At 33.3% G+C, this 57,671-nt stretch carries 48 protein-coding genes (2 of these 48 running past the window's edge); 29 read left to right on the forward strand and 19 right to left on the reverse strand.

The window, feature by feature from the left end; all coding sequences use genetic code 11:
* Nucleotides 1-584 carry the 3' portion of a primosomal protein N' gene (priA, locus tag CLU81_RS22195; RefSeq protein WP_099711807.1) on the forward strand. It extends 1,867 nt beyond the left edge of the window, so only the last 584 of its 2,451 coding nucleotides appear in the window; the start codon falls outside the window, past its left edge; it ends in the stop codon at nucleotides 582-584.
* A 1-nt stretch (nucleotide 585) separates the two neighbouring features.
* Here priA and CLU81_RS22200 read toward each other — a convergent pair whose 3' ends face one another.
* Nucleotides 586-1,284, reverse strand: coding sequence for a LytTR family DNA-binding domain-containing protein (locus CLU81_RS22200; protein WP_026729423.1), 699 nt, complete (start codon nucleotides 1,282-1,284; stop codon nucleotides 586-588).
* Nucleotides 1,285-1,461: 177 nt separating this feature from the next.
* Between CLU81_RS22200 and rpsF the strand changes: the two genes are divergently transcribed.
* The 10 genes from rpsF to CLU81_RS22250 all read left to right on the forward strand — a co-directional run bounded on the left by rpsF (nucleotide 1,462) and on the right by CLU81_RS22250 (nucleotide 26,244).
* Nucleotides 1,462-1,803, forward strand: coding sequence for a 30S ribosomal protein S6 (rpsF, locus tag CLU81_RS22205; RefSeq protein WP_099711808.1), 342 nt, complete (start codon nucleotides 1,462-1,464; stop codon nucleotides 1,801-1,803).
* Between the two features lie 5 nt (nucleotides 1,804-1,808).
* A complete protein-coding gene (rpsR, locus tag CLU81_RS22210) occupies nucleotides 1,809-2,105 on the forward strand; it encodes a 30S ribosomal protein S18 (protein WP_002987043.1) in 297 nt (98 codons plus the stop codon).
* Nucleotides 2,106-2,171: 66 nt separating this feature from the next.
* Complete coding sequence (rplI, locus tag CLU81_RS22215) at nucleotides 2,172-2,612, forward strand: 50S ribosomal protein L9 (RefSeq protein WP_007810573.1); 441 nt, start codon at nucleotides 2,172-2,174, stop codon at nucleotides 2,610-2,612.
* A 100-nt stretch (nucleotides 2,613-2,712) separates the two neighbouring features.
* Entirely contained in the window at nucleotides 2,713-5,892 is a 3,180-nt protein-coding gene (locus CLU81_RS22220) for a carboxypeptidase regulatory-like domain-containing protein (RefSeq protein WP_099711809.1), read from the forward strand.
* A gap of 108 nt (nucleotides 5,893-6,000) precedes the next feature.
* A complete protein-coding gene (locus tag CLU81_RS22225; RefSeq protein WP_099711810.1) occupies nucleotides 6,001-6,474 on the forward strand; it encodes a DUF6495 family protein in 474 nt (157 codons plus the stop codon).
* 1,262 nt (nucleotides 6,475-7,736) lie between these two features.
* Nucleotides 7,737-20,384 carry a gliding motility-associated C-terminal domain-containing protein gene (locus CLU81_RS22230; RefSeq protein ID WP_099711811.1) on the forward strand — a complete coding sequence of 4,216 codons (12,648 nt, stop codon included), beginning with the start codon at nucleotides 7,737-7,739 and terminating at the stop codon, nucleotides 20,382-20,384.
* Between the two features lie 45 nt (nucleotides 20,385-20,429).
* A complete protein-coding gene (locus tag CLU81_RS22235) occupies nucleotides 20,430-21,362 on the forward strand; it encodes a type IX secretion system membrane protein PorP/SprF (RefSeq protein WP_099711812.1) in 933 nt (310 codons plus the stop codon).
* A gap of 11 nt (nucleotides 21,363-21,373) precedes the next feature.
* On the forward strand, nucleotides 21,374-23,308 hold the full coding sequence (locus CLU81_RS22240) for an OmpA family protein (protein WP_099711813.1): 1,935 nt from the start codon (nucleotides 21,374-21,376) through the stop codon (nucleotides 23,306-23,308).
* Between the two features lie 247 nt (nucleotides 23,309-23,555).
* Nucleotides 23,556-25,562, forward strand: a complete 2,007-nt coding sequence (ligA, locus tag CLU81_RS22245; protein ID WP_099712840.1) for an NAD-dependent DNA ligase LigA — start codon at nucleotides 23,556-23,558, stop codon at nucleotides 25,560-25,562.
* Entirely contained in the window at nucleotides 25,549-26,244 is a 696-nt protein-coding gene (locus tag CLU81_RS22250) for a lysoplasmalogenase family protein (protein WP_099711814.1), read from the forward strand. Before ligA ends, CLU81_RS22250 begins: the two co-directional genes overlap by 14 nt.
* On the opposite strand, the gene CLU81_RS22255 is transcribed toward CLU81_RS22250, so the two are convergent.
* Entirely contained in the window at nucleotides 26,230-27,141 is a 912-nt protein-coding gene (locus CLU81_RS22255) for a bifunctional UDP-sugar hydrolase/5'-nucleotidase (RefSeq protein WP_099711815.1), read from the reverse strand. The genes CLU81_RS22250 and CLU81_RS22255 overlap by 15 nt on opposite strands.
* A 108-nt stretch (nucleotides 27,142-27,249) precedes the next feature.
* Nucleotides 27,250-28,029: a 5'-nucleotidase C-terminal domain-containing protein gene (locus CLU81_RS22260; RefSeq protein ID WP_099711816.1), complete on the reverse strand. Its 780-nt coding sequence runs from the start codon at nucleotides 28,027-28,029 to the stop codon at nucleotides 27,250-27,252.
* A 47-nt stretch (nucleotides 28,030-28,076) separates the two neighbouring features.
* On the opposite strand from CLU81_RS22260, the gene CLU81_RS22265 reads away from it, so the two are divergent.
* The 16 genes from CLU81_RS22265 to CLU81_RS22345 all read left to right on the forward strand — a co-directional run bounded on the left by CLU81_RS22265 (nucleotide 28,077) and on the right by CLU81_RS22345 (nucleotide 44,161).
* On the forward strand, nucleotides 28,077-28,589 hold the full coding sequence (locus CLU81_RS22265) for a hypothetical protein (protein WP_099711817.1): 513 nt from the start codon (nucleotides 28,077-28,079) through the stop codon (nucleotides 28,587-28,589).
* A gap of 15 nt (nucleotides 28,590-28,604) precedes the next feature.
* Nucleotides 28,605-29,486 carry a 4-hydroxy-tetrahydrodipicolinate synthase gene (gene dapA, locus CLU81_RS22270; protein WP_099711818.1) on the forward strand — a complete coding sequence of 294 codons (882 nt, stop codon included), beginning with the start codon at nucleotides 28,605-28,607 and terminating at the stop codon, nucleotides 29,484-29,486.
* 136 nt (nucleotides 29,487-29,622) lie between these two features.
* The gene (locus CLU81_RS22275; RefSeq protein WP_099711819.1) at nucleotides 29,623-30,423 is read left to right on the forward strand and encodes an outer membrane protein assembly factor BamD; all 801 of its coding nucleotides are present in this window, start codon (nucleotides 29,623-29,625) and stop codon (nucleotides 30,421-30,423) included.
* Nucleotides 30,424-30,427: 4 nt separating this feature from the next.
* Nucleotides 30,428-30,745: a DNA-directed RNA polymerase subunit omega gene (locus CLU81_RS22280; RefSeq protein WP_007807938.1), complete on the forward strand. Its 318-nt coding sequence runs from the start codon at nucleotides 30,428-30,430 to the stop codon at nucleotides 30,743-30,745.
* Between the two features lie 17 nt (nucleotides 30,746-30,762).
* Nucleotides 30,763-31,977 (forward strand): bifunctional phosphopantothenoylcysteine decarboxylase/phosphopantothenate--cysteine ligase CoaBC, encoded by a 1,215-nt coding sequence (gene coaBC / locus CLU81_RS22285; RefSeq protein WP_099711820.1) that lies wholly within the window; start codon nucleotides 30,763-30,765, stop codon nucleotides 31,975-31,977.
* 68 nt (nucleotides 31,978-32,045) lie between these two features.
* The gene (locus CLU81_RS22290; RefSeq protein ID WP_099711821.1) at nucleotides 32,046-32,930 is read left to right on the forward strand and encodes a DUF4835 family protein; all 885 of its coding nucleotides are present in this window, start codon (nucleotides 32,046-32,048) and stop codon (nucleotides 32,928-32,930) included.
* A 49-nt stretch (nucleotides 32,931-32,979) separates the two neighbouring features.
* The gene (gene recN, locus CLU81_RS22295) at nucleotides 32,980-34,632 is read left to right on the forward strand and encodes a DNA repair protein RecN (RefSeq protein WP_099711822.1); all 1,653 of its coding nucleotides are present in this window, start codon (nucleotides 32,980-32,982) and stop codon (nucleotides 34,630-34,632) included.
* Between the two features lie 107 nt (nucleotides 34,633-34,739).
* Nucleotides 34,740-35,930, forward strand: coding sequence for an enoyl-ACP reductase FabV (gene fabV, locus CLU81_RS22300; protein ID WP_099711823.1), 1,191 nt, complete (start codon nucleotides 34,740-34,742; stop codon nucleotides 35,928-35,930).
* A 126-nt stretch (nucleotides 35,931-36,056) separates the two neighbouring features.
* Entirely contained in the window at nucleotides 36,057-37,055 is a 999-nt protein-coding gene (locus CLU81_RS22305) for a glycosyltransferase family 2 protein (protein WP_099711824.1), read from the forward strand.
* 1 nt (nucleotide 37,056) lies between these two features.
* The gene (gene coaE, locus CLU81_RS22310; protein ID WP_099711825.1) at nucleotides 37,057-37,653 is read left to right on the forward strand and encodes a dephospho-CoA kinase; all 597 of its coding nucleotides are present in this window, start codon (nucleotides 37,057-37,059) and stop codon (nucleotides 37,651-37,653) included.
* Between the two features lie 59 nt (nucleotides 37,654-37,712).
* The gene (locus CLU81_RS22315) at nucleotides 37,713-39,299 is read left to right on the forward strand and encodes a sensor histidine kinase KdpD (RefSeq protein WP_099711826.1); all 1,587 of its coding nucleotides are present in this window, start codon (nucleotides 37,713-37,715) and stop codon (nucleotides 39,297-39,299) included.
* Nucleotides 39,300-39,302: 3 nt separating this feature from the next.
* Nucleotides 39,303-40,019, forward strand: coding sequence for a response regulator transcription factor (locus tag CLU81_RS22320; protein WP_099711827.1), 717 nt, complete (start codon nucleotides 39,303-39,305; stop codon nucleotides 40,017-40,019).
* A gap of 776 nt (nucleotides 40,020-40,795) precedes the next feature.
* Nucleotides 40,796-41,542, forward strand: a complete 747-nt coding sequence (locus tag CLU81_RS22330) for a hypothetical protein (RefSeq protein ID WP_099711829.1) — start codon at nucleotides 40,796-40,798, stop codon at nucleotides 41,540-41,542.
* 3 nt (nucleotides 41,543-41,545) lie between these two features.
* Nucleotides 41,546-42,937 (forward strand): RtcB family protein, encoded by a 1,392-nt coding sequence (locus CLU81_RS22335; RefSeq protein ID WP_099711830.1) that lies wholly within the window; start codon nucleotides 41,546-41,548, stop codon nucleotides 42,935-42,937.
* An 11-nt stretch (nucleotides 42,938-42,948) separates the two neighbouring features.
* A complete protein-coding gene (prfH, locus tag CLU81_RS22340; RefSeq protein ID WP_099711831.1) occupies nucleotides 42,949-43,638 on the forward strand; it encodes a peptide chain release factor H in 690 nt (229 codons plus the stop codon).
* Nucleotides 43,625-44,161 carry a hypothetical protein gene (locus CLU81_RS22345; RefSeq protein WP_099711832.1) on the forward strand — a complete coding sequence of 179 codons (537 nt, stop codon included), beginning with the start codon at nucleotides 43,625-43,627 and terminating at the stop codon, nucleotides 44,159-44,161. The genes prfH and CLU81_RS22345 overlap by 14 nt, the downstream gene beginning before the upstream one ends.
* 151 nt (nucleotides 44,162-44,312) lie before the next feature.
* Here CLU81_RS22345 and CLU81_RS22350 read toward each other — a convergent pair whose 3' ends face one another.
* The 10 genes from CLU81_RS22350 to CLU81_RS22395 all read right to left on the reverse strand — a co-directional run bounded on the left by CLU81_RS22350 (nucleotide 44,313) and on the right by CLU81_RS22395 (nucleotide 52,694).
* Entirely contained in the window at nucleotides 44,313-45,059 is a 747-nt protein-coding gene (locus CLU81_RS22350; RefSeq protein WP_099711833.1) for an acyl-[acyl-carrier-protein] thioesterase, read from the reverse strand.
* A 73-nt stretch (nucleotides 45,060-45,132) separates the two neighbouring features.
* Entirely contained in the window at nucleotides 45,133-46,053 is a 921-nt protein-coding gene (gene miaA / locus CLU81_RS22355; protein WP_099711834.1) for a tRNA (adenosine(37)-N6)-dimethylallyltransferase MiaA, read from the reverse strand.
* Nucleotides 46,054-46,206: 153 nt separating this feature from the next.
* Nucleotides 46,207-47,046: an ion transporter gene (locus CLU81_RS22360; protein WP_099711835.1), complete on the reverse strand. Its 840-nt coding sequence runs from the start codon at nucleotides 47,044-47,046 to the stop codon at nucleotides 46,207-46,209.
* Between the two features lie 30 nt (nucleotides 47,047-47,076).
* Nucleotides 47,077-48,438 (reverse strand): exonuclease domain-containing protein, encoded by a 1,362-nt coding sequence (locus CLU81_RS22365; RefSeq protein WP_099711836.1) that lies wholly within the window; start codon nucleotides 48,436-48,438, stop codon nucleotides 47,077-47,079.
* A 99-nt stretch (nucleotides 48,439-48,537) separates the two neighbouring features.
* Nucleotides 48,538-48,885, reverse strand: coding sequence for a four helix bundle protein (locus CLU81_RS22370; RefSeq protein WP_099711837.1), 348 nt, complete (start codon nucleotides 48,883-48,885; stop codon nucleotides 48,538-48,540).
* A 67-nt stretch (nucleotides 48,886-48,952) separates the two neighbouring features.
* Entirely contained in the window at nucleotides 48,953-49,615 is a 663-nt protein-coding gene (locus CLU81_RS22375) for a YggS family pyridoxal phosphate-dependent enzyme (protein ID WP_099711838.1), read from the reverse strand.
* Nucleotides 49,615-50,202, reverse strand: coding sequence for a hypothetical protein (locus CLU81_RS22380; RefSeq protein WP_099711839.1), 588 nt, complete (start codon nucleotides 50,200-50,202; stop codon nucleotides 49,615-49,617). The genes CLU81_RS22375 and CLU81_RS22380 overlap by 1 nt, the downstream gene beginning before the upstream one ends.
* 14 nt (nucleotides 50,203-50,216) lie before the next feature.
* Nucleotides 50,217-50,738: a hypothetical protein gene (locus CLU81_RS22385; protein ID WP_099711840.1), complete on the reverse strand. Its 522-nt coding sequence runs from the start codon at nucleotides 50,736-50,738 to the stop codon at nucleotides 50,217-50,219.
* Between the two features lie 12 nt (nucleotides 50,739-50,750).
* Nucleotides 50,751-51,638 carry a 3-hydroxyacyl-CoA dehydrogenase family protein gene (locus CLU81_RS22390; protein ID WP_099711841.1) on the reverse strand — a complete coding sequence of 296 codons (888 nt, stop codon included), beginning with the start codon at nucleotides 51,636-51,638 and terminating at the stop codon, nucleotides 50,751-50,753.
* Between the two features lie 90 nt (nucleotides 51,639-51,728).
* Entirely contained in the window at nucleotides 51,729-52,694 is a 966-nt protein-coding gene (locus CLU81_RS22395) for a Gfo/Idh/MocA family protein (protein ID WP_099711842.1), read from the reverse strand.
* 143 nt (nucleotides 52,695-52,837) lie between these two features.
* Between CLU81_RS22395 and CLU81_RS22400 the strand changes: the two genes are divergently transcribed.
* Nucleotides 52,838-53,479: a protein-L-isoaspartate(D-aspartate) O-methyltransferase gene (locus CLU81_RS22400; RefSeq protein WP_099711843.1), complete on the forward strand. Its 642-nt coding sequence runs from the start codon at nucleotides 52,838-52,840 to the stop codon at nucleotides 53,477-53,479.
* A 28-nt stretch (nucleotides 53,480-53,507) separates the two neighbouring features.
* On the opposite strand, the gene CLU81_RS22405 is transcribed toward CLU81_RS22400, so the two are convergent.
* From CLU81_RS22405 to smpB, 3 genes are all read right to left on the reverse strand, one after another.
* Nucleotides 53,508-54,506: a helix-turn-helix domain-containing protein gene (locus tag CLU81_RS22405; protein WP_099711844.1), complete on the reverse strand. Its 999-nt coding sequence runs from the start codon at nucleotides 54,504-54,506 to the stop codon at nucleotides 53,508-53,510.
* A gap of 92 nt (nucleotides 54,507-54,598) precedes the next feature.
* Nucleotides 54,599-55,240 (reverse strand): hypothetical protein, encoded by a 642-nt coding sequence (locus CLU81_RS22410; RefSeq protein ID WP_099711845.1) that lies wholly within the window; start codon nucleotides 55,238-55,240, stop codon nucleotides 54,599-54,601.
* 77 nt (nucleotides 55,241-55,317) lie between these two features.
* Complete coding sequence (gene smpB / locus CLU81_RS22415) at nucleotides 55,318-55,773, reverse strand: SsrA-binding protein SmpB (RefSeq protein WP_099711846.1); 456 nt, start codon at nucleotides 55,771-55,773, stop codon at nucleotides 55,318-55,320.
* 153 nt (nucleotides 55,774-55,926) lie between these two features.
* Between smpB and CLU81_RS22420 the strand changes: the two genes are divergently transcribed.
* Complete coding sequence (locus CLU81_RS22420; protein WP_099711847.1) at nucleotides 55,927-56,154, forward strand: VF530 family DNA-binding protein; 228 nt, start codon at nucleotides 55,927-55,929, stop codon at nucleotides 56,152-56,154.
* On the opposite strand, the gene CLU81_RS22425 is transcribed toward CLU81_RS22420, so the two are convergent.
* The 3 genes from CLU81_RS22425 to CLU81_RS22435 all read right to left on the reverse strand — a co-directional run.
* The gene (locus tag CLU81_RS22425; RefSeq protein ID WP_099711848.1) at nucleotides 56,155-56,709 is read right to left on the reverse strand and encodes a DUF3575 domain-containing protein; all 555 of its coding nucleotides are present in this window, start codon (nucleotides 56,707-56,709) and stop codon (nucleotides 56,155-56,157) included.
* 130 nt (nucleotides 56,710-56,839) lie between these two features.
* Complete coding sequence (locus CLU81_RS22430) at nucleotides 56,840-57,388, reverse strand: GNAT family N-acetyltransferase (protein WP_099711849.1); 549 nt, start codon at nucleotides 57,386-57,388, stop codon at nucleotides 56,840-56,842.
* 11 nt (nucleotides 57,389-57,399) lie between these two features.
* A protein-coding gene (locus CLU81_RS22435; protein ID WP_099711850.1) for an aldose 1-epimerase family protein crosses the window boundary here: on the reverse strand, nucleotides 57,400-57,671 show its final stretch. The gene runs 580 nt beyond the window's last position; 272 of the gene's 852 nt are visible here — the last part of the coding sequence; the start codon falls outside the window, past its right edge; it ends in the stop codon at nucleotides 57,400-57,402.

The following is a 57,671-nucleotide window of genomic DNA, read 5'->3' on the forward strand; positions in this document are numbered from 1 at the left end:
TGGTTGGAACTCAAATGCTTGCCAAAGGTTTGGATTTTGATAATGTAAGTTTGGTTGGAATCATGAATGCGGATAATATGTTGCATCATCCGGATTTTAGGGCTTTTGAGCGCAGTTTTCAAATGATGACACAAGTTGCAGGAAGAGCTGGAAGGTCAGAAAAACAAGGGAAAGTTGTAATTCAGACTTATAATCCAAATCACAATACAATTCAGCAAGTTACAATGCATAATTATATAGGTATGTATAAGGAGCAGTTGTACGACCGTCAAATCTATAGATATCCGCCTTATTTCAGAATCATAAAACTGACTTTGAAACATAGAGAATTTGAAAAATTAAAAGAAGGTTCAATGTGGTTATACCAAGTTTTGAGTCAGAACTTGGGGATTCCGGTTTTAGGACCTGAAGAACCTGCAATTAGCAGAATCAGAAATGAATACATCAGAACCATTCTGATTAAGATTCCGCAGAATATGCCATTAGCGGGCACAAAAAAAACTATCCAGAAAATGTTGAATAGTTTTGAGGCTGTTGCTCAATACAGAGCTATAAAGGTAATTGCCAATGTCGATTTTTATTAAATTATGACGATGTTGACAATGCTTTTACTAAATCTTCTTTTTTGTTTCGGCTAAGCGGAATTTTGGTAATACCAATTTCAGCAAATTTACTGTTAAAGCGTTCTACTTTGTCAATATTGATAATGTAGGACTTGTGTACGCGTATAAATTTGTCTTTTGAAAGATCATTTTCAAAAGATTTCATTGTTGAAAGTACCAGATTGCTGTCGTCTTCCGTAACCACTCTTACATAATCTCCAAAAGCTTCAATCCATTTGATTTTTGCAGTGAAAATTTTAAGTTTTTTAAGGTTACTTTTGATAAATATATGCTCGCCTTCTTCTTCTTTTACCTCTTTTTTAAGTAAATGCATGTCTATTGCTCTTTTTACAGAAGCGTTAAATCGATCTACCGCAATAGGTTTTTGCAGATAATCGGTCGCATCATAGTCAAAAGCTTTCAAAGCATACTCAGCTTTAGAAGTGATAAATATAATTTGCGGTTTTGATTTTAATCCATCAAGGAAGTCAAAACCATTGATAACAGGCATTTCAATATCTAGAAATATTAAATCGATATTATTTAGAGAGATACAACTTTTTGCTTCTATTGCATTAGAAAAGTCCCCGATTAAGTGCAAACCTGGGTGATTATTAACTAATTTTGCAATAATTGTCCTCTGTATAGAACTATCATCTACAACAACACAGTTTAGTTTCATAACATTTAAATTTAGAATAAATTCAGGATAGCAGTAGTAAATGTATTATTTTTTTGTAAAAAAAACTAGAGTGAGCGTGTATTTTTTGCATTACGACGAATAAAAGTAAAAAAGTGTTGTATATTTAAATTTAATGGTTACTTTTGCACCCAATTTTAACAAATAAATATTGTATTTATGAATCATTATGAAACTGTTTTCATTTTAAATCCCGTTTTATCTGAGGTTCAGGTGAAGGAAACAGTAACGAAATTTGAAGAATTTCTTACTAGTAGAGGAGCTGAAATGGTATGGAAAGAGGATTGGGGTCTGAAAAAAATGGCTTACGAAATCCAAAACAAAAAAAGTGGTTTTTACCATTTATTCGAATTCAAAGTAGCAGGAGAAGTTCTTATTGCTTTTGAAACTGAATTTAGACGTGACGAAAGAGTTATGCGTTTCTTAACTGTAAGTTTAGACAAACATGCTATTTCATGGGCGGAGAGAAGAAGAGCTAAATTAAAATCTACTAAAGCGTAATTATTATGTCTACAATTGAGCAATCTGCAAAAGGAAAAAAAGACGGAGATATCAGATATTTAACGCCTTTAAACATTGAAACTAACAAAACTAAAAAGTACTGTCGTTTCAAAAAATCAGGAATCAAATATATCGATTATAAAGATGCTGATTTCTTATTGAAATTCGTTAATGAGCAAGGAAAAATTCTTCCTCGTCGTTTAACTGGAACTTCATTAAAATACCAAAGAAAAGTTTCTGTAGCTGTAAAAAGAGCTCGTCACTTAGCTTTAATGCCATACGTGGCCGATTTATTAAAATAATTAAAAACTCTAGTCGCTGGTTTCTGTTAAATCAGAACCTAACTTCTAAAATATAAGGACAACAACATGGAACTTATTTTAAAACAAGACGTACAAAACTTAGGATTTAAAGATGATGTAGTATCTGTAAAACCTGGTTACGGTCGTAACTTTTTAATTCCTCAAGGTTTTGCTGCTTTAGCAACTCCTTCTGCTAAAAAAGTTTTAGCTGAAAACCTAAAACAAAGAGCACATAAAGAAGCTAAAGTTGTTGCTGATGCTAAAGCATTAGCTGAAACACTTAAAGCTCTTGAAATTAAACTTACTGCAAAAGCTGGTGGAGAGAAACTTTTTGGTTCTATCACAAACATCGACATTGCTGAAGCTTTAGAGAAATCAGGTAACGCTATTGATAGAAAATTCATCACTAGTGGTATCGTAAAACGTACAGGAAAATATTCTGCTAGCATCCGTTTACACAGAGATGTTATCGTTGACTTACCATACGAGATTATCGCTGAAAAATAACATTTTGTTAACTTCTTGTTAATAAAATATAAAAACCACTCTTAGGAGTGGTTTTTTTTTGTCTAATTTTGATTTAACCAACTAATTCAAAATCAGCAAAATGAGAAAAAACCTTGCATTATTATTGTGTTTGTTTGCATTAACCGTCGTTACTGGGCAAACAACGACTTCGAGTATTAAGGGTATTGTAAAAAGTTCATCAAACGAGCTATTGCCGGGCGCTTCTATTTTGGCAGTTCATACCCCAACAGGAACTAAATATTCAGCTGTATCTAATGAAGATGGAAGATTCAGTATTTTGAATATGAGAATTGGAGGTCCGTATAAAATTACGGTGACTTTTGTAGGGTTTCAAAACCAGGAATATAATGACATCAATCTTGATTTAGGGAAGCCTTTTAATCTTGCGGTTCAATTAGAAGATGCAAGTCAGGCTTTGGAAGAAGTTAAAATTGTTTCTAAAGACAAGGTTTTTAAAAGTGGAAAAACCGGAGCAGAAACTACAATTGGAAGACGAGAATTAACGGCATTGCCAACTATTTCGAGATCGGCTGAAGATTTTACCCGTTTAGAGCCAACTGCGAGTGGAGGTTCATTTGGAGGTAGAAATGATCAGTATAATAATTATTCTTTGAATGGAGCAGTTTTTAATAATCCTTTCGGATTAGACGCTGCAACTCCGGGTGGTCAAACTGGTGCTCAGCCAATATCATTGGATGCGATCGAGCAAATTCAAGTTGCAACTGCACCTTATGATGTTACGTTGTCTGGTTTTACGGGAGCTTCTGTTAATGCGGTTACAAAATCAGGAACAAATGAGTTTCATGGTACTGCTTATGTATTTTACAGAGATCAGGATTTAACGGGAAATAAAATTAAAGGCGAAAAAATATTTGTACCAACATTAGAACAAACTCAGGCAGGTTTTAGTTTAGGTGCGCCAATTATTAAGGATAAATTATTCATTTTCGGAAACTTTGAAATTGACAGAAGAAGTGATTTAGGATCTAATTTCGTAGCAAATAATAATGATGGAGTTACGGGAATTAATGAATCCAGAGTTATGGAGTCTGATTTGATTGCAGTTTCGAATGCTTTGAAGGGTTTAGGATATGACACTGGAGCTTATCAGGGTTTTATTCATGAATCGAATTCAAATAAAGGTATTATTAAAGTCGACTGGAATATTAATGATAATCATAAACTTGCAGTTATTTATAATTTCCTTGATGCTTCAAAGGATAAACCGGCGCATCCAACGGCGCTTGGATTTAGAGGACCAAATGCTTCGATTTTGCAATTTCAAAATTCGGGATATCAAATCAATAATAATTTAAGTTCCTTTTTGGCGGAGTTAAATTCAAAATTCAGCGAAGGCGTTTCGAATAAGTTACAGGCAGGATATTCTCATTTTAATGATTATAGAGTTCCGTTTTCGGTTCCGGCGCCTGTAATTACTATTCAGGATGGAGGAGGTTCTAATTATATTATTGCGGGTCATGAGCCTTTTTCTATCAATAATACTTTAGATCAAAAAGTAATTCAAATTACAGACAATCTTACTTATACAGTTGGAAAACATGCATTTACTTTTGGAACTTCTTTCGAGAAATTCGGATTTAAAAACTCGTTTAACTTAGCGGGTTATGATAAATTCCGTAATCCTGATACTGATCCGGTGCCTTATTATGGTACATTTAGGCCTTATGCAAGTGTGACGGATTTTTTAGCGGATGCGGCTTTACCATTGGCTTCTAGTTCATTGAAGCAAAATTTTCAACAGGCGCAAAATGTTTTTAATACTAAAAGTCAGTTTGAAGTTGGAACTGATGGAGGATGGAAACTGGCAGAATTAAATGTGGGACAATTGGCGTTTTATACACAAGATGATTTTAGTGTGAATGATAATTTCAAATTGTCTGTAGGTTTAAGAATTGATAAACCTTTGTATTTTAATACTGCCGATTTGATTCAGAAGTATATTGATACTGATAATGGAGGCGCTGGCAGAAATAATGATATTGATTATTATGATCCGCAAACGGGTAAGGCGGTTAAGTTGATTTCTACAGATTTACCAAGTGATAAGATTTTGTGGTCGCCTAGGATTGGTTTTAACTGGGATGTAAAAGGTGATGCGACTTCTCAGCTTCGTGGAGGATCGGGAATTTTTACCGGAAGAATCCCTTTTGTTTGGTTAGGAAATCAGGTAAGTGGTGCTGATGACAGCTTTTTGCAAATTATGGATCCGGATTATAAATGGCCACAGGTTTGGAGATCAAGTTTGGGTTATGATCACAGATTTAAAAGCAATTATATCGTGACGCTTGATTTTTCTTATAATAAAGATATTAATGCGGTACAGGTTCAAAACTGGGGATTAAAACCTCCAACGGGAACTTTGGCTGGTGTAGATAACAGAGCGATTTATGTTGCGGCAGATCATGGAGTAAATAATGCTTATGTAATGACGAATTCGAATAAAGGAAGTGCTTTTAATGCAACAGTTAAAGTGCAAAAGAATTTTGAAAATGGTTTGTATGCAAGTATTGCTTATAATTATTTAAAATCAAAAGACGTAAACTCTATTGAAGCTGAAATTACTGGCGACGCTTTTGCATTTAATCCGGCTTTAGGAAATGTGAATAACGCTGTTCTTTCGAATTCTAAATACGGAGATAATCATCGTTTTATTGGTGTAGGTTCTAAAAAATGGAAATACGGAAGAGATAAATGGGCGACAACTGTTTCGGCTTTCTTTGAATATGCTCAGGGCGGACGTTTTAATTATACTTATGGTGGTGATATTAATGGTGATGGTTCTGCAGTAAATGATTTGATTTATATTCCAACAACTGCCGAAATTGCTTTAATGAATTTTAGTGCACCAGGACAAGGTGAGGCATTTGATAAATTTATTTCGCAAGATGATTATATGAAAAACAGAAGAGGGCAATATGCGGATCGTTACGGTGCTATATCGCCTTGGAGAGGAAGATGCGATCTTAAGCTTATGCAGGATTATAATTTCAAAGTTTCATCGGCATCAGAGAAAAAGAATACGATTCAGTTTAGTATCGATGTATTGAATTTTGGAAATTTATTAAATTCAGATTGGGGAGTTGTTCAGGTACCAACGAGTGTTCAGCCAATTGGTGTGACAGTTGTTGGAAATACTCCGACGTATACATTCAATAATACTCAAACTAAAACCTTTAGTTATGATGCGAGTTTAACATCAAGATGGCAGGCTCAATTTGGTATCAGATACATTTTTTAATAAAGCAAAAAAAGTTATAAATTTGCCCTCGCATTTGCGAGGGCTTTTTTTTGGATAATGAAATTTTATTCAGGCTCTTTTAAGAGTGTTTAAACGCAAAAATAAACAATGAAATACGCAAGATTAACAAAAGAGCAATTTGATGAATTGCACGCAGAATTCGCTAGTTTTTTAGCTACTCAGGCAATTGATAAAGCAGAGTGGGATTCTCTTAAATTAAATAAACCGGAAGTTGCAGAACAGGAGTTGGATGTTTTTTCAGATTTAATTTGGGAAGGTGTTTTGTCAAGAGCTGAATTTTTAGAGCATTTCTCTAAAAATCATATCTTTTTGTTTCAATGTTTTGAGGAGCATGTTCAGTCAATAGTGCTGAAATCATTGGTTCCTGAAACAGATTTCTTAACGAAAGATGGTTTGCAATGGCTGAGTGATAATATGTTTACTGAAAACATCGAAATGAAGGTTGGAAAAAAAGTATTTACAGAAGATAGAAATGCATCTATTTTTGAATTGATTCAGCAAGGAGCATTTTTAAGTGATGGACAATTATTTACTCAAATTAATACTATTATTGAGTCGTAATTTCCATTAAAAGATTTTTAAAAAGGTAAATGATTGATATTAAATTGTTTACCTTTTTTTTATGTTTTTAACTTTTGTTTAGACTTTTATATTTTTTTTACCCCGTATTTATACCTGTTTTTTTTGAATTGTTTAAGAAATTCACATTTGCATATAAAAATGTAGGTTTTACTTTTCATTTCGGCTTTTTCACCTCAAATTCAATCGATTACGAATTTAAAAAAGTAGGTTTTTATTTACTTTATTGAAATATTATGAAATATTTTGATTTTTTTTATGATAATCATAAGAGCTGTTATTGGCTTAAAACTATTGGTTTTTCTGATATTTTGTAGTTTTCATGGTATATCCATTTATGTTAAAATTAAAAACATAAGAATTTTACGCTTGTTTTGTAAGTTTGTTTTTTCTAATTTTAGGATAAGAAAGTTAAACAAAATGTTTTTTTGTACTTTTTCAAAAACAATAAGAATGAAGTGATTTGATTACTTTTTATAAATTAATACAAATTACAGTTTTAATGTTTTTGCCGAGAAATTTAAAGTTGAAAATGTTACTAATAATTTAATTAGTCTGCTTATGGAATTGACAATTACTTTCTTCATCAAGTTTGCATTAGGTATCCATATTATTTTAGCTTTATTTTTTATTCTTTGGAATAAGATTAAGTTTATTCCTAAACTTGATTTTACTTCTATAGTAAGTTATTTTCAAAAAGTTTTTCATTTTAAGATTTTTTCATTTCCAAAACCCAGTCGGTGTTTTAGTTAATGAATAGTATTATTGTGTTTAAAATTTTTTAAACTTACAAAATACTCTAATTGAAAAATAATGTATTCAATTTTTAGAATTTATTCTAAATAGACAAAATTTATAGACAGAGTAATCAACTTTCTATAGATATTGAATCATACTCTATATATTTTAATAGAATTCTCCCTCAGTTCTATCTAAACGTAAATTTTCTTTTATGAAAATTAAGCCTGCAACAAATCACTCCTCTTGGAAGCCTGATTCGGATCAGTATTCCTCAAAAGTTTCGAGTTATTATCTGTTTATTATAAATAGAAATAGCTCCTTAGTATACTTCGGTATACTCAATACAACATGATTTTTTATTACGGAATTTAATTTATTACCCTACTTGTCAGGGTTTTAAGTTGTGGTTTAACTAATTGAGTTTTAACGTTTTTTTGAATTGCCTAAGCATACGTGCTTATCGCAAGAGGTATTTTATTGTCCATTTTCTAATCTTCCAAATTATGAAAAAAAAATTTACTTTCTATGATCTCATCGTAAAGAAGAGATTATTTGGTTTGTTGTTTTTATTGCTTTTTTGCAATAAAAACTTCGCACAAACTTTTTGTAGACCAGACTCTCAGACGAATAGTACTGGCGGTCTTTTATGTGTAGGAATGAGTGTAATGAATCCAGATAATGCATGGGATTCGAGCATGACAACTTATGCAACGATCTCAAATGTGCTCGGTTTGGCATGTTTTGCCCAGGAAACATTACATTTTAGTCAGACTGCAAAAGCAGGAGACCAAATAGTAATATATTTTGGTGAAGGAAACGGATTGTTGGATGTTGATGTGTTAGCAAATGCAACAATTCAGGCAAGAAACGGTGTGAATCCGGTAGGGGGTCAGGTTACTATGAACAATCCCTTATTGAATCTTCAATTATTATCTGCTACTAATTCGGCTGTAATAAAATATACGTTACCAGGAGATGCAGATCGAATTCAAATTCAATCTGGTGGGCTGTTATCTGCATTAGTAAATTTAAGAATTTATGATGTGCGACTGCAGTTTGCAAAACCAACTATTGCGGGAGGAGAGACACAATCTGTTTGTTATGGTCAATCTGTATTACTTACAGCAACTCCTGCTGCAGGAACAACTGTTGCTTGGTATGATTCTCCAACATCAACTACGGCACTTTCGACTCTTAATACATTTACTACTCCAAACTTAACAGCTACAACTACTTATTATGTAAGTACTTCGAGAGTGGGTGGTTGCGAAAGTAGTGAACGATTACCAGTTACTATAAATGTTATCAATCCTCTATTGCCAACTATAAGCAGTACGGGAACGACGATTTGTTCTGCGGGGGCAACTCAGGCAACTACATTATCAGTTATAAGTCCGGTGCCGGGAACAGTATATTCCTGGTTTAGTGCACCAACTGGAGGTGTAGCTCTAGCAACGGGAACTTCTTATACTCCAACAGTACCAACAGGTGCTACTAATTTTTATGTAGAAGCATCTATTGGCGCATGTAAAACAGCAACAAGAACTGCGGTGACGGTTACTTCGACACCAGTTCCTGCCGCTGCCACGATATTGACACAAAGTGTAACGATATTATCAGGACAAAATGCAACTCTGAGCGCTTCTACAGCTGAAGCTAATGTTGCTCTTGATTGGTACGATGTACCTACGGGAGGAATAAAATTATTAGGAGATTCTAATACTTTTACAACTCCAATTTTAACTGCTACTAAAATATATTATGTTGAGTCACGTAGTACTGTTGGCGCTTGTGTTAGCGCTACGAGAGTACCTGTGACGGTGACAGTTATACCTGCTGCATTAGGAGGTTGTCTGGAAGCAAATAGTCAGCAGACAAATCAAAACGGACTTTGTTTGCTTTGTGCTTCTTCCAATCAAAACAATTCTGTAGATGGAAATAGTGCTACAGCTGCAAGACTTACGCTTCCGGTAGGTTTGCTAAATGGCTATATTCAACAAACATTACAATTTAATAATCCTGGTAAAGCGGGAGATATCGTAGATGTAGAATTGGAATTGCCAGGTGGAATTGCCGATCTTTCTTTATTAGGGGCTGTTAGTTTAGCAACTTATAATGGAGCAACTTATAATAATGACCGAGTTTCTACTAATAATAATGCTTTGGTAACTTTGCAGTTATTAACAGGAAATCGCTTTAGAGCTAGTATTGTTGCGGGTGCAAATTTTGATCGTGTCGAAATAAGATTGGGTGGTTTGGTAAGTGCTTTGACAAATTTAGATATTTATCAGGCAACTTACAGATATAAAGCGCCAGCTATAACTGGTAACGCTACACCAATTTGCGGTACACAGACTGCAACTTTAACGGCTGCAACAGCTTTAGGAGAAACTATAAAATGGTATGATGCTTTAACTGGAGGAAATCTCTTAGTTAGTACTGCAGCTTATACAACTCCGGCATTAACTGTGAATACAACTTATTATGTAGAACTTACTCGTAATGGTTGTGTGAATAGTGAAAGAAATCCTGTTCTGGTTACAGTAAACAATCCTGTAGCTCCGTCGACAGTTACTGCTTCTCCTTTGAATATATGTACTGGTGATGCTACAACAATAACAATTCAATCTCCGGTTGCGGGTACCACTTATAATTGGTATGATGCAGCTTCGGGAGGGAATTTGGTGTTTACGGGAACTGCTTTTGCAACACCAGCTTTAACAGCTACAACAACTTATCATGTTGAAGCTGTAATTGGAAGTTGTTTAAGTCCAACACGTACACCGGCTACTGTAAACGTAAATCCAAGACCTTCGGCACCTGTTCCTGCGAATTCAAGTGTTATTATTCAGTCAGGTCAGACTGCAATGTTGTCTGTTACACCTAGTGCGGGAGTTACCTATATGTGGTATAGTGCCCCAACAGGAGGAACACTCTTACAAGGTACAGGAAGTAATACCTATACTACTCCGGTTTTGACTGCTAATACAACATATTATGTTGAAGCGGTAAATACTTTAGGAGCTTGTACAAGTACTTCAAGAGCTGCGATTAATGTATTGGTAACGAATGGGGTTAGTACTTGTTTGCAACCAAGTACACAAGCAATAAATGTTGACCCTGGTTTATTATGTGTTTTATGTAATGGAATTAACGGACCTAACGCTGTTGATGCAAACCCAAATAATTTTGCTTCTTTGACTATAACTGCGGGAGTACTTAATTCATACATTCAACAAGAATTAAATTTTCTAACACCTGGTCAGGCGGGAGATATTATTGATGTCGAATTAGAGTTACCTGGAGGTCTTGCAGATCTGTCATTGTTAGGATCTGTAAGTATAGGAACTTCTAATGGAGGGACAGAAAATCTTCTTAGACTTGCAGTGAACAATAGTCTATTGAATTTGCAAGTATTATCAGGAAACAGATTCAAAGTTAGTTTACCTACAAATGCGGCATTTGATAGAGTTGACATTAGATTAGGAGCTTTAGTTGGCTTATTAACTACTTTAAATGTTTATGGAGCTTCTTATAGATTTCCAAATGCTACAATAACCGGAGCAACAGCGCCAATTTGTGCAGGACAAACTGCAACATTAGCGGCTTCGTCTACAGGAACTGAAACATTTACATGGTATGATGCTCCTACAGGTGGAAATATTGTGGCTGTTAGTCCAACTCTTCCATTAACGACTACTACAACTTATTATTTAGAAGCTACTCGTGGTGGAACTTGTATTAATAGTGTTCGTCAGCCTGTTACGGTAAATGTTTTACCTATTCCAACAGATGCGGATATTACAATTACAAGTCCTTTGACTGCTTCTTGTGCGGGAGGTATTGTATTGGCTCCAACATCAGCTTTAGCTGGAGCTAAATTTAAATATTATACTGATCAAAATAAAACAACAGAGATTACTACAGGAACTGTAGCGGGTGTAACTTATGTAAAAGATGGTACAACTGATGCATTAACTATTAGCGGACTTATTGCTGCTAATGCTCCTTATACTTATTATGTTTCTGTACTTAACGGAGGAACTTGTGAGAACGTAAACGGAACATTAAAAGAAGTTGTTGTAAATTATCCTACAGGTTCTGCTTTAACCGTTCAAACGCCATTTGTTCGTTGTGCGAAAGTAAATCTAAAAGATGCGATTACAAATTTTGATTCATCAGGAAATACAACTTATACTTTCTTTGATCCGTCAAATAATCCAATAACAGATCTAGCTGCGTCGAATATTACGCTTAGCGGAACTTATTCAATTCAGGCTCAAACAGTAGGTTCTGCTTGTCCATCTGTTAAGTTACCGGTTGTAGTGACGGTAAATCCGTTGCCAACATTAACTGGGGTAACAAGTTCTATTGTAATTACAAAAGGATCTTCGCTAGCATTGGCTGCAACATCAAACGGTACAATTACCTGGTATGATCCTCAAGGTAATGTTTTACCTTCGAACAATACAGGAATTCTTAATACTGTAGGTGTTTATACTTATACAGTAATCGCCACTAGCGCTGCATCTTGTACAACTAGCCAAACGGTGACTGTTAGTGTTATTGATCCAATAGATTGTGATCCTTTATTCGAAAGAGTATATGCTACGACAGAATTATCAGGATCTATTCTAACTGGTGGTGTAACAAGCGGACCTCAGGCGGTTGATGGCGATCCAAGTACATTCTCTACAATAACTACTGGTTTAGGACTTTTAGGTATTGGAACTACCTGGCAAAATTTACAATGGCCAACAACTATTGCTAAAGGAACTCCTGTAACAGTAAAATTAGGCTTAGCCAATAGTGCAGTTGCAGTTGGACAAAGCATTTCTGTAGTAGGAACAAAACGTGATGGTTCTAATAATCCTATTGATATAGGACCTTTACAATCGGCATCAGGTTCATTGTTGAACTTATTGCCAGGTCAAAATTCATTTGAATATACATTTGTTCCTTCTAATACTTCTGGACCTCAGGATTATGATGGTATTAGAGTACAATTGGGATCTGTGCTTAGTCTTGCACAAAATATCAATGTTTATGATGCACACTATAGTAAACAAGTAACTCAAATTGCTTGTGGAAAAGGTGATATAGAAGATATTTTCTTTGGCGTAAGAGATTTAGGAGTTGGAGCATTGACATCTACTGTTGGTGTTTCTAATGCCTGGAACGTTGCCGATGGCGATGTTGCTACTTATGCCACAATGTTTAGTGGAGTAGGTGTACTTGCTGCTGCTGAACTTACTACTAAATTCAGAACACCATCTATGGTTGGTGATAGTTTAAGAATCACAATTTCTAAACCGGGAACAATTTTAAATCTTAATTTGCTTACTGGATTCACGATTCAGCTTTATTCAGGAAATATTGCGGTTGGTGCACCAATACAAAATACAAGCAGTTTATTGACTTTAAAATTACTTTCGGGAGATACAATGGCGATGACAATTGTTGCGCCTCAAACTCAGCCATATGATAAAGTTACTATTAGATTTGGAGGAGTTGCCAGTGTTTTAGATCAGCTTAGAGTTCATACGATCGATCGTGTAACTAATACCGAAGTCATAGGAGGTGATCCTGATAATAAAATCACGGTCTGTCCCGGAGCTGATATAACGCTCACGGTTCCACCAAAAGCTTGTGCGAACTACGTTTGGTATGATTCTCCAACAGGAGGAAACTCTGTAGCTACAGGTCAAACGTTTACACTTCCTGCAAATTTAGCTGCAGGTACATATAAATATTATGTTCAGCCAATTCGTTACGGTTGTCCAGCCTTAGAAAGAGGTGAAGTTACTGTAGTAGTGAGAGCAACAACTCCAGCTGCTAAAATAGCAAACGTGACAATAAACGGAGGAAATAACCCAATAATTTGTGCCGAAGATGGAAAAGTAACATTAGATGCGGTTTTAGCTGCCACACCAACAGTTACAAATCCTGTATATCACTGGTATAAATTTAACGGAACAACAAGTGTGGTTGTTGCAGGCGAAACTACTTCTAAATTAGTATTGACCGGATTAGTTCCTGGAACTTATACTTATTATGTAGGACTTAGTTCAGATGAATTTTGTGAAACTGCAGTAGCAGATAGAAAATTAGTAACATTCACAATTTTACCAACTTCTCTTGTAACTGATATTGTGGTAGACAATATTACAATTTGTCACGATACAGATGCTGTATTAACGCCAACAACTACTTTGACAAGTCCTGTGTTCTCATGGTTTTTAGATGCCAATAAAACACAGCCTATCATAAATGGAGTAATTGGCGGAGTAACATATACAATTAGTGGTACCGGAGTTTTAACAGCTTCAGGTTTAACAACTGCTATGAGTCCAATTACTTATTATGTAGCTGTTTCAAGCAGTACTACATGTCCTAATAAAAACGGAGAACTTAAAACAGCAACCGTAATTGTTAATGATCCAGCTACACCAACAACTGATGATACAACACAAGATTTCTGTTTAATAAACAATCCAACAGTTGCAAGTCTTCAGGTAAATGAAGCAGATGTAGTTTGGTACACCGCATCATCAGGAGGAACAGCATTGGCAACAACAACTGCCTTAGTAACTGGTCCTTATTATGGAGCGATCAAAAATCCTGCTACTGGTTGCGAAAGTTCAGTTCGATTATTAGTAACTGTAACTGTAACAGATCCTGGAACGCCAATAATTACTAAAACAACACAGGATTTCTGTTTAGTAAACAATCCAACATTTGCGACAATCGACGTAAGTCCGGCGACAAATATTATTTGGTTCAATGCAGCAACAGGCGGAACAGCAATTGCTCCAACTACAGTATTGACAACAGGAACATATTATGCATCGATCAAAAATCCAACTACTACTTGTGAAAGTAAAGTTAGATTAGCGATCACAATTAATGTGACTGATCCTGGAACACCAATAATTACTAAAACAACACAGGATTTCTGTTTGATAAACAATCCAACATTTGCTACGATCGACGTAAGTCCGGCGACAAATATTATTTGGTTCAGTGCAGCAACAGGCGGAACAGCAATTGCTCCAACTACAGCATTGACAACAGGAACATATTACGCAGCGATTAAAAATCCAACAACTACTTGCGAAAGTAAAGTTAGATTGGCGATCACGATTAATGTGACTGATCCTGGAACACCAGTAATTACAAAAAACACTCAGGATTTCTGTTTGATCAACAATCCAACATTTGCGACAATAGATGTAACTCCAGCAGTTGCGGCAAATATTGTTTGGTATGCTGCAGCAACAGGCGGAACAGCAATTGCTCCAACTACAGCATTGACAACAGGAACATATTATGCATCGATCAAAAATCCAACCACTACTTGTGAGAGTAAAGTTAGATTGGCGATCAATATCAGCGTAACTGATCCTGGAACACCAGTAATTACTAAAACGACTCAGGATTTCTGTTTAGTAAATGCACCAACATTTGCGACTATAGATGTAACTCCAGCAGTTGCAGCAAATATTATTTGGTTCAATGCAGCAACAGGCGGAACAGCAATTCCATCTACAACAGCATTGACAACAGGAACATATTACGCATCGATCAAAAATCCAACAACAACTTGCGAAAGTAAAGTTAGATTAGCGATCACAATTAATGTGACTGATCCTGGTACACCAGTAATTACAAAAACAACTCAGGATTTTTGTTTAATAAACAATCCAACATTTGCTACAATCGACGTAAGTCCAGCGACAAATATTATTTGGTTCAATGCAGCAACAGGCGGAACAGCAATTGCTCCGACTACAGCATTGACATCTGGAACGTATTATGCAGCGATCAAAAATCCAACAACAACTTGTGAAAGTAAAGTTAGATTAGCAATCACGATTAATGTGACTGATCCTGGAACACCAGTAATTACAAAAACAACACAGGATTTCTGTTTGATCAACAACCCAACATTTGCGACTATAGATGTAACTCCAGCAGTTGCAGCAAATATTGTTTGGTACAGTGCAGCAACTGGTGGAACAACGATTCCATCTACAACAGCATTGACAACAGGAACTTATTACGCATCAATCAAAAATCCAACAACAACTTGTGAGAGTAAAGTTAGATTGGCGATTAATATTAGCGTAACAGATCCTGGAACGCCAGTAATTACAAAAACAACTCAGGATTTCTGTTTGATAAATAATCCAACATTTGCCACAATCGACGTAAGTCCAGCAGTTGCAGCAAATATTGTTTGGTACAGTGCAGCAACAGGCGGAACAGCAATTCCATCTACAACAGCATTGACAACAGGAACTTATTACGCATCGATCAAAAATCCAACAACTACTTGTGAAAGTAAAGTTAGATTAGCGATCACAATTAGCGTGACTGATCCTGGTACACCAGTAATTACAAAAACGACTCAAGATTTCTGTTTGATAAACAATCCAACATTTGCAACTATAGATGTAACTCCAGCAGTTGCAGCAAATATTGTTTGGTACAGTGTAGCAACAGGTGGAACAGCAATTGCTCCAACCACAGCATTGACAACAGGAACTTATTATGCATCGCTTAAAAATCCAACAACTACTTGTGAAAGTAAAGTTAGATTGGCAATTACAATTAATGTGACTGATCCTGGTACACCAGTAATTACAAAAACCACTCAGGATTTCTGTTTGATCAACAATCCAACATTTGCGACAATCGACGTAAGTCCAGCAGTTGCAGCAAATATTGTTTGGTATGCTGCAGCAACAGGCGGAACAGCAATTGCTCCAACGACAGCATTGACAACAGGAACTTATTACGCAGCGATCAAAAATCCAACAACTACTTGTGAAAGTAAATTTAGATTGGCAATCATGATTAATGTGACTGATCCTGGAACACCAGTAATTACAAAAACAACACAGAATTTCTGTTTGATAAACAATCCAACATTTGCTACGATCGACGTAAGTCCAGCAGTTGCAGCAAATATTGTTTGGTATGCTGCAGCAACAGGCGGAACAGCGATTCCATCTACAACAGCATTGACAACAGGAACTTATTACGCATCGATCAAAAATCCAACAACTACTTGTGAAAGTAAAGTTAGATTAGCGATCACAATTAGCGTGACTGATCCTGGAACACCAGTAATTACCAAAACAACTCAGGATTTCTGTTTAATAAACAATCCAACATTTGCAACTATAGATGTAACTCCAGCAGTTGCAGCAAATATTGTTTGGTATGCTGCAGCAACAGGCGGAACAGCAATTGCTCCAACGACAGCATTGACAACAGGAACATATTATGCATCGCTTAAAAATCCAACCACTACTTGTGAAAGTAAAGTTAGATTAGCGATCACAATTAATGTGACTGATCCTGGAACACCAACTACAACAGATACTACACAAGATTTCTGTTTAGTAAATGCTCCAACTATAGCTAGTATTCAAGTTAATACACCAACAACAGGAACTATAGTTTGGTACAGTGCAGCAACAGGCGGAACAGCAATTGCTCCAACTACAGCATTGACAACAGGAACTTATTACGCATCGATCAAAAATCCAACAACAACTTGTGAGAGTAAAGTTAGATTGGCGATTGCAATTAGCGTAACAGATCCTGGAACACCAATAATTACTAAAACAACTCAGGATTTCTGTTTGATAAACAATCCAACATTTGCCACAATCGACGTAAGTCCAGCGACAAATATTGTTTGGTACAGTGCAGCGACAGGCGGAACAGCAATTGCTCCAACTACAGCATTGACATCTGGAACTTATTATGCAGCGATTAAAAATCCAACAACAACTTGTGAAAGTAAAGTTAGATTGGCGATTACAATTAGCGTAACAGATCCTGGAACACCAGTAATTACAAAAACAACTCAGAATTTCTGTTTGATCAACAATCCAACATTTGCCACTATCGACGTAAGTCCAGCGACAAATATTGTTTGGTACAGTGCAGCAACAGGCGGAACAGCGATTCCATCAACAACAGCATTAACAACAGGAACTTATTATGCATCGATCAAAAATCCAACAACAACTTGTGAAAGTAAAGTTAGATTGGCGATTAATATCAGCGTAACTGATCCTGGAACACCAGTAATTACAAAAACAACTCAGGATTTCTGTTTGATCAACAATCCAACATTTGCAAGTATAGACGTAACTCCAGCAGTTGCAGCAAATATTGTTTGGTACAGTGCAGCGACAGGCGGAACAGCAATTGCTCCAACGACAGCTTTGACAACAGGAACTTATTATGCATCGATTAAAAATCCAACAACTACTTGTGAAAGCAAAGTTAGATTGGCAATTACGATTAATGTAACTGATCCTGGAACACCAGTAATTACTAAAACAACTCAGGATTTTTGTTCAATAAACAATCCAACATTTGCCACAATCGACGTAAGTCCGGCAACAAATATTGTTTGGTACAGTGCAGCGACAGGAGGAACAGCAATTGCTCCAACTACAGCATTGACAACAGGAACTTATTATGCATCGATTAAAAATCCAACAACAACTTGCGAGAGTAAAGTTAGATTGGCAATCACAATTAGCGTAACAGATCCTGGAACACCAGTAATTACAAAAACAGCTCAGAATTTCTGTTTAGTAAATGCTCCGACTTTTGCGACAATCGACGTAAGTCCAGCAGTTGCAGCAAATATAGTTTGGTACAGTGCAGCGACGGGCGGAACAGCGATTGCATCAACTACAGCATTGATAACAGGAACTTATTATGCATCAATCAAAAATCCAACAACAACTTGTGAGAGTAAAGTTAGATTAGCGATTACGATTAAAGTAACTGATCCAGGAACACCAACTACAACAGATACAACACAAGATTTCTGTTTAGTAAATGCTCCAACTGTAGCTAATATCCAAGTTAATACACCAACAACAGGAACTATAGTTTGGTATGCTACAGCAACAGGCGGAACACCAATTGCACCAACAACAGCTTTAGCAACAGGAAACTATTTCGCATCGATCTCAGATCCTGCAACTACTTGTCAAAGTGCATTAAGATTACAAGTTGCAGTAAGTGTAACAAATCCAGCTACACCAACTACAACAGATACAACACAAGATTTCTGTTTAGTAAATGCGCCAACAGTAGCTAATATTCAGGTGAACCAAAGTAATGTCGTTTGGTACAATGCAGCAACAGGCGGAACAGCAATTGCTCCAACAACAGCATTGGCAAATGGAAATTATTATGCAACACTAAAAGATGCAACTACAGGTTGTGAAAGCTCAGTTCGTTTACTGGTAGCTGTTAGTATAAAAGACCCTGGAACACCTACAACAACAGCAACAACTCAGGTTTTCTGTTCAGGTGATTCTCCTAAAGTTTCTAATATTAAAGTAAATGAAGCTAACGTAGTTTGGTACGCCACATTAAAAGGCGGAACAGCAATTGCGCCAACAACAGCATTAGCAAATGGAGATTATTTTGGAGCCATAAAAGATCCGGCAACGGGTTGTGAAAGTAACACAAGATTAAAAGTTACGATTACTATTGGAAACACAGTAAATCCAACAACAACTAATGCAGCTCAAAGCTTCTGTACAGTAAGTGCACCAACATTTGCAAGCATTCAGGTAAACGAACCTAATGTAGTTTGGTATACAGCTTTAACAGGCGGAACAGCAATCGCATCAACAACAGCTTTAACAACTGGAGTTTATTATGGAAACATAAAAGATCCGATTTCAGGATGCGAAAGCACAACTCGTTTGAAAGTTACTGTTACAGTTTCAGGACCAAGTCCTACACCAACAACTACAGACGCTTCACAAGACTTTTGTTCAATAAATACACCAAAAGTTTCTGATATTCAGGTAAACGAAGCAAACGTAATTTGGTACAGTACAGCAACAGGCGGAACAGCAATTCCTGCAACGACAGCTTTAGCTTCAGGAACATACTACGGAGTTGTTTCAAGCGCTACAGGTTGTGAAAACCCTGTTAGACTAGCAGTTGTAGTAAAAGTAAATACACCAGGTATTATTACTACACCAAGAACAACACAAACATTCTGTTTATCAGCATTGCCAACAATAGCAAGCATTGTAGTAAACGAACCTAACGTTGTTTGGTATACATCTGCAACAGGCGGAACACCTTTAGCAGCAAACACACCATTGATAGCAGGTACCTATTATGCAAGTGCTTTAAACAACACAACAAATGGTTGTGCGAGCGCTACAAGATTAGGAGTTACTATTAATTTTGAAAACGATGCTTTAGTACAATTAGCAACTACAGACGATACACCATGTGTTTTCAAAGGAGTTACTTATTCTATAGCAAACGGAAAATCAAATTATGTATGGTCAATTACTAACGGAACAATAGTTTCAGGCGGAGGAACAGCAGATGGATCTGTAACAGTTTCATGGTCAGATATCGGACCGGGTAAAGTTGAGGTAACTTATATAAATAACTGTGGTGATACAACAACAAAATCACTAAATGTTACAGTTGCCACATGTTCAGATATAACTATAACCAACACAGTTAGCAATCCAACACCAAACTTTGGTGATGTAGTAACATTTACCGTTACAGTAAACAATGTTGGAGAAGGTAGTTTTATCAATACGATAGTTAGTGATTTATTACCAAGTGGATATAATTTAGTAAGTTCTAATACAACATTAGGAACATATGATCCGAAAACAGGATTATGGACAATTCCAAATTTGAATTCAGGACAAAGTGTTGTACTTACAATTACCGCCGAAGTTTTATCAAGCGGTACTTATACAAATGTTGCCACTGTCGAAATTTCAACTCCATTAGATGTTGATGCATCAAATAACTCGGCTTCCGCTTCGGTAGAACCAATTTGTTTGACAGTTTATAACGAGTTCACTCCAAATAATGATGGATCAAATGACCTCTTTAGAATTGATTGTATTGACACATATCCAAATAACGAGTTGAAAGTATTTAACAGATACGGTTCATTAGTATATAGTAAACAACATTATGAAAATGATTGGGACGGAACTGCCAATGTATCAGGAGTTGTTAATAGAGGAGATATGTTGCCAACAGGTACTTATTTTTATGTGATAACCATTGGAGATGGAACGGTTAAAAAAGGATGGTTATCTATAATGAGATAAGCGTGCTATTAATCATCTAATTAATTAAACTAAATAAGTATCGTTATGAAACTATATATAAAATCATTAGAAACATATTTTATTTTGATATGTTCTTTTATCACGTTTTGCGCCAGTGCGCAACAGGATCCTGAATACACACAGTATATGTATAACACAATGGCCGTAAATCCAGCTTATGCTGGGTCTACTGGCGCATTGGAAGCTACACTTTTGCACCGTTCACAATGGGTTGGTATTTCTGGAGCGCCAGAAACACAATCATTCTCCATTCAATCACCGCTTCGAAATGAGAAAATTGGTTTAGGATTAAGCGTCGTTAACGACAAAATTGGTCCATCAAACGAATTGTATCTTGACGGAAACTTCTCTTATTCAATACCATTAGGTTACGAAAAAAGATTAGCCTTCGGGTTAAAAGCAGGAATGAGAATGCTGAACATAGATTGGTCAAAAGGGAGATATTATGATAATAATGATGTTTTGCTAAATCAAAATATTGATAATCAGGCAAAATTAGCCGTTGGAGCAGGAGTTTACTATTATACTAATAAATGGTATTTAGGATTTTCAATTCCAAGCTTTATTCAAAGTGATTACTACGATGACGTTCAGGAATCTATTAATTACGACAGGTTACATTATTATTTAATGGGAGGTTATGTTTTTGATTTGAATCCAAATTTGAAATTTAAACCGGCATTTTTAGTAAAGGCAGTTAGTGGAGCACCGCTTTCTGCTGATATTTCGGCGAATTTTATGATTGCAGAAAAATTTGTAATAGGAGCTTCTTACAGAACAGACGATTCAGTAAGTATTCTGGCAGGTTTTCAAATATCAAAAAGCTTCTATCTCGGATATGCTTTTGATTATACTGTAAGTCAATTGAACAAATACAATGATGGAACACACGAATTCATCTTGAAGTATCAGTTCAATAAAGGTGAAAGCAAAATTAAATCTCCTCGATTCTTCTAAAAGTACAACCTATGAAAAAAATATATATCCTAAGTTTCGTATTGAGTTTTACATTAGGTTTTGCTCAGACGAATTTAAAGAAAGCGGATGCCTTGTTTAGAGATTATTCCTATCTGGATGCTTCAAAAGCATATGAGGAAATTCTACAAAACATAAAAAATCCATCCGCTCAAACGATAAAGAATGCTGCCGACTCGTATTATTTTATTTCAGATGCCAGAAATGCATTAAAATGGTACAGAAAATTATACGAAGTACAAGGCAACAATTTAACCGACATTTACTATTTGCGTTACATCCAAACCATGAAAGCAGTTATGGATTACGATGAAGCAGATAAAATCACAAAAGAATATCTGAATAAAAAAGGAGATAAAAATGAGATCAATCGTTATGTTGCCCAAAAAGCACAAATGGATAGTCTTGCAAAAGCAAAATCTCTTTACACAATAAAAAATTTAGATATTAATACCAGTAAATCTGATTTTGGAGCTGCTTTTTTTCAGGACAAAATAGTTTTTGCATCTGCCAGAGATACTACGAAATTCAGCGAAAAGCTATACAGCTGGAACAATCAGCCGTTTCTAAGCTTGTATGTGGCGGAAAGAAATCCTGCAGATGGAAGTTTGTTTAATGAAACAATATTTCTTCCAAATGTAATGACCAAGTATCACGAAGCAACAGCGAGTTTTGATGCCAGCGGAAAAACAATTTATTATTCTACCAATATTGTAAAGAAGAATAAATTGGTTATTGATCAGGACAAAGTCAATAATTTTCAGATTATAAAAGGCGCTGTAGTAGATAATAAGTTAGATAATCCGCAGAAAGTTTTCTTTGACAGTGATGATTATTCAGTTGGTCATCCTTCTTTGAGTGACGACGGACAATATCTTTTCTTTGCATCAGATATGCCGGGAGGTTATGGTGAAACCGATTTGTATTATGTAAAAATCGCCAATGACGGCACAATGAGTTCCCCGGTAAATTTGGGACCAAAAATTAATACAATTGGTAACGAAGTTTTTCCTTTTTACCGAAACGGAGTGCTTTATTTTTCTTCAGATGGACATTACGGATGGGGAGATTTAGATGTTTATGAAAGCAATTTTTTAGCCGATGGAACTTTTACAACTCCAAAAAATTTAGGAGCACCGATAAATAGTAACAAAGACGATTTTGCTTTTATAATTGATAAAGCAGACAGTTATGGTTATGTTTCTTCAAACAGAGCCGAAGGTAAAGGAGACGATGATATCTATTCTTTCACCAAAGGAAAACCGGTTTGTAATCAAAACATTTCAGGTGCGGCATTTGACAGAAAAACAAAATTGCCACTTACAGATGTTTCCATTATGGCGTACAATTCTTATAGTGAGATTCTTGGAGAAACAAAAACCAATTATGATGGTAAATATGCGATCGTAGTGCCTTGCGGAAAAGTAGTTAAAATGATTGCGGCTAAGCCAAATTATAGCAGCGACGAAAAAACCGTTGAAACTACGATGGAAAATGAAGGCGAAATTAAAGATGTAAACTTCGAGCTTAGCAATTACGATGATTTAGTAGTTAAGAAAAAAGGAGTTGAAAAAGTTGACGTTAACCCAATTTATTTTGATTATGATAAATTTGATATTACCCCATTGGCAATTGAAGAATTGACGAAAGTGGTTTTTATCATGAAAAAATTTCCAAATATCAGGATCAAGATAGAATCACACACAGATTCTCGCGGGAAAGACGCTTACAATTTAAAATTGTCTGACAACAGAGCCAAATCGACTCGCGATTATATTGTTTCACAGGATATAGATCCTTCAAGAATAGAAAGCGCGATAGGTTATGGTGAAAGCCGAATAATAAATAAATGTAAAAATGGCGTAAAATGTACCGAAGCCGAACATTTAGTAAACAGACGCTCAGACTTCATTATTATCCAGAAATAGTTTTTATATTTGCACTCTAATAATCTGATTATCAGCGGTAAAATATAGAACGAAGAAACCATTTGGAAGTTGGTTTTTATTAATTCTTTTTTAAGAATAATGGACAAGAAGAAAATCAGGCTGCATCGTTTTGCAGCTTGATTTTTGATTTTATAAAACTTTAGGGTTTTAGTGTTTTTGCACAAAAAAAATCCTAATTTTGATATTCAATTATTCTAAATTACAACCAGCACCATTTTATTATCATATGAATATTCAAGAAACAATCCAGGCTTTACGAAACGAACTTAATCAGCACAATCACAACTATTATGTGTTAGATAACGCCACAATTTCTGATTACGAATTTGATATTAAACTAAAAGAATTACAAGATTTAGAAAATAAACATCCGGAATTTTTTGATGAAAACTCGCCAACACAGCGAGTAGGAGGAACCGTTACAAAGAATTTTAAGACCATCGCGCATCAATCCAGAATGTATTCGCTGGACAATTCTTATTCTAAAGAAGATTTATTGGATTGGGAAACCAGAATCCAAAAAGTATTAGGAAATGTCACTTTGCAATATACATGCGAGTTGAAATATGATGGAGCATCAATAAGTATAACCTACGAAAACGGAAAATTAGTTCAGGCTTTAACACGCGGAGACGGTTTTCAGGGAGATGAAGTAACCAATAATATTAAAACCATAAAATCAGTTCCTTTACAGTTAAAAGGAAATTTTCCGGAGAGATTTGATATTCGTGGAGAAATTATTCTGCCATTTGCAGGTTTCGAAAAAATGAATCAGGAACTAATTGAAATAGGAGAAACACCTTATTCAAATCCTAGAAATACAGCTTCCGGAAGTTTAAAATTACAAGACAGTGCTGAGGTTGCAAAACGACCATTAGAATGTTTATTGTATTTTGTAACCGGAAATAATTTGCCATTTTCTACACAATATGAAGGGTTAGAATCCGCTAGAAAATGGGGATTTAAAGTGCCAAACGAAGCAAAACTAGTCAATAATATGCAAGAAGTTTTTGACTTCATCGATTATTGGGATGTTCACCGTCATAATTTACCTTATGAAACTGATGGAGTTGTTATAAAAGTAAACAGCATTCAGCATCAGGAAGAATTAGGATATACAGCAAAATCACCACGTTGGGCAATTGCATATAAATTTAAGTCAGAGCAAGTTTCGACTAAATTAAAGTCAATTTCATATCAGGTTGGTCGTACAGGAGCAATTACGCCAGTCGCCAATTTAGAACCGGTACAATTGGCAGGAACTATTGTAAAAAGAGCTTCTTTGCACAATGCAGATCAAATTGAAAAATTAGATATAAGAATAAATGATACTGTTTTTGTTGAAAAAGGAGGCGAAATTATTCCTAAGATTATTGCAGTAGATTTATCACAAAGACCAGAAAATTCAGAAGTAACACAATATATCACACATTGTCCGGAATGTCAAACGGAATTGGTTAGAAACGAAGGCGAAGCAAATCATTATTGTCCTAATTTTTACGGATGTCCTCCGCAAATTATCGGACGCATTCAGCATTATATTTCAAGAAAAGCAATGGATATTGAAGGACTTGGAGGAGAAACAGTTGCGCTGCTTTTCAAAAATGATTTGGTTCACAATTATGCCGATTTATACGAATTAAAAGTCGAAGATATTTTGCACCTGGAAAGAATGGCGCAAAAATCAGCTGAAAATTTGGTAAAAGGCGTTGAGAAATCAAAAGAAATTCCTTTTGAAAGTGTCTTATTTGCACTTGGAATTCGTTTTGTTGGAGAAACCGTAGCTAAAAAATTAGCCAAACATTATAAAAACATAGACGCATTAAGTAAAGCTTCATTAATGGATTTGATTTTGGTTGATGAAATTGGCGAACGAATTGCTAAAAGCGTAATTGAGTTTTTTGAAAACGAAGAAAACAAAACAATAATTGAACGATTGAAAAATCATGGAGTTCAATTTGAAATTGTAGAAAAAATAAATCCGAATGCTACCGAGAAATTTATCGGAAAAACATTTGTAGTTTCTGGAGTCTTTGCCCAATTCTCAAGAGATGAATTAAAGAAAACCATTGAAGATAATGGTGGGAAAGTAGGAAGTTCAATTTCTGCTAAAACTGATTTTGTAGTTGCGGGAGATAATATGGGACCGGCAAAATTAGAAAAAGCAAGTAAATTAAATATTCCTATACTATCAGAGCAAGATTTTATAAACAAACTAAATGAAAGCGAATAAACCATCGTTGATTTTATTCTTTCTCGCATTACTGTTTACAATCATCTTCGATTGGACGGGACAAGATTTCTTGGGCGTTTACGCTAAAGCTATTGTACTTCCGTCAATTTTTATTTATTACTTAATTAGCAGCGAATTCAAAATAGGGAAAACAGAAGGTTTAATCTTTCTGTTTTGCTTTATTGGTCAGGTATTCGATTTAATGGATATCGAGGTTTCCGAAATTGGTGGAGTATTAAGTTTCTTAGTAGTTTATCTTTTGATAGTGAAACTTTTTATGCGGGAACACGAACGGATAAAATTGGCAAAAAAAGATATTTTGCCAATCTCTATCGTCGTTATTTTTATTGTTTATCTACTTGTTTCAGTGCTGAGTTTACAACTCGACAGCATGAAAAAATTCAATATCATTTATACTTTCTACGGAATCGTTCTCAGCGTTTTAAGCTGTTTCTCTTTTATAAGTTATATAACAAAAGGTACACATCTCGCATTATTAATGTCGTTAATGGCTATTAGTTATATATTTTCAGATATCTTCTATATCTTCAACGAATACTTTTCTTATTCCGTAGTTTTAGTTTTAATTCGTGATGTAACACAAATTCTGGGATACTTTTTTATGGTCGAATATTTTCTTGAAAAAGCCAGAATTCAGAAGAAAATATTATACAACAATTGATCTTCCTTGATTAGTGTGTGCTTTATCCTTATCGAAATAAAAATCTATTCTTCCTAAATTAATTCCGTAACAACCAACTTGATTCACCAAAACATCTTGTTGCGCTTTATTTTTTACAATAGTTGGTTTGTCTAAGAAAGTGTGCGTGTGTCCGCCAATAATCAAGTCTATATCCTGAGTTTGTGCAGCGAATTTTAAATCAGAAATTTTAGATTCATCATCCTTATATTTATAACCTAAATGCGAAAGGCAAATTACCAAATCACATTTTTCTTGTTTCTTCAGTAATTGCGTCATATCCTGAGCAATTTCTACAGGATCATTATAAACAGTTTCCTTATACATTTGTTTGTCAACCAAACCTGCAAGCTCAATTCCTACACCAAAAACACCAACTTTAATTCCGTTTTTGTGGAAGATTTTATAAGGTTTTACAAGTCCGTTCATGACCGTGTTTTTAAAGTTATAATTAGAATTGATGAATTCAAAAGTAGCGTGAGGCATTTGAGCATACAAACCATCAAGACCATTGTCGAAATCGTGATTTCCAATAGTAGATGCATCGTATTTCATCATACTCATTAACTTAAATTCAAGTTCGCCGCCGTAATAATTAAAATATGGAGTTCCCTGAAAAATATCTCCTGCGTCTAATAAAAGTACATTTGGATTTTCTTTACGAATAGTTTCTATAAGAGCCGCTCTTCTCGAAACGCCACCTTTATTAGGATTACGAGGATCATCAGCCGGAAAAGGATCGATGTGGCTGTGAACATCATTAGTATGAAGAATCGTTAAGTGTTTTATATCGTTAGTTTCAAAACTGCTTAATGACAAACCTAAACTTAATAAGGCAGTACTTGCGGCTGTTTTTTCGATAAATTCTCTTCTTTTCATTTTATATATTTTTTTACGAAAACTGTAATGTAATTTGCTAATGTTTCTTTTGCCACGAATTTTACGAATTTCAATTAGTGTAAATTCGTGAAATTCGTGTTTTACTTTTTATTCTTCTGTAATTCGGATATTTTTTGCTATCGGAATTGTATCAACTTCTTTAAAATAATCAATCAATACATCTCTCAGTTTGTAATTCAAATCAAATTTCTGAACACCTTTAGCAAAGAAAGTCATACTATCACCACCATTTGCCAAATAATCATTTGTAGCTACATAATAAATGGTATTAAGATCAAGAGGTTTTCCCTGAATTAAAATGTTTTTTGCAGTATTATCTTTTGCAATCGTAAAAGTCATCCCTGATAAAGGCTGAGGTTTTTTCTCCTTAATAATATAAGCAGCTATATCCAGAATTTGTTGTCCTTTTAAAGCTACAACAACCAGATTGTTTTCAAAAGGCATAATCTCAAAAGCCGTTCTTGTTGTTACATTACCTTTAGGTAAAATAGCACGGATTCCGCCATGATTTAATAAACACAAATCAATGCTCTTTTTCTCGCGAGCTTTAAAAACAATATTTCCACGTTCTACACAAACATCGGCTAATAAACTTCCGATACTTGTTTGCCATTTTCCCGTACTTTTATCAAGAGTTTCAGGACAATATGCAAGCACGCTGTCCAGGTCTTTGTTGATATGATCGCGATATGGCTTTATAAATTTTTCAATTTCAGGAGTTTCTGCGCCCTTTTCTGTAATTGGAAGCTGTTTTCCCTCTATCTTCGTTAAATTATAATTTTTCTGACTACAGGAAAATATAAAAAAAAGTGTTAAGAATATAACAAAAAGTTTCAAAAATCCGTTATACTTTTTTAGTTTTACCATCTTAAATGCGACTTAAATAATTAATTTTGTAATCTGGTAAAAGTACTATGTTTTTAAATTATATAAAGGAAATTTTTGTAAAAAAATCATTAAAAAATAACCTGCATAATGTCAAAAACGAAGTCTTTACAAGCAATGTGCAAACAATTGGTTTATTGATTGATGAGAGTGAATTTAGTCATTCGCAAGAGTTAATAAACGAATTAATACAACAAGGAATATCGCCTGAGAGTATAAAAGTTGTTGCGTACAGAGATAAATTTAAGCAGAAAGAAACGTATTCGAAGCCTACTTTTGGTAAAAAACATATCAAATGGAACGCAGAGATTACAGAAGATTTTCTGAATGAGTTTACAGATACAGAATTTGATCTTTTGATTAGTTATTATGATATCGAAAAAGTGATTTTGATGATGATAACCAGTAAATCGAAAGCTAAATTTAAAGTAGGATTTTCGTCAATCGATAAAAGCTTAAACCGCTGGATGATGAATACTGCTATAGAGGATTACAAACTTTTCGTCACAGAATTGTTTAAGTATTTAAAGAGTATAAAATAAAATATAAATTAGAATATGCAATCATTAATAGGAACTGGTGTTGCGCTTGTAACTCCATTTAAAAAAGACTTTTCAGTAGATATCGAAGCTTTACAACGCATCGTTAATTTTTCGATAGACGGAGGAGTTGAATATCTTGTAGTTATGGGTACAACAGCAGAAAATGCTACCTTAACACAATCCGAAAAAGAATTGGTTATAAAAACAGTAATCGATGTCAATAAAGGAAGATTGCCTTTAGTTCTTGGAGTTGGAGGAAATAATACAATGCAAATTGTAGAAGAATTGAAAACAGGAGACTTTTCTGCATTTGATGCGATTCTTTCTGTTTCTCCTTATTATAATAAGCCAACGCAAGAAGGAATTTATCAGCATTTTAAAGCAATTGCAGAAGCATCGCCAATTCCGGTGATTTTATATAATGTTCCTGGAAGAACATCAAGTAATATGTTGCCGGCAACAGTAGTGCGTTTGGCAAAAGAATTTACTAATATTGTAGCAATAAAAGAAGCTGCAGGAGATTTGGCTCAGGCTATGCAATTGATAAAAAATGCACCAAAAGATTTTCTTGTTATTTCAGGAGATGATATGATTGCATTGCCAATTGTTTTAGCTGGTGGAGCAGGAGTAATCTCTGTAATTGGACAAGGTTTTCCGAAAGAATTTTCAGAAATGATCCGTTTAGGATTGAACAGAAAAGTAAATGAAGCATTTAAAACTCAATACTTTTTATCAGATTGTATTGATATGATTTTTGAGCAGGGAAATCCTGCCGGAATCAAACAAATCTTTCAAGCCCTTGATATTGCTGAGAATGTTGTACGTTTGCCATTAGTAACCGTAGACGAATCTCTGGCAAACAGATTGAATGAATTTGTTAAAAACAGCATTAAATAAGAGTCAGATTACCGGTATTTTAATATACCAAAAAATATTTTGTAGTAGCTAAATTAATAACTAAATTTGCCACCGGAACTTCGGTGTGATTTTGCTTTGGCATAATTGTCTAAGAAATCATAATAAAAGTAAGAAAATGAAAAAAATAGTATCTCTATTAATTGTTGTTGTCCTTTTTTGTTCTTGTAGTGATTACCAAAAAGCATTGAAAAATGAAGATGTTGCGGCAAAGTTTGATATAGCAACAAAGATGTATGATGCAGGGAAATATTCAAAAGCGATTCGTCTTTTTGAACAATTAGCGCCTACATATAGAGGTAAGCCTCAGGCGGAGAAATTGTTTTATATGTTTTCTCAGTCTTATTATAAGTCAAAACAATATTATTTAGCTGGTTACCAGTTCGAAAGCTTTGTTTCGGGATATCCTCGTAGTGAGAAAGTTCAGGAAGCAGCTTTTTTGGGTGCTTTTAGTTACTCAAAATTAGCTCCTGTATATAGTTTAGATCAAACAGATACAGTAAAAGCTTTAGAGAAATTACAAGCATTTATTGATAACTATCCAAACTCTGAATACATTGCTCAGGCAAATGAAGCTGTTAAAATTTTGAACGGTAAACTAGAGAAAAAAGCATACGAAAATGCTAAAGGATACAATACAATTTCAGATTACAAATCAGCATTAATTGCGTTTGATAATTTTATCGCTGATTTTCCAGGAACACCATTCAAAGAAGATGCGTTGTTCTATAAATATGATTCAGCATACCAATTGGCAATAAACAGTGTTCCTTCAAAAATGGAAGAACGTTTAAACGTTGCTAAAGCAGCTTATAATAACTTAATAAAGTTCAACAGCGCTACAAAATACAAAGTGAAAGCAGACGAAATGAATGCTAGAGTTGAAACTGATTTACAAAAATTTACTAAAATAAAATAAAGTCATGGATTTAAAAAAGACGAATGCTCCTGTAAATACAATAACTTACAATAAAACAGTTATTGAAGAGCCAACAGGAAATGTGTATGAAGCAATTACCATTATGGCTAAAAGAGCAAATCAAATTAATTCTGAAATTAAAAAAGAATTAACTGAAAAATTAGAAGAGTTTGCTACTTACAATGACAGTCTTGAAGAAGTTTTTGAAAATAAAGAGCAAATTGAGGTTTCTAAATTTTACGAAAAATTACCTAAACCACACGCTTTAGCAGTACAAGAATGGTTAGATGGTAAAACTTACCACAGAGGTTCAAACAAATAATAAATAATATAGTATAAATGTCAGTTTTAAACGGGAAAAAGATTTTACTGGGAGTTTCTGGTGGAATCGCAGCCTATAAAACAGCTTCATTAGTACGACTTTTTATAAAAGCAGGTGCACATGTCCAAGTGATAATGACACCTGCTTCTAAGGATTTTGTAACTCCACTTACGTTATCTACGTTATCAAAAAATCCTGTACATTCCAGTTTCTTTAATCAGGACGATGAAGATGCTGTTTGGAACAATCATGTTGATTTGGCACTTTGGGCCGATTTAATGTTAATTGCTCCGGCAACAGCCAATACATTGTCGAAAATGACCACTGGAAACTGTGATAATCTTTTAATTGCAACTTATTTATCGGCAAAATGTCCAGTTTACTTTGCTCCGGCAATGGATTTGGATATGTATAAACATCAGTCTACTTTATCCAGTTTTGCTGCTTTAAAGCAATTCGGAAACGTAATGATTCCTGCTGAAAACGGAGAATTAGCAAGTGGTTTATCTGGAGAAGGCCGAATGGCAGAACCAGAGAATATTATTGCTTTTCTTGAAGCTGATTTAGAAAGTAAATTACCTCTTAAAGGAAAAAAAATACTAATTACTGCCGGACCAACATACGAAGCAATAGATCCTGTACGTTTTATAGGAAATCATTCTTCGGGAAAAATGGGGTTTGATATTGCAAATGAAGCAGCTAATTTAGGAGCACAAGTGATTTTAGTAGCTGGACCAACACATTTTAAGGCTAAAAATAATCTGGTTGAAGTTATCAATGTAGTTTCGGCGCAAGATATGTATGATGCTTGTCATTTACATTTTAACGATGTTGATGTAGCAATTGCTGCGGCAGCCGTTGCAGATTATAAACCTAAAGTTGTGGCTTTGCAAAAGATTAAAAAAGCAGCTGATGATTTTACGATCGAATTAGAAAAGACAAAAGATATCTTGGCATCATTGGGAGCGATCAAAAAAAATCAATTCTTAATAGGTTTTGCTTTAGAAACCGAAAATGAAATTGAAAATGCTAAGTTGAAAATTCAGAAAAAAAACTTAGATTTGATTGTTTTAAATTCCTTACAAGATGAAGGAGCCGGTTTTAAAAAAGAAACCAATAAAGTTACCTTTATTGATAAGGATTTTAAAATTGAACCAATGGAATTGAAATCAAAAGAATTTGTAGCTGTTGATATTTTAAACAAAGTTGTTTCGCATTTTGTGAAATCATAAAGAGTTAAAATACGAATTAAAAGCAAGAATAGTATTACTTTTGCAGTAGAACCCAAATTAACTTTCGTATGAATAAAATAGTTACATTCTTAGTTTTCTTTATTTTTGGCTTTACGCAGGCACAACAGCTAAATTGTACTGTAACTATTAACACAGAAAGATTACCAAATCCTAATCAGCAAGTTTTTAAAACGCTTCAGACTTCTTTGGCTGAATTTGTGAATAAAACAGATTGGACAGGATCAGTGCTAAAACAGAACGAACGTATTAATTGTTCAATGTATATTACATTGTCTTCTAATAGTTCAGATCAGTTTTCGGGAACAATCCAGGTGCAATCATCACGCTTGATTTTTAATTCTACTTATTCATCTCCTGTTTTAAATTATAACGATAAAGATTTTAATTTTAGATATACAGAATATGAGCCATTGTTGTTTAATCCGACAACATTTGATTCGAATTTAGTTTCTGTAGTTTCTTTTTACAGTTATTTAATTCTGGGAATGGATGCGGATACTTTTCAAATGGGGGCAGGAAATCAATATCTTGAAACCGCTCAGAATATTGCAAATGTTGCGCAACAAGGAGGGTCTAAAGGCTGGAGTCAATCTGATGGAGTTCAGAATCGTTACTACTTAATAAACGATATGATTTCTCCAATGTACAGCGATTTGCGTCAGGTAATGTATGCTTATCATACAGGTTTAGACTTGATGAGTCAGGATTTGAAAGCATCAAAAGAAAAAATAAAAGATGCGCTTCTTATTATTGGTCGATTTAATACTGTAAAACCCAATGCTTTTTTGACAAGAGTATTTTTTGATGCAAAATCAGACGAAATCGTTTCTATATTTTCAGGAGGTCCAAGTATTCCTGTTACAGATTTGACAGATGTTTTGAATAAAGTATCGCCATTGAATTCTACAAAATGGTCGCAAATTAAATTTTAATTATTTAATTTCACACCCATCATTAACTTTTATATTACAAATTTTCTCTATGATTACTTCGCTGTCAATTAAAAATTATGCTCTAATTGAAAAACTTGCCATTGACTTTTCAAAAGGTTTTTCTATAATTACAGGTGAAACAGGTGCGGGGAAATCAATTATATTAGGTGCAATTGGACTTGTTTTAGGGAAAAGAGCCGATCTTACTTCATTAAAAAACAAAGAAGAAAAATGTGTAATTGAAGCGCATTTTGAAATTTCTAAATACAATCTAAAAGAATTTTTCGAAACCAACGATCTTGATTACGAAGATGAAACTATTATTAGACGCGAAATTTTGCCTTCGGGGAAATCTCGCGCATTTATAAATGATAGTCCTGTGAATCTTCAGGAATTACAAGATTTAAGTTTGTTTTTGATTGATATACATTCGCAACAGCAAACTCAGGAATTATCAGACGAAAGTGTTCAGTTTAAAATTATTGATGCAATTGCAAATAATGGAGAAACAATAGTATCATACCAAAAATTACTGAAAGAATATAAAACAGATAAAAGCAAACTGAATGCTTTGTTGAAGAAACAAAGTGATTCAGGAAAAGAATTGGAATACAATACTTTTCTATTGAATGAATTAGTTGTTGCTAAACTAAAATCTGGTGAGCAAGAAGAGCTGGAAGCTGATTATGAGAAACTGAATAATGTTGAGATTATTAAAGAATCAATTGATAAATCATTGGTAATTGCCAATGAAGAGCAATTTGGTGTTTTTCATAATCTAAATGAAATTAAAGCTTCTTTGCAAAAAATCGCGACATTTTCACCGGAATACCAAAGTTTATTCGAAAGAATAACAAGTGTAGCAATTGAAGTGGATGATGTTTCGAGAGAATTGCAAAATGCATCAGAAAAATTATTAAATGATCCGGCGCAATTAGAATTAGTAAGTCAGAAATTGCAATTAATTTATAATTTACAGAAAAAACATCAGGTTAAAACTGTAGATGAATTATTACAAATTCAGGCAGACTTAGAAAATAAAGTGCTGGAATTGGATAATATTGAAGAAGAAATAGCAGTTTTATCAAAATCAATAGAACAAAAAACTTCAGAATTAGATGCTTTTTCAGGAACAATTCATCAGGAAAGAATAAATGCAATTCCGGTTTTATCGAATCAATTAGTTTCAATATTGGAAACTTTAGGAATGCCAAATGTTCGTTTCAATATGGAATTATTGCCTTCTGAAACCTATTTCAATAATGGAAAAGATGAATTGCAATTTTTATTCTCTGCCAATAAAGGAACTGATTTTGGTTTATTGAAAAAAGTTGCTTCAGGAGGAGAAATGTCTCGTATAATGTTGGCTGTCAAAGCAATTTTGGCACAATATTCAAAATTACCAACCTTAATTTTTGATGAAATTGATACAGGAGTTTCAGGAGAAATTGCGATTAGAATGGGAGAGATCATGAAAGAAATGAGTGGAAAAATGCAAATCTTTGCCATTACGCATTTACCTCAAATAGCAGCAAAAGGAGATTCGCACTTTAAAGTTTCGAAATCTACAGTTGACGACGATACACAATCAGAGTTGAAACTTTTGTCTCAGGAAGAAAGAGTTACTGAAATTGCTCAAATGTTATCAGGAGCAATCGTGTCAGATTCGGCTTTAAATCATGCTAAAGCCTTGTTGAACTAAAGAAATAATTTATATTTGTCATCTTAAAGCTAATTAAACAAACGTAAATTAGGTGAGATCTCTTTAATAAAGAAAGAATTACCCAATTGCGAATAAAAAGGAAAAAAATGATTATAGAACCTAGAATGAGAGGATTTATTTGCTTGACATCTCACCCAAAAGGAGCCGAGCAAAATGTTAAAAATCAAATAGAATATATAAAATCAAAAGGTCCAATTGCCGGAGCAAAGAAAGTATTAGTTATCGGAGCTTCTACAGGATTTGGTTTAGCTTCAAGAATTACAAGCGCTTTTGGATCTGATGCTGCAACAATTGGAGTTTTCTTTGAAAAACCACCAGTTGAAGGTAAAACAGCTTCACCAGGATGGTATAATTCTGCAGCTTTTGAAACAGAAGCTCACAAAGCAGGTCTATATGCAAAAAGTATCAACGGAGATGCTTTTTCAAACGAAATAAAAAGAGAAACTTTAGATTTAATTAAAGCAGATTTAGGACAAGTTGATCTTGTAATTTACAGTTTAGCTTCTCCAGTGCGTCAACATCCTGTAACAGGAGTTTTGCACCGTTCAGTTTTAAAACCAATCGGACAAACTTTTACAAATAAAACAGTAGATTTCCATACCGGAAAAGTTTCTGAAGTTTCAATTGCTCCGGCAAACGAAGAAGATATTGAAAATACGGTTGCTGTAATGGGTGGTGAAGACTGGGCAATGTGGATTGATGCTTTAAAAGCAGAAAATTTATTGGCAGACGGAGCTACAACAGTTGCTTATTCTTATATCGGGCCATCATTGACAGAGGCAGTTTACCGTAAAGGTACAATTGGTCAGGCAAAAGATCATTTAGAAGCTACAGCATTCTCTATCACAGATAGTTTAGAATCAATTGGAGGAAAAGCTTACGTTTCTGTAAACAAAGCATTGGTTACACAAGCAAGTTCTGCGATTCCGGTTATTCCTTTATATATTTCTCTTTTATATAAAATTATGAAAGAAGAAGGAATTCACGAAGGTTGTATCGAGCAGATTCAACGTTTGTTTCAAGATAGATTATACAATGGATCAGAAGTTCCTGTTGATGAAAAAGGCAGAATCAGAATTGACGACTGGGAAATGCGTGATGATGTTCAGGAAAAAGTGGCTAAACTTTGGTTAGAAGCTACAACTGAAACATTACCTGCTATTGGTGATTTAGCTGGATATAGAAACGATTTCTTGAACCTTTTTGGATTTGAATTTGCAGGAGTTGATTATGCAGCAGAAGCAAATGAAGTTGTAAATATTGAAAGTATCAAATAAATAGAAAAAAATACCCTTATAAATGAAAACCATTCGTCACAGCGAATGGTTTTTTTATGAATATAACATATCTTTGTTAAAATTTTTAATTTTAAAATATTTCCACTTTAATACGCACATCCCATTATGATTTTTTCTTTAATTATACCCGTGTATAATCGTCCAGATGAAGTAGATGAACTTTTAGAAAGTCTCTCAAAATCTGATTATAATGAAGCTTTTGAAATTGTTCTAGTCGAAGATGGATCATCAATTCCGTGTAAAGACGTCGTGATGACCTATCAGGGAAAATTGAATATTTCATATTACTTTAAGGAAAATTCAGGACCTGGAGATTCCAGAAACTTCGGGATGCAAAAGGCGAGAGGAGATTACTTTATTATTTTTGACTCAGATTGTATTATTCCGTCTAACTATTTAACAGAAGTTAGAAAAGCCTTAGATCAGGAATATGTTGATTGTTTTGGAGGTCCGGACAGAGCATTAGATAGCTTTTCGAGTATTCAGAAAGCAATTAATTTTGCAATGACATCTTTCTTGACAACTGGAGGAATTCGTGGTGGTTCTGAGAAAATTAATAAGTTTCAGCCAAGAAGTTTCAATATGGGGATTTCAAAAAAGGCTTTTGAGGCTTCAAAAGGGTTTGGAGATATTCATCCGGGAGAAGATCCGGATTTATCAATTCGATTATGGAATTTAGGATTTGAAACCAGATTGTTTTCAGAAGCCTACGTTTATCATAAACGAAGAATTGACTGGGAAAAATTCTCAATACAAGTACATAAATTTGGAATCGCCAGACCTATTCTTAATAGCTGGTATCCGGAACATAATAAATTAACCTTCTTTTTTCCGACGTTTTTTATCCTCGGATTATTATTAGCTTTTTTACTATTAATTTTCAATTTTGATATATTATTACAATTATATTTTGTATATTTCGTTATAATTTTTCTTACAGCTAGTATTCAAAATAAAAGCATTAAAATAGGATATCTTTCTGTAATTGCAGTTTGGAAACAATTTTATGGTTATGGAACGGGATTTTTAGAATCATTCATAAAAATCATCCTTTTAAAGAAAAAACCGCAAGAGGCGTTTCCTCGTATGTTTTTTAAGATATAGTATGACAAAAGTTATTGGCTTAACAGGTGGAATAGGAAGTGGCAAAACAACTATTGCAAACTATTTTGCAACAATGGGAGTTCCGGTCTACATTGCTGATGATGAAGCCAAAAAAGTAATGCAATCTCAAAGTATTGTCAATGAAATAAAGACAACATTTGGAGAAGCCCTTTTTGAAAATGATATTTTGAACAGAGCAGAACTGGCTGAAATTGTTTTTAATAATGCGGATCAATTAGCAAAATTAAATACAATTGTGCATCCGGCTGTAAAGAAGGATTTTGAAATTTGGTTATCAGAACATAAAAAATATCAATATGTGGTGTACGAAGCCGCAATTTTGTTTGAAAGTGGTCGTTATAAAGATTGCGATGTTATTGTAACAGTTACTGCCCCGGAAGAAATTAGAATTGAAAGAGTTCTAAAGCGAGATAATACCACACGTGAACAGGTTTTAAGCAGGATAAAAATGCAGTGGAATGACGAAAAACGAATTTCCTTAAGCAATTTTGTAATTAATAACAGTAATCTTAAAATTGCTAAAGAAGAAGTTGTTAAAATTCTTAAAATTTTAAATATAAAACAAAATCAGTCTTAAATGTTAATATTTGGTTAATGTATTATTTAGTATATTGTTAAAATATTAATTTTGTTTCGATGAATAAATTATTTTTTAGAATACTTGTTTTACTGATGAGTTTGTCCTTAATAGGGATTATTCTGGTTCAAGTATATTGGTTCAATTCTTCGTTCAAAAATAATGACGAGCAATTTAAATACCACGTTACCCAAGTAATCGGTAATGTTGCTGATAAACTTGAGCAGCAAGAAGAGTATAGTTTTTATGATAAATGGAATCGTTTAAAAGACAGTACTGGTAAAATTCCAAAGAAAGAAGATTTACTTGAAGTACTATATGTACAAAGAAATACCAAGACAAATAAAACGATCGTTTATTCTAACACACTTACATCTGAAGATTATGATATAAGTGGTTCACTTTTCAATAAAAAGTTTAGCAGCGAAAGATTTAAAAATTTTAGTTCAAAAAGAGTAACTGAAGTTTATAACAATAATAACAATATTGATAATAGTACTTTAGGACAAAGTCTAATTCCGGATTTAAGAGTCGAAAAATCAGGTAGTTTAGATCTTTTGAATAAAGTTCAAATGGAAATTTCGATAAAGGATTTTGCAGATGCATTGCCAATCGACGAAAGAATTTCTAAGATTAAATTGCAAAACCTTCTAAAGAAAGAATTAGAAGAATACGGTGTAAAAACCAAATTTGAATTCGGAGTTCTTAATAGTGGTTTGTCGACAAAAATAAAGTCAGATGGATTTCACTATGATAAAGATGCAAGTTATCATGTACCGATATTCACGGATAATGAAGGAAGCAGTAGATATGAATTATATATAACGTTTCCTCATAAAAAGAAATTTTTACTTTCTGAATTGTTGAGTATCACTATATTATCGATAATATTTACATTGATTATAATAGTTGCCTATACAAGTGCATTGAATCAATTGATACGTCAAAAACATATTTCTGAAATCAAGACTGATTTTATTAATAATATGACACATGAGTTTAAAACTCCAATTGCAACAATAAATTTAGCACTCGATGCGATTAGAAATCCTAAGATTATTGAAGATAAGGAGAAAGTTTTTCGATACCTTCAAATGATTCGGGACGAAAATAAAAGAATGCATGCTCAGGTTGAAAACGTTCTTCGTATCTCTAAATTAGAAAAAAGAGAACTTGATATAACAAAAGAACCAACTGTAATTCATGATATTATTGATGATGCAATTGAGCACGTAAACTTAATTTTGGAAGACAGACAAGGTACAGTTGTAAAACACTTTAATGCAGCAAGAACAACGTGTTTGATTAACGAAGTGCATTTTACAAACGTATTGGTAAATATTTTAGAAAACGCTATAAAATATTCACCTGATGCTCCTGAAATTGAAATTTTTACAGAAAATGTCAAAGACATGATTCTGATAAAAGTAAAAGATAATGGTCTTGGTATGAGTAAGATAGCTCAAAAACGAGTTTTTGAAAAGTTTTACAGAGAACATACTGGAGATTTACATAATGTAAAAGGACACGGTTTAGGTCTTGCTTATGTAAAAAGAATCGTAGAAGATCATAATGGACAAGTATATGTTGAAAGCGAAAAAGGAAAAGGTAGCACCTTTATAATAAAAATACCATTAATAAATTAAAATATGGAAAATAATAACAAAAGAATACTTTTAGTAGAAGATGACCTTAATTTTGGGGCAGTTCTTAAAGATTATCTAATGTTAAATGACTTTGAAGTTACTTTAGCTAAAAACGGTATGGAAGGTTTCGAGAAATTCAAGAAAGATGTATATGATTTATGTATTCTTGACGTAATGATGCCTTATAAAGATGGTTATACTTTAGCCAAAGAAATTAGAGAGAAAAATAGCGAAGTGCCAATTATCTTTTTAACGGCAAAATCTATGAAAGAAGATGTGCTAAAAGGATATAAAGCCGGAGCTGATGATTACTTGAATAAACCTTTTGATTCAGAAGTTTTATTGATGAAAATCAAAGCAATCATTCAAAGAAAATCTGCTGATACAAAAGCAGAACAAGTGCAATTTGAGTTTAATATTGGTAAATTTCACCTAAATTCTAAACTTAGATTCTTAACATTCGAAAATGAAGAGCCAATAAAATTATCTCCAAAAGAGAATGAATTACTTAAAATGTTAATTCTTCACGAAAATGATTTAATGCCAAGAGAATTAGCATTAACAAAAATCTGGAGAGATGACAACTACTTTACTTCAAGAAGTATGGACGTTTACATCGCTAAACTTAGAAAATACCTAAAAGCAGATGAAGATGTTGAAATCCTTAACATTCACGGAGAAGGATTTAGATTAGTTGTTAAAAGTAAAGTTACAGAATAACAGAAAACAAAAAATTCACCAAACAAAAAATATTAAAGCTCTGAGAAATCAGAGCTTTTTTTATGCTTATATTTTTTCAGATCACAATTATACAGAATCTTGTTATTTCGACGAAGGAGAAATCTTCATGAGTAGCTCGACAAAGATTAGCGCTGTTCGATACGGAGTTTCTTGCGAAGATTTCTCCTTCGTCGAAATGACAAATGCAGCAAAAAGATTGGAATTTGGTCCCGAAGCTTCGGGATAAAAAATTAGACTTTTAATTTGAAAATATTAGTTTTTCATATAATTTGGAGCTATTTCCTGCTATCCGCTATATCTTTTTAGGGCAAAAAAGCCCTAAAAAGGATACCGCTTCTATCAGGGCTATGGCTTTAGTTTTCAATTAGATAGTCTTAGGTTTGTAGAGCTGTAAAAAAGGAAGAATATTTTTTACACGAATTTTCTCTATTATTATTTGGAAAATCAAAAAAGTATTCTGAATATTTGCAAACGAAAAAATTAATAACCCTTTAAAAACGAAGAAAAATGTTTGTACTTACATTGACATCTCAGAGCTTCACACCAAACGGATTTGGTGCAGTGCTTCTTCGTGGCTTATTTCAATCTTAGAAATTCATTTTTAGATATATAAAAAAGCCCGAAGACATTTAGTTTCGGGCTTTTTTTATTCTAGACACTTCAAATTTTCCCGAATAATTGATTTTATTATTTGTCCGAAAGGATAAAATGTTATAGCCTGTTTTGGCTATTAATTTAATGCACTATAATTTTTTATGGAAAATTATACAGCAGAAGAGTATGCTTTGTGCTCTCGCTTTAAAAATAAAAGAACAAAGAAAAGATTAGTAAAAGAAGATTTTGAAAAACAATTAATTCAATCAAGAAAATTTGAAGTTGAACTCTGGAAAAAACGACAAACTTTACCATTGGTTCCTTTAGCAACACCTTATCAAAAAGGTTGGGAACGGAGCTTTGTGCTTAGAGAAGATATAGTAAGATCAAACGAAGCTTCATTTTATAAAACATTGCTGGAGAAGATAAATACATGGCAATATTCTTCCGAAAAATCTTTTAAGAAAAAGAAAAAGAGGAAAAGAAAACATGTATATATCGAAAAGCTTCAAACCGTAAAAGAGTTTTCTGAATCAGAATGGAGAGGCTCTAAACTAACATTAACTGAAAAAGAGAAAATGCATTTTTATAAAAGGGAACGATGGTGTCCTAATTGTAAACGCTTTAAAATTCATTATATATTTAATGAGCCATGGCGTTATGTATTTCGCGTTAAACCGTATATGATAACGCACACTAAAATGGTTGATGCAGATTTAGAAAGTGAAATTCAGCTTCTTGACAATTACATTACGAATCTTAATTTACGACATAAAATAAACAAATTAGTAGATGGTTTTTCTTATCGTTGGAACTATTATCAAAATGAAAATCCACGAGAGATAAACCCAATTAAAAATAAAAGTTTGCATGTATTGTATCAACAATATGTAGACGAAATGATATAAATCATGGGAAATAAATTATCCGGAAAAGACCTGATTAAGTTAGGTTTTCCAAAAAACAATTCAATAAACATAGCCTTAGGGCAAATAAACAGATATAGAAAAAGAGAGAAAAAGGAATCCATTCTAACAGAAGCAAAAGAAGTTTTGCTTCATCCTGAAAAATTTGATGGACACGGAACATGGGGAAAAGTGGCAGAAGGTTTGATAAATCCCGTTCATGTAAGAATGCATCAGTTGAAAACTACCAGAGTTCCTTTTACCATTTTTGGAGAGAATGAAATCGATCAGCAGGCTAAGTTTCAGTTGTATGATTCTTTAAAATTGCCAATTTCAATTGCGGGAGCTTTAATGCCAGATGCGCATTCAGGTTATGGATTGCCAATTGGGGGAGTTTTAGCAACAGATAATGCCGTCATTCCGTACGGAGTTGGTGTTGATATTGGCTGCCGAATGAGTTTGTCAATTTTTGATTTACCAGCTTCCTATTTCAAAGGAAAAGAGCATCAATTGCAAGCAATTTTAAAAGATAATACCAAGTTTGGAATGAATGAAACTCACACTACAAAAGCGGATCATGAAGTTTTTTACAAAAGCGAATTTCAGGATATTCCGTTGCTAAAGAATCTTTTACCAAAAGCTTACAAACAATTAGGAAGTTCTGGCGGAGGAAATCATTTTGTAGAATTTGGAATCGCCAAAATTGATAATCCGGAGAATGAATGGAAACTTGGCGCAGGAGAGTATTTTGCCGTTTTATCACACAGTGGTTCTCGGGGTTTAGGCGCAAACATTGCGAAACATTATACGTATTTGGCAACTAAACAATGTCCGTTGCCAAAAAATGTTCAGCATTTGGCATGGTTGGATTTGAATACACACGATGGTCAGGAATATTGGCTGGCAATGAATTTAGCCGGAGAATATGCAAAAGCCTGTCACGACGATATTCATAGACGAATCGCTAAAGCAATTGGAAAAAGAGTTGTGGTTACGATTGAGAATCACCACAATTTTGCCTGGAAAGAAATGTTAAACGGGCAAGAATGTATTGTGCATAGAAAAGGTGCAACTCCTGCTGCTGAAGGTCAATTGGGTATTATTCCGGGATCGATGACTGCTCCGGGATATATTGTAAAAGGCAAAGGAAATGCTGAGAGTTTAAACTCGGCTTCACATGGAGCCGGAAGGTTATTTTCACGTGCTAAATGCAAAGCTAATTTTACGCAAAGTGAAATTAAAAAAGTGCTGAAAGCTAACGACGTAACCTTAATTGGCGGAAACATTGATGAAGCACCAATGGCTTACAAAGACATTACAAAAGTAATGGGAAATCAAACTGGTTTGGTTGAAGTTCTTGGAACTTTTACTCCAAAAATCGTTAGAATGGACCGATAAGAAATTAAAAAATGGAAAAAATAATACAGATAACAGCGGGTCGCGGACCAGCAGAATGCACTTGGGTTGTCGCCCAAGTGCTTAAAAAAGTTTTGGACGAAGCACAAGAACAACAGTTAGAAACTATTTTGCTGCAAAGAGAAGTTGGTGAAGAAAACGGAACAGTTGAAACGGCAACAATTTCTATAAAAGGTAAAAATGCTGAAACATTTGCAAATTCCTGGATCGGAACTATTCAGTGGATTGGTCAGAGTCAGTTTAGGAAAATGCACAAACGTAAAAATTGGTTTAGTGGCATTTTTGAGATTGAAGCGCAAAAGAATACATCGATTTCAGAAAATGATATCCAATATCAAGCGATGCGAAGTTCAGGCGCTGGCGGACAACACGTTAATAAAGTGAGTTCGGCTATTCGAGCAACTCATATTCCGACAGGAATTGCCGTTGTGTCGATGGACAGTCGATCACAACATCAAAACAAAAAACTGGCAACAGAAAGATTATTAAAAAAACTAGAAGACGAAACTTTGCAACAGCTTAAAAATCATGTTGGAAAACAATGGGAAAATCAACTGAATATTCAGCGTGGAAATCCTGTTAGAGTTTTTGCCGGAACTGATTTCAAAAAGAATAAAGTAGAGAAAAGTTACAAAGGAACTCGTCAGAAATTAAAAACCGATTTACGAAATGAAAACAATTGATAAATACCTTTTTCAGGCTTTGGATAATTATCCGTATTCGCTTGAAGAAACTATTGAATCGTTAGATTATGCTTTTTCATATGATGCCAAAAATACAATGGTTTTGTGTTTGTACGGTAGAATTCAGGCAGAGCAATTATGGAATTATGAAGAGGCAAAGCAGTATTTTCAGGAAGCTTTAGCGATTAATATTCATGCTCTTGAAGTTTATCCTCATTATTTACAGACTTTGATTTTGAACGAAGATTATGAAGAAGCTCAAAAACTAATTGATTTTGCCTTAACCATAAAAGGAATTAATAAATCTGAAATTTATGTCAAGAAAGCAATACTTTATGAAGCTCAACATGAATTTAAAAATGCATTGAAGGAAATTAAAAATGCTAAACTTCACTTTTTGCAATTTGCTTTTGATTCTGATATTACTGATGTAGAGAAGCGGATTAAAGGAAAAATTGATTTGATTGAAAATAAAAAGAAGTCAAAGAAATCAAAAAAAGATTCAAAAAAGAAATCAAAATGATTTTTGATCTAAAACTAAAAACGATGCAATTCTATTTGAGTTGCATCGTTTTTTTTATCTCAAGTTTCACGAACTAACATGAATTAAAAATGGAATTATCTGTGTTAATCTGTTCAATCCGTTCAATCCGCCAAATCTGTGGGCTAATATGTTATTTCCAATGCAATTCTAATGCAAAACACGTTTTCTCATTTTTTGTAATACTGAATGTTGCCGTAGTATGATCGTCGTCTTCACTTTCGTGAATTACTACATTATCTTTTAGTGAAAGTTCTTTCATGAAATTCATTTCAAAACTTTTTACTTCTTGTTTTAAAATTCGTTTTTCATCTACATGATCTAAACACCATTCTAAATATTTTACATTATTTACGTGATTTACAATATCTAAATCTGATAAATAAACCGTTTTTTCAAAAATAGCTCCTTTCTCGTGATTGATGTTTATCTTAGAAAAACCTTCGGTTGTTGCTCTATTATCCGGAAATAATTCAAAATGTTCGTATGGCAAAGCCAATGGTTCCGGGCGACGCGCTTGAGTATTAAATACAGCCCAATAGGTTTCGCAGCCTACTATTTTTTTACCATTTACATACATTTCAAGAGCACGAACAGAACGGGAATTTTCTAAACTATTGATCCATGTTTTTACGGTTACAACATCTTGCCATTTCGGTAAGGCTGAAATTTCAACACGCATTCTGCTTAAAACCCAGGCCTGGTGAAATTCCTGCATATCAAAAAAGCTAATGCCTCCAACTTCTGAATGTGCTGCAGCAGTTAGTTGTAGAATATTACATAAATCGGTGTATTTTAAAAAACCATTTGGAGTACATTGTGTAAAATTGATTTCCCAGTCTTTGCTTAAAACCGATGTGAAATTTGGTGATATAGGCATTTGTAATTTTAGAATTTAGATTGTTGATTTTAGATTTTCTAGAGAATAGAAGAGCGAGTATAGAAAATAGATTTTACTTTAAAGAATTTTCTACATAACCTATAATTTCTTTTCTATCTGTGGCGTAATCAAACCATTTTGTGTTTTCATTTCTTTTAAACCAGGTAAGTTGTCTTTTTGAGAAACGTCTGGTGTTTTTTTTGATTTCTTCGATGGCAAATGGCAGCGTGAAATCTCCGTCAAAATAACTAAATAATTCTCTATAACCGACGGTTTGTAACGCATTTAACGCTTTATTAGGATATAAAGCTTCTGCTTCCTGCAATAAACCTTCGTTTATCATGGTATCAACTCGTTGGTTGATTCTGTTGTAAATAGTAGATCTTTCGGCTTCTAAACCAATTAAAATAGGAGTGAAGTTCCTGTTGTTTTTCTTCTGATTTAGAAATGATGAATACGGTTTTTGAGTTCCGATACAAACTTCTACAAAACGCATCATTCGTTGTGGATTTTGAAGTGTTTGTGGGTTTTCTTTTGTTATTTTTTGATAATAATCAGGATCTAAAAGCTGTAATTGTTCTTGTAAATATTCAATTCCGAGGTTTTCGTAATTAGAATTTACCTGAGAACGTATGGCTGGGTTAATTTCGGGGAATTCATCGAAACCTTTTAAGATTGCGTCAACATATAATCCTGAACCACCAATTAGAATGGCAAAATCATTATTTTGGAATAATTCTTCCAGTTTAATAAGTGCTTCTTTTTCGTAATCGCCAACGGTATAATTCTCAAAAATTGATTTATTTTGAATAAAATGATGTTTTGCCGCTTGTAATTCTTCCTGATTGGGAACTGCTGTGCCAATTGTCATTTCTTTAAAGAACTGACGACTGTCGCAAGATATTATTTCGCATTTGAAATATTGTGCCAAAGCAATACTTAAGGCTGTTTTTCCTATAGCTGTTGGTCCGACGATGGTTATTAAGTATTTCATATTTTTTAGCCCAGATGGCAATGGAAACCCCGGACTTATATTTGTTAGTTTTTTTTGGGATAAAAAAGCGACTTTAGAAGCTCTTTTTATGCCTTAAAAAAACAACAAAGATAAGGAGGAGTTGGGATGTACAGCTGGAAATAGCTCATTAAATTAATTATTTGGTAACTCGGTTCCGCATTCATGACAATATTTTGCGCTATCAAAATGTAATTGTGAATTGCACTTTTGACATGTTTTTTTTGTGCTAACGGCATTATTTCGTAAGCTGCTTTTTGCAAATTCGGCTGTTACGATTCCTGTTGGTACGGCAATTATTCCGTAACCCATAATCATAACAAGTGAGGCTAAAAACTGACCTAATGGAGACGCTGGCGAAATGTCGCCGTAACCAACGGTAGTTAGGGTTACAATTGCCCAATATATCCCGACAGGAATGCTGGTAAAACCACTTTCTTTGCCTTCGACAACATACATTAATGAGCCAATAATTACTGCACTAATAATTACAAAGTAGATAAATACCAGAATTTTTTCTTTGCTGGCTTCCATAGCTTCCCTAAGTTGTTTGGATTGCTGTGAAATCTGTGGTATGTGTAAGATTTTAAACAATCGAAAGAAACGCAGGATTCTAACAATGGTTAAAACATTTGTAGCAGGAAAAAATATGGATAAATACATGGGTAATATTGCCATTAAATCGATGATCCCGTAAAAGCTAAAAATATATTTTAGGGGTTTTTGTATCGAAATAATACGTAAAATAAATTCTATGGTAAAGAAAATAGTAATGATCCATTCACAAACAAGAAGTTGTGAGTGATATTTTTGATTGATACCTTCAACTGTGTCCAACATTACTAAAAGGACACTTAGTAAAATAAGTCCCAAAAGTATCAAATCAAATAAACGCCCTAAAAATGTATTACTACCGTAAATAATAATTTGGGTTTTTTGTCTGAAAATATCGTATTTTGATTTAATTTTTTTCATATCTACAAAGATAATGAAAGTTTTGTTGTGTTAAAAATGAAGAATTTTAAGCGATTTGCTTTTTCGGATGTAGTTTTGAATAATATTTTTTACATCTCGATTGTGTTGCATCGGGATTAAAATGTTTTTTAGGATCTCAATATTGGTAATTTGATAATTCAGGTCGTAATAAGCGTAACCTTTATAAATTCCGTTTTCGATTAATACAGCACTTCTTTCATTAACGTTTCTACCTCTGTCAAGTAGAATCATACTTTTGTTTTCAAAGCTATTTTCGGATATAAATTGCTGAACACGAACGTTGTATTCTTCTGGACTAACTTCGCCAATACAAGCGCCATCGCATTCTTTTATTTTATATTGAAAACACTCTTTTTTGGTTTGGTATAATCCGGTAAGCTTTTGGCACAAATGATATTTTGATGTAAATCTGAAAAGTGCATTTTTCCCTTCTTGTAAAGTAGCAAATGAGGTGATTTCTTTTTTTCGTCCATCTGCTTTTTCAAGCTTAAGGTTAATATAACCGTTTGCATCTTTCTCAGCATATAATGCGTAAAGAAAAAGTGTTTTTCTTTGAGAGCGATTATGTCTTGGACGATTTATTTTTATTTCTTCACTTTCTTTTAAAAGCGCGATTAATTCGCTTCCGGTTTCATCATAAGTTATGGTGAAAACTTCGGCTTGAATTTTTTTACTTTTAGTGGTGATTCCGGTAAAATGCTGATTGATTCTCTTTTTAATATTTTGGCTTTTGCCAATATATATAAGGTTTCCACCTTCGTTATAAATATAGTAAACGCCAGTTTTTGCAGGCATTTGCGCTAAAAGATCCAGTAATTTTGGAGCAATTCCTTTTTCAACTTCAAGTTTTATAAAATCTTTTACGATTGTTTTTTCCAAGTCTTTTTCGAGAAGCATTTTAAACAACTTTGTGGTTGCCATCGCGTCTCCGCTGGCACGATGTCTGTCGGCCATTGGAATTCCAAGTGCACGAACGAGCTTCCCTAAACTATAAGAAGGCTGATCCGGAATTAATTTTTTGGCAAGTTCAACAGTACAAAGTGTTCTGGCTTCGAAATCATAACCTAAACGTCTGAATTCGGTACGCAAGATTCTGTAATCAAATGAGGCATTATGCGCCACGATAATACAATCTGAAGTTATTTCGATGATTCTTTTGGCAACTTCAAAAAACTTTGGAGCTGAGCGCAACATAGCATTATTGATTCCGGTTAATTTCACCACAAAAGGCTGAATCGGAATTTCGGGATTAACAAGGCTAATGAATTGGTCAACTACTTCATGACCATCAAATTTATAAATGGCGATTTCAGTAATTCCTTCTTCATTAAACTGGCCTCCAGTGGTTTCTATGTCTAGTATTGCGTACATATTCAATGTCAATTTCAAAAATCAAAAATCAATGCCAATGCTAAAAATCAATATTAAAAATTGAAATTTGCAATTGCTATTGTAATTGCCATTGAAAAATTATCTTTTATTTATTATCATTTTTGATGAAATTGCAACAAGTTGTTCTACTTCAATCAGAAGTTTACTTCTTTTATCGTTATCACCTTCTTTTATATAATCTAAAATTTTTAATGAGTTTCTGGATTCTTTTAGCTCTTTTACAACTAATGAAACTTTAAAAATAAAATCTTTATCGGTTATTGTACCTTGTGCTTCTCCAAAATTTAATGAAGCACTCCCGGATGATCTAATTAATTGATTTTTATAATATTCATTTTCAAATAGTCTTTCTAATTGTCTTGTAAAGAAAATACATTCTCCTGCAAAGCGAACTAATCGATCTTCAAAATTGAATATTTTCTCCATTTAAATTATTGAATTATACTTTTAAAATTGAATATTGTTTTTTGCAATTGCAATTGATATTGAAAAATTACCTTCCTCCAAAAATGCTGCTTCCAATGCGAACCATTGTGCTTCCACATTCTATGGCTAGTTTGTAATCTCCAGACATTCCCATAGAAATTGTTTTTAGATCGCAGTTTTCAGTTTTCGATTCTTTAATCGAATCAAAAATAGACTTTAAATGTGTAAATTCTTTTTTAATTTGGTTTTGATTTTCTGTAAAGGTTGCCATTCCCATTAATCCTAAGATACGAATATTTTTCATCTCTTTGAATTCTGTTGAAGATAATAATTCGTTTAGTTCGTTTTCATCCAAACCAAATTTAGATTCTTCTTCGGCAATATATATTTGAAGCAAACAATCGATAATTCTATTGTTTTTTAAAGCTTGTTTGTTGATTTCCTGTAATAATTTTAAGCTGTCAACTCCATGAATCAAGCTCACAAATGGTGCCATAAATTTGACTTTATTCGATTGCACGTGACCAATCATGTGCCATTGAATATCTTTTGGCATTTGTTCGTGCTTATCAGCCATTTCCTGGATTTTATTTTCTCCAAAAATACGTTGACCAGCTTCGTATGCTTCCATCAAATCCGGAACGGGTTTAGTTTTAGAAACCGCAACCAGAGTTACGTGTTCAGGTAAATTGTCTTTTATTTGAAGCAAATTTTGCTTTATTGCACTCATTATTGATTGTAATACTTAATTATTTGATTATTTTTTTCAGCTACCCAACTTTTAAGTTCAAATGAAGATAGAGTTTGTGTTTCTTTCAAATTGTTTAATTCGGCAATACTATAATTGTATGTTTCTGAAATATCTTTTTTATTATCTTCAGTTCGTTTGATTTTAATTTTTGCATAGAAAAGTTTTGTATCAAAGTAATAAAATTCTCCAGTAATATTGTCTGAATAAGAATTTAAATAATGAATACTTTCATGATATTGACCTTTTATTAAATTGGTATATTTCTCAAAATTATATTTTCTTTTTTCAATATTCGAAAGTAAATTATAATTATCTTCATTGAAATGGTGGAGATAAAAGCTATATGAATATCCGCCTCTTGCACTAAGAAATTTTGTTTTAATTTTATCGACTTCAGTTTCCGTTTCAATTTTTATTACACCGTCTGAAATAAAACCATGTCCATTTTTTTCGCAAATGCTGTCGATTTGATTAATGGTAAATTGTTTATTAGAATCTGTTTTTAAGTTTTGAGAAATACAATTAGCTGTTGAAAACAATATAAATGCCAAAATGAAATTTCTCATGTTTAAATTCGCTGTTATTGATATTTTTCTATTTTCTCTTGAATTTGCAATATTATCAATTTTTCGTCAATGATAATTTTTTCTTCCTTTAACTTCTTAAACTCATTAAAGATCTTTATAATGCCTTCGTCAGAATATGTTTCGAATGAATTTATGAGGTACTTATCTTTTGTACTTTTTAATTTTAAATAAAAAGTAGTACCTCTTAGTCCTTGTCGAGAGCCGATGCACTTTATCTGGATATAAGTTTCTTTAATATTCAATGGTTTTGTCCATTTCTTATTAAATGTTTCGCCATGTAATATAATATTATTTTCTTCGAATGCTATTATATGAATATTGCTTTTACTTTTATTTATAATTGTATAGATGCAAATTGCTACCAAAAAGATTTCAATTATAATTGTAAAAAAGATTGAAAGGTTAAAAATTATAATTATCGGCGAAAAGAGAATAAATTCAATAAAAAAAAACAAATTATTTATACGGAAAAATCGCTGATTAAAATTTTTGTATTCGCTTTCAAATGTTATCATATTAAAAAAATCTTAAACAAACTGCTTAGAGATTTTCTCTGCTTTTTTACTTTCACTATAGTCATAAAAACCTTCACCAGATTTAACGCCTAATTTTCCGGCTCTAACCATATTTACTAATAATGGGCAAGGAGCATATTTAGGATTTTTGAAACCTTCGTACATAACATTCAAAATAGCAAGACAAACGTCAAGACCAATAAAATCAGCTAATTGAAGCGGTCCCATTGGATGTCCCATTCCTAATTTCATTACAGTATCAATTTCGTAAACACCGGCTACTTTATTATATAACGTTTCGATTGCTTCGTTTAGCATTGGCATTAAAATTCTGTTTGCCACAAAACCAGGATAATCATTTACTTCAACAGGAGTTTTTCCTAATTTTTCTGATAAATCCATGATAATTTTAGTCACTTCATCGCTGGTGTTGTATCCACGAATGATTTCGACTAATTTCATAATTGGCACCGGATTCATAAAGTGCATACCTATAACACGCTCAGGATGTGCGACAACAGATCCGATTTGTGTAATTGAAATCGAAGAAGTATTAGTCGCCAGAATTGTATTGTGAGAGCAAGCTTCGTTTAATTGTTTGAAAATATTCAGTTTTAACTCTACATTTTCAGTAGCAGCTTCAACTACTAAATCTGCACCAACAACACCATCTTTAATATCTGTATAGGTAATAATATTGGTTATCGTTTTTGCAACTTCTTCCTGAGTAATTGTTCCTTTCGAAAGCATTCGATCTAAATTGGCAGCAATAGTCGCCATTCCTTTGTCTAATGATTTCTCAGAAAGATCGATAAGTTTTACGGTAAAACCACTTTGTGCAAATGTATGAGCAATTCCGTTACCCATTGTTCCTGCACCAATTACAGCGATAGTTTTCATTTAATTTGATATTTTAATTTTAAAAGTTAAGGTTTAAAGCTACTTAGAAATACGCTTTAAACCTTAAAAATAATGAGTTATATTTTTGTATTATTTTTCGAAACAATCAATAATCTGATATGCTACTCTTAAAGCATCTGTTGCTTGTTCAAGAGTTACAACTGGCGTAGTATTAGTTTTTATTGCATTTGCAAAAGATTCTAATTCGTCCAGAATTGCATTGTTTTGTTCAACGTCAGGATTGGTAAAATAGATTTGTTTTTTTACACCTTCGGCATTTTGCAGAATCATATCAAAATCTCCGGGAACTTCAGGAGCATCTTTCATACGAACAACTTCACATCTTTTCTCTAAGAAATCAACTGAAATGTAGGCATCTCTTTGAAAGAAACGTGTTTTACGCATGTTTTTCATCGAAATTCTGCTTGCTGTTAAATTGGCAACACATCCATTTTCGAATTCAATTCTTGCATTGGCAATATCCGGAGTATCGCTGATTACAGAAACTCCACTTGCGTGAATGTCTTTTACTTTTGAATGAACAACACTCAAAATAGCATCAATATCATGAATCATTAAATCGAGAACTACAGGAACATCTGTACCACGCGGATTAAACTCAGCCAAACGATGCGTTTCTATAAACATTGGATTTTCGATCATGTTTTTTGTAGCAATAAACGCTGGGTTAAAGCGCTCAACATGACCAACCTGGCCTTTTACATTGTATTCTTTTGCCAAAGCAATAATTTCTTCAGCTTCGTCTACAGTATTGGCAATTGGTTTTTCTATAAAGATATGTTTACCTGATTTGATCGCCACTTTTGCACATTTGTAATGAGAAAGTGTTGGTGTAACAATATCGATTACATCCACAGCGTGGATTAATTTTGCAATAGTACTGAAGTTTTTATAACCGAATTCTTTTGAAATTCTTTCGGCATTTTCTTGATTTTCGTCGTAAAATCCAACTAATTCGTATTTGTCAGATTGTTGTAATAAGCGTAAATGTATTTTACCTAGATGACCTGCACCTAAAACTCCTACTTTTAACATGAGAATGTATTTTAAACAAAAATATAATTTATTTGTCGAAAGTGAAAGTTAATGCAATAAAGATTTAGGAATTTAATAATTAAAAATCAATATTTGATTTACTGTTTTGTTTCCTATTTTTGCAAAAATAAAACCTACCCATTTTGAAAGACACTGCCAAACATCAAGGACTTCGTAATCAATTAGTAAGCACTTTAGAGCAAAAAGGAATTACTGATAAAGCGGTTTTGGATGCGATAAAAAAAATCCCAAGACACCTTTTTTTAAATTCTAGTTTTGAAGATTACGCTTATCAGGATAAGGCTTTTCCTATAGGAGCGGGGCAAACTATTTCGCAACCTTATACAGTTGCTTTTCAATCTCAATTATTAGAAGTTAAAAAAGAACACAAAATTCTTGAAATAGGAACTGGTTCCGGTTACCAAACTGCAGTTTTATGCATGTTGGGCGCTAAGGTATATAGCGTGGAAAGACAGAATGAGTTGTTTAAAACGACTTCAAATTTATTTCCAAAGTTAAATATTCGTCCTAAGCATTTATCATTTGGTGATGGATATAAAGGATTACCAAGTTATGCACCGTTTGATAGTATTATTGTAACGGCAGGCGCTCCGTTTATTCCTCAGCCATTAATGGCACAGTTAAAAATAGGAGGGAGATTAGTTATTCCGCTAGGCGAAGATGTTCAGATTATGACTTTACTAATTCGAAAAAATGAAACACAATTCGAAAAACATGAGTTTGGAGAATTTAGATTTGTTCCTTTATTAGAAGATAAAAATTAAGAGAAAAGCCCAATTTAGTTGGGCTTTTTTATTTTGAAGTAAGTTTTATTGCGTGTAATAAATTTTCTTTTTCTATTCGAAGAATATATTTAATAAAAAAGGTCTTGTCATTTTTGTTCTCACATTCTTTTAAAACAGATAAATATTCGCTTTTATCTTCTTTTATAGTTGCAAACACGTAACCGTTTTGCAATAATATCCAGTTCATCAATAAATTAGCAATTTGTGCATTTCCATTTTCAAAAGGATTTAGAGTAAGGATTTTTAAATGTGCCTCAGAAGCTAAAAGTATTGGATGTAAGCCATTTTTATTGGTTTCGTACCAATTAAAGAACAAGTTCATTTCTCGAATTACTAATGTATCATTTCTGTATTTTCCTGAGTTTTCAGGTTTTATTCCTCTAAGGATTAGGTTGTGTACAATAAGGAATTCCTTTTCTGTAAGAGAGGTTTTCTTTTGAATTAAGTCTTTTATATAGGCAATTGACTCCTGAAGATTTACTGCTTCAAGATGTTCGTTCATGCTTTTTCCGGGAATCGTCAAGCCTTCGTTAATTACTGATTTTGTATCTTCAAATGTCAGTGAGTTTCCGTTTAAACGATTGCTTTCAAAAATAAATTCTAATTCTAATATTTTCGAAATTCTCCGTAAATCAAAATGCTGAAATGATTGAATTTGTTTTTTTAGAGTTTCTATTTCGTCCAAAATCAACTGAATCGTCGATAAAACGGTAGAATTTATTATTTTTTTACTGTTCTGAATTTCTTGTTCTGCAAGTAATAAAGCCTTAAGAGCAAATTCATCATCTCCAATTTCATAGAGGATTTTTTCTTTAAGCCACGCAATCATTAAGGTTTCAAAATCAATTTCTAAAAGTTGAGAAAGTTTAGATATTTGATCTTTAGTTGGTTTTCTTATTCCACTCTCAAATTTGCTAATTAGAGCCTGATCAATACTTAGAATCTGTGCCACTTCTCGAGTCTTTAGCCCTTTTTGTTCTCTAGCGTTTTTAAGAAGCGTTTTCATTTAAAAATATGTTTAAAAATGTCTTGACAAATTTAGTCATTTTTGTTTTCATAAAAAAAGCAACAGATAACTATTGCTTTTAGTAATACTTTTTATTTAGGAGGAAGTGATCCGTCTTTTCTCATTTCTTTTACCACTGTTTGCATAATTGCATCAACGGTTTGACCTAAATCAGTAACGTAATCTGATTTTGTAGTTCCTGTCCAGATTAGTTTATTTTCTTTTAATGAAAAAATATTCGTTTCTACCATATACGAAGTTGTTTCCTGATAATACCCCGGATCGTAGAAGTTAGGAGAGTACATTCCGTACCAATTTCCAAAACCGTAACCATACATTCCAGTGTACATTCCGTCAAATCCACCGTAATACATTCCTGTATAAGTTCCGGGAACATATGTAGTTTCTTTATCCTTACTTACTAATCGCATTGTGATTACTCCATCAAAATTCTCGTCTTGTAAAATTTTTAGTTTTTGTTCCTTAGTAAGTTCCTTAGTAGTTTCGTTTAGATATTGATAAGAAGTCTTAAAAATAGGATTACTTGCTGCAATTCTATTCTCTGCAACTCTTCTTGAAGCTTCGTCTTTTACTAAAACAACAACTAATACTTTTTTGAAATTCTCCTGAGCAACAGTTATTTTAGGATCTCTCCAACTATTGACAATAGAAGTATTGCTACCACAACTTGAAAGTGCAAAAACAGTAATCAATAAAAATAAGTACTTCTTCATATTACATTTTTTTAGAATTATTGTAGTAAAAATACGTATAAAATGATAAAGAATACTAGTTCTGGTAAAAATAACTTTTAGTTATAAGCTTTTTTTATTCGATCTAAATCACGTTTTGTGTCTTGTTCTTTAAGAGATTCACGTTTGTCGTAATTTTTCTTTCCTTTACAAAGACCAATTTGCAATTTTGCCAATCCTTTTTCATTGGTAAACAATTTTAAAGGAACTATTGTAAGTCCTTTTGCCTGCACATTTTTATGAAGGGTTTTTAATTCTTTTTTATTCAAAAGTAATTTTCTCTCGCTTCTGGATTTATGATTAAATTGATTTCCAAAAGAATATTCTTCTATGTAAGTATTAATAGCAAAAAGTTCGAGATTACTAAATTCGCAGAAACTTTCGGTAATATTAGCTTTGCCTAATCGTATTGATTTAATTTCAGTTCCGGATAAAACAATTCCGGCAGTATAAGTGTCGATTATCTCATAATCAAATCGAGCTCTTTTATTAAGTATATTGACTGTTTTTAACATAAGTACAAATGTAAACAAAATTGGAAAACTTTGATATGTCTAAAGATAATTAAAGATTTAATTGATTTAGATTTCAATTTACTAGTTTTGTAAAAAATAAAGACCGTACTTTTTTAAAGCACGGTCTTTTTATTATTATTTAAAAAGTATAAAATGCAGAATCAATCTAAAGATCCTTTACACGGAATTACACTTCAAAAAATTTTAGAATCATTAGTTGATTATTATGGCTTTGATACATTAGGAGAATTAATTCCCGTAAAATGCTTTTTATCAAATCCTAGTATCAAATCGAGTTTAACTTTCTTAAGAAAAACGGATTGGGCTCGTAAAAAAGTAGAAGATTTATATGTAAAATCACTACCTAAGTTTACGAAGTAATTACAATTTGTAAGAAATCATAACGCCGCCACGATACGGAAGCCATTCGCCACTTTTGTTCCAGTTTGGAGATTTTTCGTATCTTCCAGGAGTTCCATCATTGTAATATCCATGATAAAAACCTTGATGCCAACCACCACCTGCAAAAATATCTATTAAAAATTTATCGCTTAATTTGATATTGTATCCGATGGTTACACCTAATCGATAACCAAAACCGTGTTCGTATTTGTTTGTGTCCCAGTAATTCCATTTTTGAATTTGATAAAAGTCAGGACCAGCATTAATACCGGCATAAAATCCATTATACTTTTCTTTGAAATGATAACGAATTTCAGGAGTTAGCGTATAAAATTCCATTGGATTATGTCCGTTAAAGGATTTCCAAAAAGAAGCCATTACATCAAAACTAAAAGTAGTTTTCTCTCCAATACTGGTTTCTATACCAACATTTGGCACACCTATTAAAGCTGTAGCAGCATTAAATTTAATAAAAGTTTGACTTTGTGATTGTATTGTAAAGAAAAGAACAAGAAGAATTAATAATTTTTTCATGGGTATATTATAAACAAATGCAAATTGCATTAATTATTTTGCGTGCAAATATAACGCATAAGAATAGTTACTATTGTTCCTTGTTTTCTTTTTTAATAAAGTTTTTTCTGTAAAAAAGAAGTCAGTGAAATTACTTTTCTAATAATGAGTAAATTACCTTATCATAAAAACGACCTTCATAAAAATCAGATTCTTTAAAATGAGCTTCTTTTACAAAGCCGCATTTTTGCAGTACTTTTTCAGAGGCAAAATTCTCAGGATCAATAACAGCTTCTATCGAATGTAATTTTAAATCTTCAAAACCAAATTTAATTAATCGGTTTACAGCTTCCGTAATTATTCCTTTTCCGTGAAATTCAGGTAACAAAATATATCCAATTTCGGCACGATAATTTTCAGGCTGCATTCTGTAATAGCCAATTATACCAAGTAGTTTAGGACTGTCTTTTAGTGTAATTGCCCAATTGATACCAACATTTGTATTTATTTTACCTTCAATCTCGGCAATAAGAACAAGAGCATCTTCGGCACTTTTCAACAAAGGCCTTGGGATGAATTTCATTGTTTCAGGATTTGAACGCAATATGAAAATATCATGTGCATCATCATTTGTAACCCTTCTTAATATTATACGTTCCGTTTCTATAACCGGAAACGGATTAAAATTGAATTCTAGCATTTCTTTACTATTTATAATATTTGTAAACTAAATTTTGCTTGGAAAGTTTGCTTGGCATTCAAAACTAAAACTCCTTCTTTTTCAAATAAATCACCAGAGTTTTCGGCAGTATCTGAATATCCAAGCCAAGGTTCAATACATATAAATGGAGCATTTTCTTTGGTCCAAATCCCTAAACTAGGAAAATCTTCAAAAGCAACCTTAATATAAGGCTTTGAGTTTTCAAGAATTGTAAGCGAATTTGACTTTAATGTTTTGAAAATTAAAGCATCGTTCTCAAATA

The sequence above is a fragment of the Flavobacterium sp. 9 genome (assembly GCF_002754195.1).
Lineage (GTDB): Bacteria > Bacteroidota > Bacteroidia > Flavobacteriales > Flavobacteriaceae > Flavobacterium.

Coding starts and splice junctions, on each gene's coding strand:
- CLU81_RS22200 (WP_026729423.1), bottom strand. CDS start 1,284: ATGAAACTAAACTGTGTTGTTGTAGATGATAGTTCTATACAGAGGACA.
- rpsF (WP_099711808.1), top strand. CDS start 1,462: ATGAATCATTATGAAACTGTTTTCATTTTAAATCCCGTTTTATCTGAG.
- rpsR (WP_002987043.1), top strand. CDS start 1,809: ATGTCTACAATTGAGCAATCTGCAAAAGGAAAAAAAGACGGAGATATC.
- rplI (WP_007810573.1), top strand. CDS start 2,172: ATGGAACTTATTTTAAAACAAGACGTACAAAACTTAGGATTTAAAGAT.
- CLU81_RS22220 (WP_099711809.1), top strand. CDS start 2,713: ATGAGAAAAAACCTTGCATTATTATTGTGTTTGTTTGCATTAACCGTC.
- CLU81_RS22225 (WP_099711810.1), top strand. CDS start 6,001: ATGAAATACGCAAGATTAACAAAAGAGCAATTTGATGAATTGCACGCA.
- CLU81_RS22230 (WP_099711811.1), top strand. CDS start 7,737: ATGAAAAAAAAATTTACTTTCTATGATCTCATCGTAAAGAAGAGATTA.
- CLU81_RS22235 (WP_099711812.1), top strand. CDS start 20,430: ATGAAACTATATATAAAATCATTAGAAACATATTTTATTTTGATATGT.
- CLU81_RS22240 (WP_099711813.1), top strand. CDS start 21,374: ATGAAAAAAATATATATCCTAAGTTTCGTATTGAGTTTTACATTAGGT.
- ligA (WP_099712840.1), top strand. CDS start 23,556: ATGAATATTCAAGAAACAATCCAGGCTTTACGAAACGAACTTAATCAG.
- CLU81_RS22250 (WP_099711814.1), top strand. CDS start 25,549: ATGAAAGCGAATAAACCATCGTTGATTTTATTCTTTCTCGCATTACTG.
- CLU81_RS22255 (WP_099711815.1), bottom strand. CDS start 27,141: ATGAAAAGAAGAGAATTTATCGAAAAAACAGCCGCAAGTACTGCCTTA.
- CLU81_RS22260 (WP_099711816.1), bottom strand. CDS start 28,029: ATGGTAAAACTAAAAAAGTATAACGGATTTTTGAAACTTTTTGTTATA.
- CLU81_RS22265 (WP_099711817.1), top strand. CDS start 28,077: ATGTTTTTAAATTATATAAAGGAAATTTTTGTAAAAAAATCATTAAAA.
- dapA (WP_099711818.1), top strand. CDS start 28,605: ATGCAATCATTAATAGGAACTGGTGTTGCGCTTGTAACTCCATTTAAA.
- CLU81_RS22275 (WP_099711819.1), top strand. CDS start 29,623: ATGAAAAAAATAGTATCTCTATTAATTGTTGTTGTCCTTTTTTGTTCT.
- CLU81_RS22280 (WP_007807938.1), top strand. CDS start 30,428: ATGGATTTAAAAAAGACGAATGCTCCTGTAAATACAATAACTTACAAT.
- coaBC (WP_099711820.1), top strand. CDS start 30,763: ATGTCAGTTTTAAACGGGAAAAAGATTTTACTGGGAGTTTCTGGTGGA.
- CLU81_RS22290 (WP_099711821.1), top strand. CDS start 32,046: ATGAATAAAATAGTTACATTCTTAGTTTTCTTTATTTTTGGCTTTACG.
- recN (WP_099711822.1), top strand. CDS start 32,980: ATGATTACTTCGCTGTCAATTAAAAATTATGCTCTAATTGAAAAACTT.
- fabV (WP_099711823.1), top strand. CDS start 34,740: ATGATTATAGAACCTAGAATGAGAGGATTTATTTGCTTGACATCTCAC.
- CLU81_RS22305 (WP_099711824.1), top strand. CDS start 36,057: ATGATTTTTTCTTTAATTATACCCGTGTATAATCGTCCAGATGAAGTA.
- coaE (WP_099711825.1), top strand. CDS start 37,057: ATGACAAAAGTTATTGGCTTAACAGGTGGAATAGGAAGTGGCAAAACA.
- CLU81_RS22315 (WP_099711826.1), top strand. CDS start 37,713: ATGAATAAATTATTTTTTAGAATACTTGTTTTACTGATGAGTTTGTCC.
- CLU81_RS22320 (WP_099711827.1), top strand. CDS start 39,303: ATGGAAAATAATAACAAAAGAATACTTTTAGTAGAAGATGACCTTAAT.
- CLU81_RS22330 (WP_099711829.1), top strand. CDS start 40,796: ATGGAAAATTATACAGCAGAAGAGTATGCTTTGTGCTCTCGCTTTAAA.
- CLU81_RS22335 (WP_099711830.1), top strand. CDS start 41,546: ATGGGAAATAAATTATCCGGAAAAGACCTGATTAAGTTAGGTTTTCCA.
- prfH (WP_099711831.1), top strand. CDS start 42,949: ATGGAAAAAATAATACAGATAACAGCGGGTCGCGGACCAGCAGAATGC.
- CLU81_RS22345 (WP_099711832.1), top strand. CDS start 43,625: ATGAAAACAATTGATAAATACCTTTTTCAGGCTTTGGATAATTATCCG.
- CLU81_RS22350 (WP_099711833.1), bottom strand. CDS start 45,059: ATGCCTATATCACCAAATTTCACATCGGTTTTAAGCAAAGACTGGGAA.
- miaA (WP_099711834.1), bottom strand. CDS start 46,053: ATGAAATACTTAATAACCATCGTCGGACCAACAGCTATAGGAAAAACA.
- CLU81_RS22360 (WP_099711835.1), bottom strand. CDS start 47,046: ATGAAAAAAATTAAATCAAAATACGATATTTTCAGACAAAAAACCCAA.
- CLU81_RS22365 (WP_099711836.1), bottom strand. CDS start 48,438: ATGTACGCAATACTAGACATAGAAACCACTGGAGGCCAGTTTAATGAA.
- CLU81_RS22370 (WP_099711837.1), bottom strand. CDS start 48,885: ATGGAGAAAATATTCAATTTTGAAGATCGATTAGTTCGCTTTGCAGGA.
- CLU81_RS22375 (WP_099711838.1), bottom strand. CDS start 49,615: ATGAGTGCAATAAAGCAAAATTTGCTTCAAATAAAAGACAATTTACCT.
- CLU81_RS22380 (WP_099711839.1), bottom strand. CDS start 50,202: ATGAGAAATTTCATTTTGGCATTTATATTGTTTTCAACAGCTAATTGT.
- CLU81_RS22385 (WP_099711840.1), bottom strand. CDS start 50,738: ATGATAACATTTGAAAGCGAATACAAAAATTTTAATCAGCGATTTTTC.
- CLU81_RS22390 (WP_099711841.1), bottom strand. CDS start 51,638: ATGAAAACTATCGCTGTAATTGGTGCAGGAACAATGGGTAACGGAATT.
- CLU81_RS22395 (WP_099711842.1), bottom strand. CDS start 52,694: ATGTTAAAAGTAGGAGTTTTAGGTGCAGGTCATCTAGGTAAAATACAT.
- CLU81_RS22405 (WP_099711844.1), bottom strand. CDS start 54,506: ATGAAAACGCTTCTTAAAAACGCTAGAGAACAAAAAGGGCTAAAGACT.
- CLU81_RS22410 (WP_099711845.1), bottom strand. CDS start 55,240: ATGAAGAAGTACTTATTTTTATTGATTACTGTTTTTGCACTTTCAAGT.
- smpB (WP_099711846.1), bottom strand. CDS start 55,773: ATGTTAAAAACAGTCAATATACTTAATAAAAGAGCTCGATTTGATTAT.
- CLU81_RS22420 (WP_099711847.1), top strand. CDS start 55,927: ATGCAGAATCAATCTAAAGATCCTTTACACGGAATTACACTTCAAAAA.
- CLU81_RS22425 (WP_099711848.1), bottom strand. CDS start 56,709: ATGAAAAAATTATTAATTCTTCTTGTTCTTTTCTTTACAATACAATCA.
- CLU81_RS22430 (WP_099711849.1), bottom strand. CDS start 57,388: ATGCTAGAATTCAATTTTAATCCGTTTCCGGTTATAGAAACGGAACGT.